At 58.2% G+C, this 57,671-nt stretch carries 48 protein-coding genes and 1 pseudogene (1 of these 49 running past the window's edge); 27 read left to right on the top strand and 22 right to left on the bottom strand.

Features of this window, described 5'->3' with window-relative positions; all coding sequences use genetic code 11:
• The 3 genes in view from AB4Y97_RS18150 to AB4Y97_RS18140 are tightly spaced (at most 49 nt apart) and all read left to right on the top strand, a layout consistent with a single transcriptional unit that may run on beyond the window.
• On the top strand, positions 1-867 hold the 3' portion of the coding sequence (locus tag AB4Y97_RS18150) for a branched-chain amino acid ABC transporter permease (RefSeq protein WP_442000449.1). Its footprint begins 21 nt before the window's first position; only the last 867 of its 888 coding nucleotides appear in the window; its start codon lies beyond the left edge, outside the window; its stop codon occupies positions 865-867.
• A gap of 31 nt (positions 868-898) precedes the next feature.
• The gene (locus AB4Y97_RS18145; protein ID WP_442000474.1) at positions 899-1,846 is read left to right on the top strand and encodes a branched-chain amino acid ABC transporter permease; all 948 of its coding nucleotides are present in this window, start codon (positions 899-901) and stop codon (positions 1,844-1,846) included.
• 49 nt (positions 1,847-1,895) lie between these two features.
• On the top strand, positions 1,896-3,524 hold the full coding sequence (locus tag AB4Y97_RS18140; RefSeq protein ID WP_442000448.1) for a GMC family oxidoreductase: 1,629 nt from the start codon (positions 1,896-1,898) through the stop codon (positions 3,522-3,524).
• Positions 3,525-3,609: 85 nt separating this feature from the next.
• Here the strand turns inward: AB4Y97_RS18140 and AB4Y97_RS18135 are convergent, their stop codons facing one another.
• Positions 3,610-5,031 (bottom strand): mannose-1-phosphate guanylyltransferase/mannose-6-phosphate isomerase, encoded by a 1,422-nt coding sequence (locus AB4Y97_RS18135; RefSeq protein ID WP_442000447.1) that lies wholly within the window; start codon positions 5,029-5,031, stop codon positions 3,610-3,612.
• 280 nt (positions 5,032-5,311) lie between these two features.
• On the opposite strand from AB4Y97_RS18135, the gene AB4Y97_RS18130 reads away from it, so the two are divergent.
• A complete protein-coding gene (locus tag AB4Y97_RS18130; protein WP_442000446.1) occupies positions 5,312-6,238 on the top strand; it encodes an NAD-dependent epimerase/dehydratase family protein in 927 nt (308 codons plus the stop codon).
• 102 nt (positions 6,239-6,340) lie between these two features.
• Here AB4Y97_RS18130 and AB4Y97_RS18125 read toward each other — a convergent pair whose 3' ends face one another.
• Complete coding sequence (locus AB4Y97_RS18125; protein WP_442000445.1) at positions 6,341-7,168, bottom strand: LuxR C-terminal-related transcriptional regulator; 828 nt, start codon at positions 7,166-7,168, stop codon at positions 6,341-6,343.
• Positions 7,169-7,581: 413 nt separating this feature from the next.
• On the opposite strand from AB4Y97_RS18125, the gene AB4Y97_RS18120 reads away from it, so the two are divergent.
• A complete protein-coding gene (locus AB4Y97_RS18120) occupies positions 7,582-7,821 on the top strand; it encodes a DUF6894 family protein (RefSeq protein ID WP_442000444.1) in 240 nt (79 codons plus the stop codon).
• Between the two features lie 494 nt (positions 7,822-8,315).
• On the opposite strand, the gene AB4Y97_RS18115 is transcribed toward AB4Y97_RS18120, so the two are convergent.
• Complete coding sequence (locus AB4Y97_RS18115; RefSeq protein ID WP_442000443.1) at positions 8,316-9,050, bottom strand: LuxR C-terminal-related transcriptional regulator; 735 nt, start codon at positions 9,048-9,050, stop codon at positions 8,316-8,318.
• 390 nt (positions 9,051-9,440) lie between these two features.
• Here AB4Y97_RS18115 and AB4Y97_RS18110 point away from each other — a divergent pair, with 390 nt between their 5' ends.
• The 3 genes from AB4Y97_RS18110 (at position 9,441) to AB4Y97_RS18100 (ending at position 10,660) form a co-directional block, all read left to right on the top strand.
• Positions 9,441-9,764 (top strand): ArsR/SmtB family transcription factor, encoded by a 324-nt coding sequence (locus AB4Y97_RS18110; RefSeq protein ID WP_442000442.1) that lies wholly within the window; start codon positions 9,441-9,443, stop codon positions 9,762-9,764.
• Complete coding sequence (locus AB4Y97_RS18105; RefSeq protein ID WP_442000441.1) at positions 9,761-10,159, top strand: SRPBCC family protein; 399 nt, start codon at positions 9,761-9,763, stop codon at positions 10,157-10,159. Before AB4Y97_RS18110 ends, AB4Y97_RS18105 begins: the two co-directional genes overlap by 4 nt.
• A 69-nt stretch (positions 10,160-10,228) precedes the next feature.
• Positions 10,229-10,660, top strand: a complete 432-nt coding sequence (locus AB4Y97_RS18100; RefSeq protein WP_442000440.1) for a DUF1801 domain-containing protein — start codon at positions 10,229-10,231, stop codon at positions 10,658-10,660.
• An 87-nt stretch (positions 10,661-10,747) separates the two neighbouring features.
• On the opposite strand, the gene AB4Y97_RS18095 is transcribed toward AB4Y97_RS18100, so the two are convergent.
• A complete protein-coding gene (locus AB4Y97_RS18095; RefSeq protein ID WP_442000473.1) occupies positions 10,748-11,203 on the bottom strand; it encodes a transposase in 456 nt (151 codons plus the stop codon).
• A 367-nt stretch (positions 11,204-11,570) separates the two neighbouring features.
• Between AB4Y97_RS18095 and AB4Y97_RS18090 the strand changes: the two genes are divergently transcribed.
• From AB4Y97_RS18090 to AB4Y97_RS18060, 7 genes are all read left to right on the top strand, one after another.
• Complete coding sequence (locus AB4Y97_RS18090; RefSeq protein WP_442000439.1) at positions 11,571-12,293, top strand: sugar transferase; 723 nt, start codon at positions 11,571-11,573, stop codon at positions 12,291-12,293.
• A complete protein-coding gene (locus AB4Y97_RS18085) occupies positions 12,290-13,183 on the top strand; it encodes a glycosyltransferase (RefSeq protein ID WP_442000438.1) in 894 nt (297 codons plus the stop codon). The genes AB4Y97_RS18090 and AB4Y97_RS18085 overlap by 4 nt, the downstream gene beginning before the upstream one ends.
• A gap of 155 nt (positions 13,184-13,338) precedes the next feature.
• Entirely contained in the window at positions 13,339-14,628 is a 1,290-nt protein-coding gene (locus tag AB4Y97_RS18080) for a GumC family protein (protein WP_442000437.1), read from the top strand.
• A gap of 18 nt (positions 14,629-14,646) precedes the next feature.
• Positions 14,647-16,074, top strand: a complete 1,428-nt coding sequence (locus tag AB4Y97_RS18075) for an O-antigen ligase family protein (RefSeq protein WP_442000436.1) — start codon at positions 14,647-14,649, stop codon at positions 16,072-16,074.
• The gene (locus AB4Y97_RS18070; RefSeq protein ID WP_442000435.1) at positions 16,071-17,270 is read left to right on the top strand and encodes a glycosyltransferase family 4 protein; all 1,200 of its coding nucleotides are present in this window, start codon (positions 16,071-16,073) and stop codon (positions 17,268-17,270) included. Before AB4Y97_RS18075 ends, AB4Y97_RS18070 begins: the two co-directional genes overlap by 4 nt.
• On the top strand, positions 17,267-19,465 hold the full coding sequence (locus AB4Y97_RS18065; RefSeq protein ID WP_442000434.1) for a family 16 glycosylhydrolase: 2,199 nt from the start codon (positions 17,267-17,269) through the stop codon (positions 19,463-19,465). Before AB4Y97_RS18070 ends, AB4Y97_RS18065 begins: the two co-directional genes overlap by 4 nt.
• Positions 19,462-20,535, top strand: coding sequence for a polysaccharide deacetylase family protein (locus tag AB4Y97_RS18060; RefSeq protein ID WP_442000433.1), 1,074 nt, complete (start codon positions 19,462-19,464; stop codon positions 20,533-20,535). The genes AB4Y97_RS18065 and AB4Y97_RS18060 overlap by 4 nt, the downstream gene beginning before the upstream one ends.
• Positions 20,536-20,590: 55 nt before the next feature.
• Here AB4Y97_RS18060 and AB4Y97_RS18055 read toward each other — a convergent pair whose 3' ends face one another.
• The 6 genes from AB4Y97_RS18055 to AB4Y97_RS18030 all read right to left on the bottom strand — a co-directional run bounded on the left by AB4Y97_RS18055 (position 20,591) and on the right by AB4Y97_RS18030 (position 30,494).
• Positions 20,591-22,093 (bottom strand): family 16 glycosylhydrolase, encoded by a 1,503-nt coding sequence (locus tag AB4Y97_RS18055; RefSeq protein ID WP_442000432.1) that lies wholly within the window; start codon positions 22,091-22,093, stop codon positions 20,591-20,593.
• A 672-nt stretch (positions 22,094-22,765) separates the two neighbouring features.
• A complete protein-coding gene (locus AB4Y97_RS18050) occupies positions 22,766-24,118 on the bottom strand; it encodes an HlyD family type I secretion periplasmic adaptor subunit (RefSeq protein WP_442000431.1) in 1,353 nt (450 codons plus the stop codon).
• Positions 24,119-24,131: 13 nt separating this feature from the next.
• A complete protein-coding gene (locus AB4Y97_RS18045) occupies positions 24,132-26,141 on the bottom strand; it encodes a type I secretion system permease/ATPase (RefSeq protein WP_442000430.1) in 2,010 nt (669 codons plus the stop codon).
• A gap of 197 nt (positions 26,142-26,338) precedes the next feature.
• On the bottom strand, positions 26,339-28,315 hold the full coding sequence (locus tag AB4Y97_RS18040; RefSeq protein ID WP_442000429.1) for a hypothetical protein: 1,977 nt from the start codon (positions 28,313-28,315) through the stop codon (positions 26,339-26,341).
• A gap of 87 nt (positions 28,316-28,402) precedes the next feature.
• Complete coding sequence (locus AB4Y97_RS18035) at positions 28,403-29,404, bottom strand: hypothetical protein (RefSeq protein ID WP_442000428.1); 1,002 nt, start codon at positions 29,402-29,404, stop codon at positions 28,403-28,405.
• A 613-nt stretch (positions 29,405-30,017) separates the two neighbouring features.
• Positions 30,018-30,494, bottom strand: coding sequence for a hypothetical protein (locus tag AB4Y97_RS18030; RefSeq protein ID WP_442000427.1), 477 nt, complete (start codon positions 30,492-30,494; stop codon positions 30,018-30,020).
• Positions 30,495-30,650: 156 nt separating this feature from the next.
• Here AB4Y97_RS18030 and AB4Y97_RS18025 point away from each other — a divergent pair, with 156 nt between their 5' ends.
• From AB4Y97_RS18025 to AB4Y97_RS17990, 8 genes are all read left to right on the top strand, one after another.
• Positions 30,651-31,280, top strand: a complete 630-nt coding sequence (locus tag AB4Y97_RS18025; RefSeq protein WP_442000426.1) for a hypothetical protein — start codon at positions 30,651-30,653, stop codon at positions 31,278-31,280.
• Positions 31,281-31,704: 424 nt separating this feature from the next.
• Entirely contained in the window at positions 31,705-32,478 is a 774-nt protein-coding gene (locus AB4Y97_RS18020; RefSeq protein ID WP_442000425.1) for a FadR/GntR family transcriptional regulator, read from the top strand.
• Between the two features lie 26 nt (positions 32,479-32,504).
• Positions 32,505-33,530 (top strand): ABC transporter ATP-binding protein, encoded by a 1,026-nt coding sequence (locus AB4Y97_RS18015; RefSeq protein WP_442000472.1) that lies wholly within the window; start codon positions 32,505-32,507, stop codon positions 33,528-33,530.
• Positions 33,527-34,624 carry an ABC transporter ATP-binding protein gene (locus tag AB4Y97_RS18010; protein WP_442000424.1) on the top strand — a complete coding sequence of 366 codons (1,098 nt, stop codon included), beginning with the start codon at positions 33,527-33,529 and terminating at the stop codon, positions 34,622-34,624. The genes AB4Y97_RS18015 and AB4Y97_RS18010 overlap by 4 nt, the downstream gene beginning before the upstream one ends.
• A 17-nt stretch (positions 34,625-34,641) precedes the next feature.
• Positions 34,642-36,141 (top strand): ABC transporter substrate-binding protein, encoded by a 1,500-nt coding sequence (locus tag AB4Y97_RS18005; protein WP_442000423.1) that lies wholly within the window; start codon positions 34,642-34,644, stop codon positions 36,139-36,141.
• 75 nt (positions 36,142-36,216) lie between these two features.
• Positions 36,217-37,164: an ABC transporter permease gene (locus tag AB4Y97_RS18000; protein ID WP_442000422.1), complete on the top strand. Its 948-nt coding sequence runs from the start codon at positions 36,217-36,219 to the stop codon at positions 37,162-37,164.
• Positions 37,161-38,030, top strand: coding sequence for an ABC transporter permease (locus tag AB4Y97_RS17995; protein ID WP_442000421.1), 870 nt, complete (start codon positions 37,161-37,163; stop codon positions 38,028-38,030). Before AB4Y97_RS18000 ends, AB4Y97_RS17995 begins: the two co-directional genes overlap by 4 nt.
• Before the next feature lie 22 nt (positions 38,031-38,052).
• A complete protein-coding gene (locus AB4Y97_RS17990) occupies positions 38,053-39,846 on the top strand; it encodes a gamma-glutamyltransferase family protein (protein ID WP_442000420.1) in 1,794 nt (597 codons plus the stop codon).
• Between the two features lie 24 nt (positions 39,847-39,870).
• Here AB4Y97_RS17990 and AB4Y97_RS17985 read toward each other — a convergent pair whose 3' ends face one another.
• The 7 genes from AB4Y97_RS17985 to AB4Y97_RS17955 all read right to left on the bottom strand — a co-directional run bounded on the left by AB4Y97_RS17985 (position 39,871) and on the right by AB4Y97_RS17955 (position 48,346).
• On the bottom strand, positions 39,871-41,103 hold the full coding sequence (locus AB4Y97_RS17985; RefSeq protein ID WP_442000419.1) for a phenylacetate--CoA ligase family protein: 1,233 nt from the start codon (positions 41,101-41,103) through the stop codon (positions 39,871-39,873).
• Between the two features lie 50 nt (positions 41,104-41,153).
• Positions 41,154-42,002, bottom strand: coding sequence for an ABC transporter ATP-binding protein (locus AB4Y97_RS17980; RefSeq protein WP_442000418.1), 849 nt, complete (start codon positions 42,000-42,002; stop codon positions 41,154-41,156).
• A gap of 87 nt (positions 42,003-42,089) precedes the next feature.
• Positions 42,090-43,412 carry an ABC transporter substrate-binding protein gene (locus AB4Y97_RS17975; protein ID WP_442000471.1) on the bottom strand — a complete coding sequence of 441 codons (1,323 nt, stop codon included), beginning with the start codon at positions 43,410-43,412 and terminating at the stop codon, positions 42,090-42,092.
• An 87-nt stretch (positions 43,413-43,499) separates the two neighbouring features.
• Positions 43,500-44,585: a branched-chain amino acid ABC transporter permease gene (locus tag AB4Y97_RS17970; RefSeq protein WP_442000417.1), complete on the bottom strand. Its 1,086-nt coding sequence runs from the start codon at positions 44,583-44,585 to the stop codon at positions 43,500-43,502.
• A gap of 12 nt (positions 44,586-44,597) precedes the next feature.
• Positions 44,598-45,554 carry a branched-chain amino acid ABC transporter permease gene (locus AB4Y97_RS17965; RefSeq protein ID WP_442000416.1) on the bottom strand — a complete coding sequence of 319 codons (957 nt, stop codon included), beginning with the start codon at positions 45,552-45,554 and terminating at the stop codon, positions 44,598-44,600.
• A gap of 9 nt (positions 45,555-45,563) precedes the next feature.
• Positions 45,564-46,364, bottom strand: coding sequence for an ABC transporter ATP-binding protein (locus tag AB4Y97_RS17960; RefSeq protein WP_442000415.1), 801 nt, complete (start codon positions 46,362-46,364; stop codon positions 45,564-45,566).
• Complete coding sequence (locus AB4Y97_RS17955; protein WP_442000414.1) at positions 46,361-48,346, bottom strand: AMP-dependent synthetase/ligase; 1,986 nt, start codon at positions 48,344-48,346, stop codon at positions 46,361-46,363. The genes AB4Y97_RS17960 and AB4Y97_RS17955 overlap by 4 nt, the downstream gene beginning before the upstream one ends.
• 543 nt (positions 48,347-48,889) lie before the next feature.
• Here AB4Y97_RS17955 and AB4Y97_RS17950 point away from each other — a divergent pair.
• Genes AB4Y97_RS17950 through AB4Y97_RS17940 form a run of 3 tightly spaced genes read left to right on the top strand, consistent with a single transcriptional unit; the run spans position 48,890 to position 50,608 of the window.
• Positions 48,890-49,252: a COG4315 family predicted lipoprotein gene (locus AB4Y97_RS17950; protein ID WP_442000470.1), complete on the top strand. Its 363-nt coding sequence runs from the start codon at positions 48,890-48,892 to the stop codon at positions 49,250-49,252.
• Between the two features lie 37 nt (positions 49,253-49,289).
• The gene (locus AB4Y97_RS17945) at positions 49,290-49,799 is read left to right on the top strand and encodes a sigma-70 family RNA polymerase sigma factor (RefSeq protein ID WP_442000413.1); all 510 of its coding nucleotides are present in this window, start codon (positions 49,290-49,292) and stop codon (positions 49,797-49,799) included.
• Positions 49,799-50,608, top strand: coding sequence for an anti-sigma factor family protein (locus tag AB4Y97_RS17940; RefSeq protein ID WP_442000412.1), 810 nt, complete (start codon positions 49,799-49,801; stop codon positions 50,606-50,608). Before AB4Y97_RS17945 ends, AB4Y97_RS17940 begins: the two co-directional genes overlap by 1 nt.
• Positions 50,609-50,691: 83 nt before the next feature.
• On the opposite strand, the gene AB4Y97_RS17935 is transcribed toward AB4Y97_RS17940, so the two are convergent.
• Genes AB4Y97_RS17935 through AB4Y97_RS17915 form a run of 5 tightly spaced genes read right to left on the bottom strand, consistent with a single transcriptional unit; the run spans position 50,692 to position 56,663 of the window.
• A complete protein-coding gene (locus AB4Y97_RS17935; protein WP_442000411.1) occupies positions 50,692-50,952 on the bottom strand; it encodes a formate dehydrogenase subunit delta in 261 nt (86 codons plus the stop codon).
• Positions 50,949-51,791 (bottom strand): formate dehydrogenase accessory sulfurtransferase FdhD, encoded by an 843-nt coding sequence (gene fdhD / locus AB4Y97_RS17930; RefSeq protein WP_442000469.1) that lies wholly within the window; start codon positions 51,789-51,791, stop codon positions 50,949-50,951. The genes AB4Y97_RS17935 and fdhD overlap by 4 nt, the downstream gene beginning before the upstream one ends.
• Positions 51,778-54,621, bottom strand: coding sequence for a formate dehydrogenase subunit alpha (gene fdhF / locus AB4Y97_RS17925; RefSeq protein ID WP_442000410.1), 2,844 nt, complete (start codon positions 54,619-54,621; stop codon positions 51,778-51,780). The genes fdhD and fdhF overlap by 14 nt, the downstream gene beginning before the upstream one ends.
• A gap of 12 nt (positions 54,622-54,633) precedes the next feature.
• Entirely contained in the window at positions 54,634-56,190 is a 1,557-nt protein-coding gene (locus tag AB4Y97_RS17920) for a formate dehydrogenase beta subunit (RefSeq protein WP_442000409.1), read from the bottom strand.
• Positions 56,187-56,663, bottom strand: a complete 477-nt coding sequence (locus AB4Y97_RS17915) for a formate dehydrogenase subunit gamma (protein ID WP_442000408.1) — start codon at positions 56,661-56,663, stop codon at positions 56,187-56,189. The genes AB4Y97_RS17920 and AB4Y97_RS17915 overlap by 4 nt, the downstream gene beginning before the upstream one ends.
• Positions 56,664-56,890: 227 nt before the next feature.
• On the opposite strand from AB4Y97_RS17915, the pseudogene AB4Y97_RS17910 reads away from it, so the two are divergent.
• A pseudogene (locus tag AB4Y97_RS17910) lies at positions 56,891-57,182 on the top strand (winged helix-turn-helix domain-containing protein); the annotation flags it as partial.
• Between the last annotated feature and the right edge of the window lie 489 nt (positions 57,183-57,671).

The raw sequence follows: 57,671 nt of genomic DNA, 5'->3' as shown, positions 1-57,671 counted from the left end.
CCCGCCCCTGCCCTCTACGGCCAGATCCTCATCGGCCTCATCAACGGCTCCTTCTACGCCCTATTGAGTCTGGGGCTGGCGGTGATCTTCGGCCTGCTGCGAGTCATCAATTTTGCCCATGGCGCGCAATACATGCTCGGCGCCTTCGCGGCTTACGGCCTTTTGAATTATGCGGGCATCGGCTATTGGCCGGCCCTCATTCTCGCGCCCCTGATCGTCGGTGCCGTCGCGATCGTGATCGAGCGCACCATGCTGAGCCGCCTTTACGGTCTGGATCCGCTCTACGGCCTTCTCCTCACCTTCGGGCTCGCTTTGATCTTCGAAGGTGCGTTCCGCTATTGGTTCGGCACGTCCGGCAAGCCTTACTCCCCGCCGCCGCAGCTATCGGGAGGTCTCAATCTGGGCTTCATGTTCCTGCCCATCTACCGGGGCTGGGTCGTGGTCGCTTCGCTCGTCATCTGCCTCGCTACCTGGCTCCTGATCGAGAAGACCAGGCTCGGAGCCTATCTGAGGGCGGCAACGGAGAACGCAACCCTGGTCCAGGCCTTCGGCGTAAACGTGCCGCGGCTGCTCACGCTCACTTATGGGCTCGGAGCCGCATTGGCGGCTCTCGCGGGCGTGCTCGCCGCGCCGATCTATCAGGTCAACCCTCTCATGGGCTCGAATCTCATCATCATCGTCTTTGCCGTGGTGGTGGTCGGCGGCATGGGTTCGATCATGGGAGCGATCATCACCGGTTACATGCTCGGTGTGCTCGAAGGATTGACCAAAGTGTTCTATCCTGAGGCGTCGAGTATCGTGATCTTCGTCGTCATGGCCATAGTCCTGCTCATCCGGCCGGCAGGCCTCTTCGGACGGGAGGCATAGGATCATGAATGTCCAAGCGCCGCATCTGGCGATGCAGCCCAAGACCCAGGTTCCGATGAGGGCGTTCCTCGCACTAGCTCTTGTGGGCCTTCTCGCCGCGCCTTTCGTCCTCTACCCCATCTTCCTGATGAGTGTGCTCTGCTTCGCGCTGTTCGCCTGCGCGTTCAATCTGCTCATCGGCTATGTGGGATTGCTGTCCTTCGGCCATGCGACCTTCTTTGGCGGGGCAGCCTATTTCACCGCCCATGCGGTCAAGGTCTGGGGCTGGGATCCGCTCGCCGGAATCCTGCTCGGCGCAGTAGGAGCCGCCGCTCTCGGGCTTGTGGTCGGCTTCCTCGCCATTCGCCGCCAGGGCATCTATTTCGCCATGATCACACTGGCGTTGGGGCAGATGTTCGCCTTCATCTGCCTGCAGGTGCCCTTCACTCATGGTGAGGATGGCATCCAGGGAGTTCCGCGCGGGCATCTGCTTGGCCTGATCGACCTGAACGATCCGCTGGCCATGTATTATGTCACGCTCGCGGTGTTCCTGTTCGGCTTCTTCGCCATCTGGCGCATCGTGAATTCGCCATTCGGCAACGTCCTCAAGGCCATCCGGGAGAATGAACGGCGGGCGATCTCGCTCGGCTACCGGGTCGACCGCTACAAGCTCGGCGCTTTCGTCATGTCGGCGGCGCTCGCCGGGCTTGCGGGCGGCACCAAGGCCATCGTGTTCCAGTTCGCGACTCTCACCGACGTGCAATGGCAGATGTCAGGAGAAGTGATCCTGATGACCCTGCTCGGCGGCATCGGCACGCTGGTCGGCCCTGTGGTGGGAGCCACTTTCGTCATCGCCTTGCAGAACTACCTTGCAGCCTCGGATTTTCCAGTCACGGTGCTGATCGGCATCATCTTCGTCGTGTGCGTTCTCCTCTTCCGCCGCGGCATTGCCGGTGAGGTCGTGGAGTTCCTGAAGCGGAAGACGAGCAAGATCACCTGAGCCTTGTTCCATCCATGCGGAGCAAAGCTTCATCTGCCGAGCTTGTGCCATGTCAGACAGTGACATCTTCGATTACGTAATTGTCGGCGGCGGCTCGGCCGGGTGCGTGCTGGCCAACCGGCTCTCCACCGATCCTCGGCATTCGGTCTGCCTCCTCGAGGCCGGCGGCAGGGATAACTGGATCTGGTTTCACATCCCGGTCGGGTATCTCTTCGCCATCGGCAATCCCCGTTCTGACTGGATGTTCAAGACGGAGAGCGAGCCTGGCTTGAACAATCGGGTGCTGAACTATCCGCGCGGCAAGGTCCTGGGCGGCTCCTCGGCCATAAACGCCATGATCTACATGCGCGGCCAACGGGAGGATTACGACAACTGGCGCCAGATGGGCCTGCGCGGTTGGGGCTGGGACGACGTCAAGCCGATCTTCCGCAGGCATGAGGATCACTATCTCGGCGCCGGAGAGCACCATAGCATCGGCGGCGAATGGCGCATCGAAGCCCCACGCGTAAGGTGGGATATTCTCGATGCTTTCATCGAGGCCGCCGTGGAAGCAGGCATCCCCCGCACCGACGATTTCAATACCGGCGACAATGAAGGCATCGCCTACTTCCATGTCAACCAGAAGAGCGGACGCCGCTGGTCCGCCGCGCGGGGCTTTCTGAGGCCTGCCTTGTCGCGTTCCAATCTGAAAGTCGAAACCCACGCCCAAGCGACACGCATTCTCTTCGAAGGAAAGCGGGCGGTCGGTGTCGCGTTCATGCAGAACGGCATGTTACGGCAGATCCGGGCGCGAGAGGTCGTGATCTCGGCCGGCGCCGTCGCCACTCCGCAATTGCTGCAACTCTCCGGTATCGGTGATGGCTCGCTCCTGCAGCAGCATGGAATCGAGATCGTCCATCATCTGCCCGGCGTCGGTGAGAACCTGCAGGACCACCTGCAGCTTCGCCCGATTTATCGCGTCCAGGGCGTGCGCACGCTCAACGAGGATTACCGGTCGCTGGTGCGGAAGGGGCATATGGCGCTGCAATATGCCCTGTTCCGTCGCGGGCCATTGACCATGGCTCCCTCGCAACTCGGCGCATTCACGCGCTCGTCGCCGGAATATGCCACCCCGAACCTGCAATTTCACATTCAGCCCCTGTCCCTCGACAAGTTCGGTGAGGAGCCCCATCCCTTCCCGGCCTTCACCGCGAGCGTCTGCAATCTGAGACCGACCAGTCGTGGCAGCATCAGGCTGCGCAGTGTCAATCCTTCGGATCCGCCGTCGATCAGGCTCAACTCCCTATCGACGAAGGAAGACCGGAAGGTTGCCGTCGATGCCTTGCATATCGCGCGCCACATCGTTTCGATGCCGGCGCTTCAGAAGTATCGTCCACAGGAATACAAGCCTGGCGCCGAGCTGACGACGGATGAAGAATTGCTTCAAGGCGCACGCGATATCGGCACGACGATTTTCCATCCCGTCGGTACGGCGAAGATGGGCATCGAGAGCGATCCATTGTCCGTAACGGATGAGCGCCTTCGCGTACGGGGTGTCGAGGGGCTTCGCGTCATCGACGCCTCGATCATGCCGACCATAACCAGCGGCAACACGAACTCACCGACTCTCATGATCGCCGAGAAAGGTGCAGCAATGATCATCGAGGACCGCGCAGGCAGCGCATCAGCGGCCGCCTAGGGGCACGCAACGTGTCTAAGCGCCAGAGCATCGGATGAGAGCATCGTGTGGCCGCAAAACCGGGTCCACTTTTGCGCACGATGCTCTAGACGCGCGCATAGACATCCTCGAACCTGACGATGTCGTCTTCGCCAAGATAGGCTCCGGACTGCACCTCGATGAGATTGAGCGGCAAGTGGCCAGGATTTTCCAGCCTGTGCACGCAGCCCAGCGGCAGATAGGCCGACTCGTTCTCACGCAGCAGGATCTGTTCATTGTCACGCGTCACTAAAGCCGTGCCGTTGACTACGATCCAGTGCTCGGCTCGATGAAAGTGTTTTTGCAACGAGAGCTTGGCGCCGGGCTTCACGGTTATGCGTTTGACCTGGAAGCGCTCGCCATAATGGACCTGCTGGTAGAACCCCCAGGGTCGGTGTACGCGCATCGTTTGCGTGGCTGCCTCATGCCCTGTTGCTTTCAACCGGTCTACGAGCAGCTTCACATCCTGGTCATGCTCTTTCGTCGTCACAAGAACGGCATCGGGCGTGGCAACGATGACGAGATTTTCGACACCGAGGGCGGCAACGAGCGGACCTTCGGAACGAATATAGCAATCCTTCGCCCCAATTGCGACGGCCTCGCCCAATACGACGCTCCCCTCGTCGTTCTTGCTTTCCATCTCCCACAGAGCAGACCATGTGCCGATATCGGACCACGGAAAGGAGGATGGAACGACGACTGCATTCTCGGTTCGCTCCATGATTGCATAATCGATCGAGATGTCCCGTGCCTGAGCAAAGGCATCCGCATCGAGGCGCAGGAAATCGAGATCCGTCCTGGCTGCAGCGATCGCCTTCTTGCAGGCCTTGAGCATGTCTGGCTCCAGGCGGTTCAGCTCATCGAGGAATCGTTGCGCAGGCAGCATAAAGATACCGCTGTTCCAAGCGTAGTCGCCCGACTTGAGATAGCTTTCCGCAGTCGCCAAGTCAGGCTTCTCGACGAAGCCCAGAACTTGCCTGATATCGAAGTTTTCAAGAGCCGGCCCACCGACGTGGATATAGCCGTATCCCGTTGCCGGTGTCGTCGGCTTGATGCCGAAGAGAACGAACGAGTCATTTCGAGCGGCCTTGCAACCGGTCTGGAGAGCTAGGTGAAAAGCATCGACGTTTCCGATGCTGTGATCTGCGGGCATCAGTAAAAGGATCGCTTCCGGATCGTTCCTTGTAGCGAGGAGAGCTGCGACTGCAGCAGCCGGGGCCGTGTTTCGCCCGACCGGCTCGAGGACAATCTGAGATCGTTCCATCCCGATGGCGCGAAGTTGTTCGGCGATGACAAACCTGTGGTCGGCATTCGCGACGACGATCAGTTCGCTGAACAACGCCTTGTCGGCCACGCGCCTCGCCGTCTGCTGCAGAAGGGTCTCATCCTCGATCAGTGACAGGAGTTGCTTGGGATAGGATTGCCGCGACAATGGCCAAAGGCGGCTTCCGGTTCCGCCGGAGAGAAGGACGGGGGTGATCTTGCCCATGAAGTCCTCGGAGAGCCCTATCCCGAGCGAATAGCGGCCGTGAGAAAGGGTTCGGACATTTATCCTAACAGCTTAACTCTCAAGCCATGGCGGCGGCCACTGATGCAATGAAGGGGGTAGCCTCAAAAAAGGAGTACCTCGAAGAGGTCAGCCGCCGCCGCTAGGCATAAATACAGCTTTCGGTAAATTCGGGAGACGTGAAAAGACCCGGGTTTCGATGAGCTCTCATCGCGCAGGCGGCTCCAGGCCGCACCGGTCAAAGAGGATGAAAGGCGCATGCATGCCGAAGCGCTATCTCGTCACCGGGGGGTGCGGCTTCATCGGTTCGCATCTGACAGAGACTCTGGTTGCGGATGGCTCAAGCGTTGTGGTTCTCGACAACCTCTCGACGGGGCATCGTGACAATCTGACGAACTCTGCCGAGTTCATTGTTGGCGATGTACGGGATCACAAACTGCTCAGCGACCTCGCCAAGGATTGCAGCGGCATCTTCCATCTCGCCGCCATCGCATCGGTGCCGAAATGCACGCAGCAATGGCACGACTCCCACAGCATCAATCTGTCCGCATCGGTCGACATCTTCGAGATGGCAGCGGAATGCGATATTCCGGTCGTCTATGCTTCGTCGTCGGCCATCTATGGTGACGCGAAGAGAACGCCTATCGGCGAAGACGATCCCAAGCACCCCATTTCCCCCTATGGTGCAGACAAATACGCCATGGAGCTTCACGCAACTGCCGGAGCGAGAACCCGCGATCTGCGATCATTCGGCCTGCGCTTCTTCAATATCTATGGGCCACGCCAGGATCCCCACTCGCCCTATGCCGGCGTCATCGCCGTTTTCATGCGCCATGCTCTGGCCGGAACATCGATCACGATCCATGGCGATGGCGAGCAGATTCGGGACTTCGTCTATGTCGCCGATGCAGTCGCGGCGTGCCACGCTGCCATGGGCCACCTGCACGACCGGAAAGCCGCAGCAGCAGAAGTCAGCAATGTCTGTACGGGACAGGCAACCTCGATCCGCACGCTGGTGAATTCCGTTGCGGATCTGATACGGCCGGATCTCAATATCTCCAACGGCCCGGCCCGGGCAGGCGATATCATGATCTCGGTCGGCGATCCGTCCCGCTTGAACCGTATCCTCGGGTTGCAGCCATCCACATCCTTGTCAGATGGATTGCGGTCGATCCTCACCCATCACTGAAGATGAGGTTTAGGTAGAACTCAGATTTTTTGGAAGTCCGTGGTTTAAGCCTGCAGCCGAAGGTCGTCCTTCGGCTGCAGGCTTAAACAACCTTACCAATGGCTAGCCTTCACTGGCACTCATCTGCTCGCTTGGACGTAGGTGGCTTGCAGCCCAAATGGCAGCCTGGGTGCGATTTTTGGCGCGGATCTTGCGAAGGATCGCTTTGACGTGAACCTTCACCGTCGCTTCCGTGATGTCGAATTTCCGGGCGATAAGCTTGTTGGAATCGCCCTGCATCAGACAGCGCAGAATGACCGTCTCACGAACCGAAAGTCCACGCTTGCCGAGCTTACCTGCGGCATCGCTTGCTTCATCCTCAGGAGCGGCTTGGCATTTCTCTGTTTCGGCAGCCTGCTCGCGTACGAGCTTGAGAATGGCTGCCGGAAACACGGTTTCCCCCAGCATGACCAAGTCGAGCGACTTGACCAGAACTTCGCAGGAGACCGACTTGACCAGATAGGCATCGGCCCCCGCTTGAAAGGCCGAAATGACCTCCTTCAGATCATACTGATCGACGAGAACGATGGATTTCGCGAAAGGCCGCTCTGCCTTCAACTGCCGAATTTGCCGGCAAATCTCATCATGATCGCTGCCGGCGCTCATGATGAGCAGGAACGCTTTATCATCGGGCGTCCACTGGCGAAGGGCCTCATCAAGGCTTGGAGCTGAGGCGACGATGCCGAAAGGCGTTTCGGCCAGAATGCGCTTCAGCCCCTCTCGTAATAATGTATTTTGCTCGACGAGCAGGGTCGAGACGAGTCCCGATCCGGATCGCTGCGCTTGACGCCATTCGGTGCGTGAAGCAGGCTCCGAAGCTCTTGAGAAGGTCTCGTCGGGGACAAGGCTATCCAAATCGGACAGGCTATCCAAATTATAGTTCTTCCTCATCGTATGCTTCTCTGACCAAGGCCCCCCGGACAGTTAAGCGCAATATTTCCTTATATTTTCCTTTCGGGAAACTTAACCCATCTCTGCGTCAGGTACAAATTAGCCAATAGGCGATAGGTCTCCCAGGAAAGTGGTTCTATTTATTTTTGCAAAGAGTCCCTTGGGCAACTATTTTTGCGGAGCACAATTCACTGCATGTGTGCAAACAGATGTGGGCCGTCAGGAGCTATACCGATTGCGAATCGTTTTTAGATTGGTTGATTCGCCTCCCCAAAAGGGTACCCTTTTCGATAGGCATCATATGCGTGCGAAGCTAGACATCGGGGTCCAGCAGATTTAGACAGTTTCTTATCGCTGGTTCAGGATACTCGCACGACCCACAATAACATTATTGCAAAAACAAAATGGAGCCGTTGCCTGTCATCATGAGATGCTACTTCAATCTCGTAGACGGTTACGAGAAAATCCTGGATCAGGATGGAATCGAGGTTTTGGATCTGGAGCAGGCACGCGTGCAGGCTTTAAAGGCGATCGAGGAATTGCTTGAAGAGGATGATGCGGCAGCAGAAGACTGGCGCAACTGGGTCTTGGAAGTGACGGATGGATCCGGGACGATTCTGTTCTCAATCCCGCTCAGTGGAATTCTTCACTGAATTTTGGCTGGCGCTTGTACGACGAGATCGCTTTAGCTTGATCAACTTCTGAAGCATCGTGCGAACGTGATTTTTCACACTGTCCTGCTCCTCCTTAGCCCCCCTACGCTTTTCTTTACCTGTCTTGGAGACCATTCGACCAGCCTTTTGAAGAATTTAAGTTTTGACGGCCGGAATCATCCGGGATCAGGAAATCAGTTTCCGAGTGGTGCCTCATCCCGTGTCCCCAAAGCGCGCGCAGCCGCTCAATCAAGCTTTCCGATCGACAAGCCCCCTTATTATCTTAGTTAAATCGACCCATGCGTGCCGAAACGCACACCGGATATCTCTTAGGATCCCAGCGATTATTAAGACGACTTACATTATAGACGCTGCGATCGGAATCCGAACTTCGAACTCTGAAGAAACCCTTCTTCCAATCGGAAGAGAACTTCCTTATTCGATTTTCTCGCGGGATAGCCGATCAGCACAAAGAAATGGCGAAAGGGACCGATTTAGATTGGGACGGCGTGTTGGTCATTATCGGTTGCATTCGACAGATGAGCAACGGCCCACATGGCTGCTTGCGTACGATTTGTAACGCGTATCTTCCGCAAGATCGCCTTTACGTGGACCTTCACCGTTGCCTCTGCGACCTCGAGCTTCCGAGCGATCGTTTTATTCGGAGCCCCTTCCATGAGGCAGTGCAAAATCTCGGCCTCGCGCGTCGATAACATGCGTGTCGGCAATCCGGATGCGACAGGCTGAATACGGTCGGAACCCACAAAAGGATAAGCTTGTGGAGCGACACTCATTTCCTTCTGCGCCGTCACTGCCGAGAAGAACATCGTCGAAGGGAAAACCGTCTCGCCCAGCATGACAAGGTCAAGATACTTGACAAGGGCATCGCATCCGATCGTTGCAAGGCAATAGCCTCCCGCTCCCGCATCGAGAGTCGCCAGCATGTCGTTCAAGTCAAAGCAGTCATCCAACACAACGACATAAGCCTTGGGATACTGCGCCTTAAGGCGCCGGACGGCTTCACATGTCTGATGATGGTGAAGGTTCGCATCCAGGATAAAAAGGGCCGGAGCCATTTCAGAAACACCTGAAAGGGCCTCGTTCCCGCTTATCGGGTCCACGGAGTGAACGCGATAACGGGTACCGGAAAGGATATGGCGGATTCCCTCACACAGCATCGCATTCTTGCAAACCAGGAATGTTGCTATCGGCAAAATATTCTGAGGCATACCGTGACATCCCTTATGCAGATTTCGCCTAAAATTACACGATTTACGATTTGTTAATCATTGAGGCAAAGGGGGTATTTTTACCGCTTAGGAGGTACTGTGGAAAAAAGTCCGCAACGTCCAGGAGAAGAGAGAAGAAGCCTGAGGCATTCTCGTACTTCGCAACGCGCAGGGCGCTTCGGGATGGCAGGCGCCTGCTTGCGGCTTGGACGTCCCCGACCATTGCGACCACGTCGTGGCCGAGCGGCGCCAACCTGGAGATGACGGCATGCCCCACATGGCCGGTCACTCCTGTGGCGAGAATCATAGTGCCGTTCTATGTTCTTGATTGACTCACACATAACTCGCTGGTTATTGATTTAATCAATAATCAGCGAGTTATCTATTGTGATGCCACAGTCCTACGATATCCTTTTCAGAACGCTCGCCGATCCGACGCGACGGGCCATCTTCGAACGGCTGTGTCGCGACGGAGACCAGACGGTGGGGGCCCTGACGGCTCGAGCCGGGGTCTCGCAGCCGGCCGTCTCAAAGCATCTTGGAGTCCTGAAGCAGGCCGGGTTGGTGCTCGACCGTCACGAAGGTCGCCAGACGCATTATAGCGCGCAGCTCGGCGCCTTGGCTCCTCTGATCGATTGGACGAGCCAAATGGCCGGGTTCTGGCAGAGCCGGTTCGATCACCTCGAAGACTTGCTGAAAAGGATGGACCAATGAATGAAACGCTCTCCGTCATCGTCGAACGGGAGATACCTTATCCGCCGGAAAAGATCTGGCGTGCGCTCACGCAACCACATCTGATCGAGGAGTGGCTGATGAAGAACGACTTCAAGCCTGTCGTGGACCACCGTTTCAATCTTCGCGCAGACTGGGGCGCTGTCGACTGCCAAGTCCGGACAGTCGAGCCGAACAAAACGCTGTCTTACACGTGGGCGGCCTACGGTCTTGAGAGTATCGTCACTTGGACTCTCACCCCTACGGGCACGGGGACCCATCTGCGCATGGAGCAGTCTGGCTTCCGGCCGGATCAGCAGCAGGCCTACCAGGGCGCCAAGTACGGATGGCAGAAGTTCTTTGCAAACCTAGAGCAGAGCTTGACACGGATAGATTGAAGTCTGCCGGCACAATTCAAAGCTAGGCCAGAGTGAATGACACCTCGGGACTGAGGAGGATATACGACCATGAAGAAGAGCGGGGCACAGGACAACAAGTCTCCTTCTCAGCTGATAGACGCGAGAATCAAAGAGCTGAGCGATTGGCGGGGCGAGATGCTCAGCCGGCTTCGCACCTTAATCAAGGAAGCTGATCCTGAAGTGGTCGAGGAGTGGAAGTGGAGAGGGGTTCCGGTGTGGTCGCATGCCGGAATGATCTGCACCGGTGAGACGTACAAGAATGCCGTGAAGATGACCTTCGCCAAGGGCGCCTCGTTGGAGGACCCTTCAGGCCTCTTCAACTCCAGCCTCGAAGGCAACACCAGGCGTGCCATCGATTTCCATGAGAGCGACAAGATTGATGAAAAGGCGTTGACGGCGCTCATTCGCGCCGCCGTGGCACTGAACACGTCGTCAGCTGCCCAGCGGCCGAGAAGCGCATCGGTGCGTTCCAGTGTTTGAGCGCATAGCGGACCGACAGTATGCCACCTCGCCTAGCATGAGGTTAAAGACGAGCGGGATACCTCGGCATCACTGAGACAATGAACTTTACAGGTGAACCCGCCTCGCGAACGGCCAAAAGCTTGTTCGCGTGCCCCCCTTTTGCGCCGACAGCCGAGACATGACCGCGAACCGTCGCCGAATCCAGGCTGTCGCGGGAGTTGTTGGCCATCGCCTGGGCAAGGGTCGTGGCGACCGCTTCTCAATGCTGGCCTCGCCCCATCGTCGGAATCGCTGATAGACCATCATCCACTGACCGGACTTCTCCGGCAGATTGCGCCACGACGCCCCAGTGCGGATGCGCCACAAATGCCATTGTTGATCTGTCGATCGTTGAACGCGGGCCGGTTCTTGCGTCCTCGCTCCAGTGGCAGAAAGAATTCGAGCAAACGTCACTCCGCTTCGCTCAGGTCGCTGCAGCACAATCCTGCCTCCCTCCAAGAGCCATTCTTGAATCAAAGCCAGAGTCGTGCGGAAACCCCTTTGCAAACAGGGCCTAAGCATTCCGTTATTGGCTGAGAGGAGGATATAGAGAGCCAAAACTGGTGTGCCGACACCATATTTCTTATGGATTAGCTCGATTTGTCGTCGCCATACCTCATATTCCAATCGAAATACAATAACTCAGTTAAAATGATTATAATTTAATACTTATGTGACGTTGAATATAAGCCCACCCCACCCAAAATCATAATTACACTAACTAAACACCTCGCCAAACTCACAACAAGCAACTCACCAGAAAAACAATCCTCCCCATTACATACATAACGGCAAAACACATCGAATTATTTCGTTGTCTTTACTTGTATAAACACGATTTTCCATCTTCCGGTGGGGAAATCAAAGGAATGCAAAGGAGAGTGCATTTATGGTCGGCTCGCGTGCGTCAGAAGTATCGAACCCTGCATTCTCTCGAAAGCTAAACACTTCGGCAGATCTAAGAGTAAATATTTTTGCGTCAAAACAATCCCTCATTCCAATAGCGTCACAGCTTATCAAGAGATCACTGGACGTAATCGCGGCTTTCTTTCTATTGGTTCTGGCTACGCCGCTCATGCTCGTGATTGCAGCTCTTGTCGCGATAGATGGGGGGGCGGCCTTTTACAGGCACGAGCGGATTGGCGCGAAAGGCTTGCCTTTCAGCTGCATCAAGTTCCGCACCATGATCCTCGATGCGGAACGATGCCTGGATGAATACCTCTCTTATCACCCTCAAGCCCGCGATGAATGGAGGCGGGAGCAGAAACTGGCTTTCGACCCCCGCGTCACCGCCATCGGGCGTATTCTTCGGCTTTCCAGCCTTGATGAGTTGCCGCAACTCATCAACGTCATCAAAGGCGATATGAGTCTCGTCGGACCACGTCCGATCACCTCTCTGGAAACGCCTCACTACGGTTTGGCTATCTCACTTTATAAGAGTGTTCGCCCTGGCATCACCGGGCTCTGGCAGATCAGCGGACGAAACGATGTCGGATATGAACAACGTGTCCGTCTCGACGAGTATTACGTCGCCAATCGGAGTCTTTTGTTGGACCTCTGGATCCTCTTGCGGACACCGGCGGCTGTTCTTTCGCGGAGAGGTGCAAGATGAGCCAACCTATCGCTCTTGTCGACCGGACAGGAGTCGCGCATGACAGCCTTATCCGGAAGCGCGAAAATCAAATTCACAGCATCAGCGTCCTGATGTCGACCTATGCCGGCGAAATTGCCGAGAATCTGAAGGCGTGCCTCGAGAGTCTCTACTGTCAAACATTACCGCCGGATCAGCTTGTACTCGTCGTCGATGGTCCTGTCGGAGACGATCAGGAGCAGGTGATTGCAGCCTTTCGCGAAGATCGGCGCATTCCGATTGTCACCGTTCTCAGAACAGCGCGAAGTCAGGGTCTCGCAGCAGCGATGAACCTCGGCCTGAAGGAATGTTCAGGTACATTGACGATGCGCATGGATAGTGACGACCTGTGCGAGCCAGACCGTATCGAGCATCAACTCGCTTACGTCGAATCTCACCCTGACATCGATATCGTCTCGTCCTGGAGTGAAGAGTTCTTTACCGATGGCACACCGGCTCAACTCAAAGTTTCTCCCGTCGGTCACGATGCCGTAGTTCGCGCTTTACGCTGGCGCAATGTCCTTGTGCATCCGACTATACTCATCAAAACCGAATGGCTTCGTCGACTAGGTGGATATCGCGTAAAATATGGACGGCTCGAGGATTACGACCTGTTCGTACGGCTTGTCCTGGCAGGCGCAAAATTTCACGTCATCCCCAAGGTCCTGGTCCGCGTTCGCTCGAGCACTGAACAACGGACGCGACGCGGTGGTCTGGGGTACTTCTGGAACGACGTGACTTTCAGGCTCTACTGCCTTCGTTCAGGTTTTCTGAATCTGCGCGAATTCATCGTTGTTACTGGAATGTATGCCATGTTCCGCCTCATCTCCGGACCTCTCCGACGGCGTTTCTACGCATTGGCTCGCGTCTAGATGTGAGCCTCAGGCACAACGCTCGTCAGTTCGAGAGCAAGATGCAGAAATCAATGACAACGATGAATGCCAGCGCTCCCCGCCCCACTTCTTTTCCCAAGATTGAAGACTGTGGTTCCAAGCCCATGGCGCGACCCCTTCGGAGCCGAGCGCCAGTGACGGATGGAGCCCGCCTCACTTATCTACGCCGGTTCACGCTGGGGTTCATCCTTGTATTTCTGATCGCGGGAGGGGTTTGGCCATTCCTTCCACGCCGCTACGAAGCGACCGCTTCCATCATATTGCGCCCGTCCGATGGGGATGGCCGCTCCGACCGCGCGCAATCGCTGCGCCAACCTCTCGACGAGAATGCCATTCAATCCGAAATGGATATCATCGGCTCACCGACAACCGCCTCGACGGTGATCGCGCAGCATCGGCTTGCCACGGACCCCGAATTCGGTCGCGACCCCGGTAGCATCACGTTCAAGATGGCTGACTGGGCTTATAGAACCATGCCCATTTACGCGAATGTATTTCGCAATCCGCACGAAATTTCCGAAACCGAACTGCGTGAACGACTGCAGAGGCATCTGACCATATCGCGCGATCGGCGATCCTACACGATCAAGATCGGATACTGGTCGTCTGATCCGGCCAAGGCTGCGGCGATGACGGAAACCCTGCTATCCGCCTATCTCGATGATCAGGTCGATCGAAAGCGTCGCTCGTCAGAAAGGTTATCTGCATGGCTGGTGGAGCGAGTCGAAGCCTTACGAGCAAAATATGAGAGCTCGGAGCAAGCGGTTCGGGATTTCATGGTTGACTCGAACCTGCCCGATAGTGCGGCACAGGCTTCTCTCGAGAACCAGCTAACGGCATTGAGCAAGGAAGCGGCCGAGGCGCGAAAGCAGTCCATCAACGCGACCACGCAGACGGAACTGGTCGCCGAGCTTCAGCAAACAAAACCATCGGTCATACTTCCCGCATCATCGAAGCGCTATCCAAAGGAAGCCGCGATGGCGGATATTGCGGTGCCCGCAACCTGGTCGCGCAGCAACAAATTCGCTTCTCTCTCACCGCAGGCCACGCAGAACCCGGAAACCGATGCGAAGAACTGGAGCTCAAAGGAGATGGTGCTTCGTAAGGCGATGAAATCTATCCGAGTCGAATTGTCTGGGCTCCAGAAGGCTCAAAGCAAACTGGAAGAGCTTCGTCATGAGGCCGCCATCGACAAAGAGGTCCTGGAAGGTGCCGTCATGCGACTGAAGGAACAGACGTCGCGCCTTGCATCCATCGGCCCCGATGTCGAGATCCTTGCCAGAGCCGAAGCACCGCTGCGCCCCGCATTTCCCAATCCTCTCTTGGCTTTCCTGGGAACTTTTGTTGCTGCCTGTGTTGCCGGTGCCGCAATGATTTGGCGTCAGCTCGCGGCAGGAACACATCGCCTCCTTGCCGAGCATTGAGTTCGGGACCTCTGTTGCATGGCTTTCCAGACATCGACCGATTCACCTTCAACCACAGCAGCTCTCCTGGTGGCGTTGGGTTGGATCGTTGCGCTCATGACGGCCATCTCCTTTGGACCCGCAGCTTATCTGGCTCCTGTTCTAGGGCTTGCCTTAAGTGTCGTAACAATTGTGACGCTTCATGCGGCATGGAAGCGACCTGCGGCAACAGCTCTTCTCTTTGCCTTCATCATCTTCGCTCTCAACTTCAACTTCCGGCAACGGGAACTTGGCGTGACGGGCCTGGATTGGCAGAACGGGGTGAAGCTTGCATCCTGGTCTGTTCTGCTTACCCTGGGCCTTATCCGCTGGCGACAGATAGCATTCTTTTTAAAAGAGCCTGCGTTCTGCCTGTCTTTCGCCTATGCGACCGTGGCACTGGCATCAGCCTGCTGGTCTGAGGTTCCTGCCTATACGGCTGCAAGCGCAACAGGGCTGTTTGCTTATCTCGCACTCGCCTGCTTCGTGGCGAACGACCTGAGCGAGAGCGCAGCCCTTCGCATCATGGTGTGGGCTCTCGGCACTTATGTGGCCATCGGCCTGACCGGAGGCATTCTTGTGCCTGGCATCACGTGGCTTGCCCCCTCTGCCGAGGAAAGCCTCAATCGCCTCCAAGGTTTCTCCGGCCATCCGAATGTCTTTGGGCAAGAGATCGGCGTTTTTATCACGATCACCCTCATCGCATGGCGGTCGCGCCTTATCGGAAAACTCGTCTCCTATTTTCTCTTAATGCTCGGTGCCGTCGCAATCCTCGCAACAGGGAGCAGGACTACCCTCCTCGCTCTCATGATTGCGTGGGGAGCAGTTGTCCTACGCAGCAGCCGTCATGGCTCTATTGCTGTGTTTCTCGGCGCGTGCTGCCTCAGTATCATTCTCATGATAGCCGCCGTCGGCGGCTTATCCGATTTGGGCGATCTCCTCAGCCAGTTGAGCAGGACCGGGCATGAAAGAGAGATCTTCACCCTCACGGGACGCACTGAAGTTTGGAGCACTGTGTGGGACCTAATCCTCCAAAAGCCGTTCTTCGGCTGGGGATACAACGGCACTGAGGAACTCATCTCAAGCAATATGAGCCCCTCGTTCACAGGCACCGCGGTCAATGCTCATAACATGTTCCTGCAAAGCCTTCTCTCGTTGGGATTCTTAGGATCGCTGCCGGGATTTGCCCTTTTCGCCCTGCTTGTGACACGCTTTTTCACACATCCCGATCCGGCTCGTGATCAGCTGACGATTTTCTTGCTTGTGGCTGGCATGGGCGAAGTCGAGTTGTTCGTGACGCCCGTTCTCCTCACCTTGGTGACCTTCTGGATCATCGTGCGCGAAGCGATGCGAGGGATGCGGCAAACGTCCCGCACCCACCGGAATCTACCTTCTCCCCAAGGAAATCTCGGATTGGAATCCCAATGAACGGCCTTCTTTCGAGATCCGTCGCGCCGGCACGCAACCGCAATGTCCTCCTGTGGCATTGGGGACAGGCCGGGGCGGGCGCGAAATTCACCTACGAGCTCGCGCGAGAGCTTCAAAACGTGGCTGGGATCAACCCGGCTCTTTCGGCGGTCGAAGGATCAGACCTGGCGGCGTTGGCCACTTCTCTTGCCGGCATGCCAATCCAAATCGTGCGGACGTTTCGCGGCAACAAGGCTTCCGTCTCCGGCAAGCTTGCCGCTGCGTGGGGCGTGTTTGGATTGCCACGCTTGGCAGACCGTTTCCAATCCGTCCTGTACGCTCAGTCGACCGATGTCGCGCTGTGCACGATGCCCTCCATTTGGGATGTCGCCACTCTGCCAGCGCTGCGTCGAAAGACAAGCCGGTTCATCTTCATATTGCATGATGCGAGTTTCCATCCTGGTGACTCATACCCATTCCGTGAAACAGTCGTTCGCTGGCAGATCGCAGCGGCTGATGGCCTTATCGTCCTGTCGGATCATGTAGGACGGGCAGCGCAGGCACTTTACGACTTTCCCGCCGACCGCATCTGGACGATACCTCACGGCGCCTTTGCATTCGGTCCCGATCCGGCAATCAAGCGCACATTTCCCCGCAATCGCCCGGTGCGCCTTCTCTTCTTCGGTCGGATCTTGGCCTATAAAGGTCTCGGGCATTTGCTGGATGCCTATCGTGCTTTGCGTGAGGGTAACGTTGCGGTGGAGCTCGATATCGTCGGCTCCGGCGATATCAGCCCCTATGCTGCACGCCTTGAAACGCTCACGGGAATATCCATCAGCAACAAGTGGGTGGATGACGAGGAAATCGCGAATGCATTGTCAAAGGCCGACATTGTCGTCCTGCCCTATATCGAGGCGAGCCAATCGGGAGTTGCCGCATCGGCCCTGACGGCGGGCCTGCCTATCGTCGCTACCCCGGTCGGCGGTCTCGTCGAACAGGTATGCGATGGACAAACCGGGCTCGTCGCCAAAGGGATGGCCGTCGAAGACCTTGTGCAGTCCATCCAATCCCTCGTTGAAGATCAAGCCCTCTACGAAGCGTGCTCTGCGGGCGCGCTGAATTTCGCGCATGAGGAACTCAGCTGGGCCCGTATCGCTAACAGCGTCAGCGGCATCGTCGACGAAGTTCTCGCCTCCCCACGCAGGAAGGACCGATGACCCTCTCTGCGAACACGGAAGCCGTGGCAGAACATGATATCGCCCTGCCCGGTGCGATGCAGCCATTTCGCCATGCGAAAACTCTGCGATGGCTCGGCCGTCCTCTCGCCTATACGATCGGAACCGCTTTGGCGAGTTTGCTCAGCATCGGTACATCCCTGCTTGCACCATCCCTGCTTGGGCCTGCCGCCTTCGGCTCCTTCGCGCTTCTGACAAGCTTGTTTCAATACGCCAGCAAGTTCGATCTCGGCCTGTCGCAACTGGCAGACCAAGAGTTGGCGGCGAAGGAAATATCCTCGGTGGAACGTGGAGTGGATATCCTTCGCGCCAATTGGGCCATCGGCAGCCTTCTGCTCGCCATCATCACGCCGCTTGCGGCATTGGCCGCGTTTGCCAGCGGGCAATTATCTCCCTTCGATACCGCCCTCGCTCTCTCCGGCGGCGCGTTTTCCATGATCGCGAATGCGCCCGTAACCCTCTTCCGTGCAGGGACGCAGATCTGGGAGTTCACGGCCGTTGCTCTGACGTTGCAAGCCGGCATGACTGCACCGCGCCTCACCGGTTTGGTTGTTGGCGGTGTCACGGGCTGCTTCGCAATGCTTGTGCTGTGGTATGGCGCCCTCGCTGGGTTCTTCGCGCGGCTTGGACCTTCTGCAACCCGAAAGCCCGCGCCGATCCTGTCCCTATGGCGCACGGCACTTCCGCTCTTCGCCTTCAATGCCCTCTGGCTCGTCTATATGACGGCGAACCGCTGGATTTCAGCTGCCCTCTCCACTCCCGAGGAGCTTGGCCTCTTTGCTTTCGGAGCTAATCTCGCTTTCGTGGGCCTTGGCCTTATCTCGACGACCGCCCAGGTCTATTACCCGACGCTGCTCACCCGCATCGCACGGTTGCCGCGAGGATCCTGCTCTGGACAAGTCGAACGTCAGGCCCTTTATCTGGGAATATTCCTGGCGGGCATTGCAACAGCTGCCATCGTCACGGCTCGCCCCATCATCAGCCGGTTGTTTCCCCATTTCGAACAAGCCGCACCAGCAACCGTCGCGTTGGCCCTATCCTGTGTCTCCTTGGGTGTCGTCGCGTGGCTCATACCCATCGTCATCGCGCTGTCGTCCCGCCCTAGGCGCGATGCCGCAACCACATTCATTCCGAGCTTTCTCATCCTGATTGCAGCCATGGCGATCGGCAGCGGCCGTGCAGGTATCGAGGGGCAGGCCTGGGGATGCGTGGCGGCAGCATTCGTGCTGTTCACACGAGTGACCTTCCTGATGCGCCTGTTCGGTGTCGTCAGAGGCTGGGCTTTCATTCGCATGTTGACCGTTCAGTTGCTTTTGATCGGGCCGCTGTCAGGTTTCACGCTGTTCCGCGCGCCCGATCCCCAATTGACCATCACAGCCTATAGGGGCCCGGCAGGCACGGAGGTTGTCCCACCTCCTGGTTGGACCCTGGCCTTTGCGGACCATTTCGACAGATTGCGATTTTGGAGCAATGGCTCGGACGGGATCTGGGAGCCGCATTACCCTTGGGGCGCACGCACGAATGCTCCAAACGGCGAACGTCAATATTACGTCGACCCGCGCCCGGGGCAAGATTCCCAGGAGGTTCTGCGCCTGAATCCCTATTCGATCAAGAATGGCGTTCTGACAATCCGCGCGCGTCCCTTCCCGAAATCCGGTCAGATGCCTGGACCCGGCCTCAACTACGCGTCCGGACTTTTGAGTTCGGCGAAAAGCTTTGCATTCACCTACGGCTATGTGGAAATGCGGGCCAAACTCCCCCCCGGAAAAGGCCTCTGGAGCGCCTTCTGGCTCGCCCCGACGGATCAATCCTGGCCACCGGAGATTGATGTGCTAGAGGGGCTTGGCCAGGATATGAACTCCTATACGGCGACCGTGCATACGACCATTCGCGGAAGCCATACGCAGGCGCAAATCCGCGTGCTGACGCCGGATCTGTCGAAGGACTTTCACACCTTCGCCGTGAAATGGACTGCAGGTGAGATCGTCTGGTATTTCGACGGGCGGCGGGTCGCATCCATGAAGACCCCGGACGACATGCACAAACCGATGTACATGATCGCCAATCTCGCGGTGGGCGGTTTCTGGCCCGGCTTTCCCGACGAGACGACACCATTTCCCGGAGACCTGCAGATCGATCACATTCGCGCCTACCTTCCGCCTGGAGCGTCCAGGTGACGAGCAGATCGCATATATCGTCATTGAAGCATCGTCTCTTCGAGAAAGGTTTCTCGGCCATCGTCGCGACGCGGGCGAACCGCTGGCTTCGACCCTTGGCAATGGGATCAGGCATCATTCTGATGTTTCATCACGTCAGGCCCTGGAAAGCAAAGTCCTTTGCGCCGAACCGCTATTTGGAAATCACACCGGATTTCCTGGTAGCGACCATTACGATGCTGAAGCAGGAAGGGTTTGACATCGTCTCTCTGGATGAAGTGCCTGACCGACTTTCGGTTCAGCGCAGTCGGCCTTTCGCCGCTTTGACTTTCGATGACGGTTATCGTGACAATTTGGAATATGCTTGGCCGATCCTGAGACGGCTGGATATCCCCTGGACCATGTTCGTCGTCAAGGACTTCGCCGACGGATATGGCCGACTGTGGTGGCTCGAGCTGGAAGAAGCCATTGCAAGGCTTGATCGCATCGAGATCAAGCTGGATGGAAAACGATGTGCCCTTGCCACCGGCAAGCTTGCTGAAAAATACGCGGCATTCGATCTGATCAAGAGGCGTCTCATGTTAGGATCGGAGCAGAATTTGCTCGATGTCGTCACCGAACTCAGCACAAGGATCAATCTCGATCCTGACAGCCTCATCCGGAATTTATGCGCGGACTGGAGCGAGATTGCGCTGCTTGCGGAGGATCCGAATGTCACTATCGGCTCCCACACGCTCAGCCACCCCATTCTGGCTCAGTATGGCGATACATTCGCAGCCTCCGAGATCTCAGGCAGCAAGTACGCCATCGAGAAGCGTCTGGGCATGAAAGTCTGGCACATCGCCTTTCCTCATGGCGACCGAAATGCAGCAGACTTGCGGGAATTCGCGTTGAGCCGGGAGAGTGGGTATGCAACCGGCGTTACCACGCGCCCGGGCCATATTTTCCCTGAGCATGCGCGACAGATCACGGCGCTTCCTCGCATTTCTATCAATGGGCTTTTTCAGACCGAAGCGGCTCTGCGATCACTCCTTTCCGGAGTTCCTTTCATGGCACTCGATCTTCTAGGCGTCGGAAAGGTTCGTGCTTAGAATGGCCCTGCGCTTACCGGCTGATCCATAGAGTGCACTCGGTCCGACTGATCCGTCAGACAAAGAAGTAATCAGCCTGCGCGTGCAGTGCGTCAGGAGAAACCTTGTCGAGCGTGGTGATCGTAACGATGGGACCAGAGCCAGCCCTGTATTTCACGACCGTGTTTCCTAGCTGGTCCCCGTCGAAGAACAACAGACCTTCGGCAACCGGGTCGGTTCCCTTATACCCTTTGAAAAGCCCCCGCAGATCGAGCACATCGATGCCCGGTTTGAAATCCTTGATATGGCCGGCCCGAACTGGCGCGCTTTTGAAGATGAACTGATCCCGGCCCGCTCCGCCGATGAGCGTGTCGGCATAGCGACCTGCATAGAGATGGTCGTTGCCTGCTCCCCCCTCGAGCCTGTTGTCGCCGCCGCCATTGGACACGATCCGGTTATTCAGACTGTTCCCGATGCCTCGTTGATCGCCTTTTCCGTCCAGTTCAAGGTTTTCGACATTGGCTGGAAGCCTATAGGCTGCGAGGTCGGTTCTGACGGTATCGATCCCCATCTTGGATTTCTCGATGACCTTATCGGCATAATTTTCGACATAATAGGTATCGTCGCCTTTATAGCCACGCATGGTGTCTCCACCTTGCTTGCCGATGATCTTATCGTGGGTACTTGTGCCGTTCAGCTTGTCCCACTCGTAGGTTCCAGCGATCGTTTTCTTCGCCTTGGTGCTTATCTTAAGAATGAAAGGCTTTTGCTGCGGATCGGCTGTCCAGGCAGACGCCGGCGTCTCAGGTCCCACGCCGGGTTTGGCGGAATAGGCGCGGATGTAGTCGATATCCATCTTTGCCGGAAACGTGGTGGTGGCATCCGGACTGCCCGGCCATTCTCCACCGACGGCGAGATTGGCAAGCATGTACATCGGCTTGTGCATATCGGCCGGAGTCGCAGTTTGAAACACCTTTTGGCCGTCGTAGTACCACGTGATCGTATTTTGCTGCCAATCGACACCATAGGTGTGGAAACCTGTTGTCATATCGGCCGCATGGATTTCGGCCCCCCTCTGCAGGTTGCTTCCATAATGGACCGTCGTGTTGAGGGTGTTCGGCTCGCTGCCAATAACCTCCATGATGTCGATCTCAGGGGGCCAGGACATATCGGTGGGAAGGAGCCAGAACGCGGGCCAAAGTCCCTGCCCAGCCGGCAGCTTAGCCTTAATCTCGAAATAACCGTAGGTCTGACTGAAGGAGTGGAACGTCATAATCATGCCCGACGTGTAATCGTAGCCGTTGATCCTGGACTGGATTTCAGCAGAAGCCCGGGCAGCGGTAATGCTGAAAACGCCATCGTTGACTGAGTATGTCCCAAGGCCCGAGGTCGGAGCATAATTGGCATTGACGTACCATTGCTCCTCGCCATTGGTGGCGTTTGTACCGCCATTGGGGGCCGTCCAAGGATATCCGGTACCCCACCGTCCTGTCGCCCCATTCCAGTAGCTAAAAGCATCAAATTCTTCACTGAAAGTCAAAATTGCCGATACAGATAAGCTCAATGGATCAATTGACATGACATTCACCATAAAATTAACTAAAATTACTTACTTCTAATATATGAATACTATTATACTCAAGCTAGTAGGAAAAGTGACCTGCAGACCCAGCTCGCATCAGCAAGAAGCAAACTAATACAGACTGAAAATAAGGCTATAAAATTCTATACATCGCCAGTTTCCAATCAACAGAACGCCGTGACGCGTTCGAGAGAATCCCGATAATTCTTTAAAAATCAGCAACTTACTTGAGCAGATGCGTGAGGAGTCAAAATTCCTGAGATTGTCCTCTTGCCAATCGCCTGGCTCCGATATTCCAAAATTTTGCCACGAACGAAGGATCTGAAGACTTTGATTTTGCCCTCGGATACAATTGATCAACGACGGCTCCTGGATAAAAATCCTAAACCCTATGTAATCATTTTTAAGAGGGCATGGCCCGTCCGAATCGCCTCACCTTAAGAACTGTGACTTTTATATAAGCTTATATTCTTATAAACAGCTAAATACATGCTTGCACGAGGAGCAATGCAGCCTGCTCAAGAAGACAATACTTTAAGCGCGGTAACCTTTTACTTAATTGGAGCAACCCTAAGGGGTCACCTCTTTCGAGTTGTTCCGGAGGTCTAAGCTCATGAAACGCGGCCTCAACAATAGGGGCTTCATGCAAACGATGATAGCCTGATGCACTTACAACTCACGGAAGGCGCGAGCCATGCTGTCACGGATGGGTTGGAGCAGATACTCGATAAAGGTACGCTCAGTCGTCTTAATATAGACTTCTGCCGGCATGCCTGGCGTCGGGGCGAATCCATGGATGTTGGCGACTTCCTTAGGATCGAGGGTGATTCTGGCAACGTAGACGTCATTGCGAGCAAGCGCATTTTTCTCGTCTGGGAGCGCGTCGGCCGAGACATAGGCCACCTCCCCCGCAATCATGGGTGTTATGCGTTGTTTGAGAGCCGTCAAGCGGATGATGGCTTTCTGCCCAAGCTTCACGTTCGGGATATCCTGCGGACGCACTCTGACCTCGATCAGCAGATTCTCCTGAAGAGGCACGATTTCCATAACCGTCTTACCGGCTTCGACGACGCCGCCGGGTGTATGATAGCGCAGCTTCACCACAACGCCCCGAACCGGGCTCGTAATCCTGACGCGCTCAAGGACCCGAGTTGCCGAGAGGACTCTTTCCCGGACATCGGCCAGTTCGCCCAACGTTTCATGCAATTGCTCGACCGAGGTCTTAATCGCCGTGTTGTGTACGCCGACGATCTGCTCTTCGAAGCGTGCAATGCGTTCCTTGGAATCGCCGATTTCACCCGTCAGGCGCCCAGCCTCCCCTTGAAGATTGGCGCGAGCTCGCTGCAACGCCAACACTTCTGACTTACGAATTAGCCCACTCTTGAGGAGTTGTGCCTTCACCTGGAGTTCCTCATCGAAGAACGCTATCTGCTCACGTGTGGAAGCAAGTTGGGCAGAGCTTCCCTTGATGCGTTCTTGCAATGCATCAATGCTCGCCTTGATCGATATGATCTCGCTCTGCAGGCTTTTGCGGTGCGCATCGATCGTCGCCCGTTGTGCCTTGACGATTGTCGCAATATCCGGATCCGTTCCTGCTTTCGACATCAGTTCGGCGGGGAAAACAAGTTCACTTCCCTCTGCCATCTCCGCCCGCAAACGTGCTTCGATTGCAATCAGGCGGGCCTCACGCAGGGCAAGCCGTCTCAACTCTGCCCGTGGAGCTGTCTCATCGAGCTGGACCAAGCTTTCGCCAGGTTCGACGATATCGCCCTCGCGAACCAGGATATCCTGGATGACGCCACCCTCCAGATGCTGAATGATCTTGTTCTGACCGGTTGCAACGAAGGCGCCGGATGTCACCACTGCGCCCGCAATCGGAGCAACCCCGCCCCAATATCCGAAGCCCATCAGGGTGAAAGCCAGGATGCCGGTCCCGAACAAGGTTGGAAGACGCGTGCTACGTGGCACATCGGCATACCATTCCTGCTGTTTTTTGAGGGTGAGAACCGCCATTTGTGACATAGTCGTTTCCGTGTCAGCCTTCGATGACCTGGGAACCGTCCCGCCCCCTGGGTCCGCTCATCAGGGGAATGATATCGTCGCGTTTTCCGAAAGCCTGAATGGAACCCTCCTTGAGCATCATGATCTTGTCGACGCTCTTCAACAGGGCCGGACGCTGAGTAATGGCAACGATGGTGATGCCACGCTCCTTGGCCCGTGACAAAGCTCTCGCAAGCGCCTGCTCTCCGGGAAAGTCGAGATTGGAATTTGGCTCATCGAGCACGACGAGGTGAGGATTGCCGAAGAAAGCCCGTGCAAGCCCGATGCGCTGGCGCTGGCCACCTGATAAGGGGCTTCCATCCATGCTGACGATTGTCTCGTAACCCTGCGAGAATTGAGAGATCATCTCGTGGACATCGGCGAGCTCTGCCGCGTCGAAAATGTCCTCGTCGCTCACGTCATCCCGCATGCGGGCGATGTTGGCTTTGATGGAGGCAGGAAAGAGCTGCACGTCCTGCGGCAGGTATCCGACATTTTCACCGAATTGACGCGGGTCCCAGTTGCGCAGATCCATCATGTCGAGGCGGACGCTTCCCGCTGTTGGCATGATGGATCCGACGAGCATGCGTCCGAGCGTCGACTTTCCGGTCCCAGAGGCCCCAACGATGGCAAGGGACTCTCCCGGCTCGAGCTGGAACGAGATGCCATTCAGGATCACCTTCTTGTTCGGCGGCGGCACATAAAGGACGCGCTCGACACTCAAGCGCCCTTGAGGCTGTGGCAGGCGGAGGCGCTCCATGTTCAGCGGCGAGTTCTGCAGCAAGGACCTGATGCGGCCATAGGCGGATCGAGCCTGGATGAAGTTGCGCCACCCCTCGATTGTCCCTTCAACCGGGGCTAGGGCGCGGCTTGCAACGATGGAAGAGGCAATGACCATGCCACCGGTCAATTCGCCTGCCATGGAAAGCGATGCGCCCCATCCGAGGATTGAGATCTGGGTCGTCAGGCGAATGAACTTCGACAGTCCCGTCATCATGATGTTGCGGTCTTGCGCAATGACCTGCGCCTTCAAGGATTCACCGGTTTCACGCCCCCACATCAGCACGCCTTCCGGGATCATTCCCATGGCGTTGATAACCTGCGCGTTGCGCGCCATCGCATCGGCCTGAAGATTGGCCCGCGATGCAAAGGCATTGGCGCGCCCAAACGGAACGGCCGTGAGTTTCTGGTTCACGAGCGCCACGCTCAGCAGCATGAGCGCCGTAGCCGCAACGATGTAGCCGAGCTGCGGATGGATGAGAAACACGGCAAGGAGATAAACCGGCGCGACCGGTGCATCCAGCATCATGAGAAGCACTGGGCCGGTCAGAAAGCTTCGTATATGCTGGAGGTCGGACAGGGTCTGGAATTCCTTGCTCGACCCATTCTGCGATGCCCTTGCCGCAGCGCTCAGCACGGGTGCGCCGAGCTTGCTTTCCGCCTCGACGGCAATGCGCATCAGGATGAACCGACGCATCATATCCATCAGCACATGCGCCAGGATCGCGCCGAGTACGACGAGCGACAGCATGGCAAGCGTATCGACGCTGCGGCTCGTCAGGACGCGATCCGAGATGTTGAAGAGATAAACTGGGATTGCCAGAACCAACACATTAACGAAAAATGAGAAGATCGCGACCGTGATGAGGTTGCGACGGCATGTGGACAGCCCCTTGCTCAGAACCTCGCGAAAGTCCCGATCCGCGGAACGCTGCTGGAGTGGAGGGGTGCCACGGGGCCCACGTCCACCTCCTCCGGGCCCACCTCCCGGCCCCTTGGGAGGCGCATGACCCGATTCTTGCCGCTCTCGATCCCGGTTCGCCGGCGGAACTGCCGGCCTTACGGGCGGAATGACGAGTGGCGGCCCTTCGGCTCTTGCAGAGAGAGGGCTTTGTGCAAGCGCTTCTGCCGCAACAATCGGCGCTCGCGGAGGATGAGATGAAGATACTTGGCACTTGATGCCGTCGTGAGATTTCTCGCCGTTGTCGCTGGATGCAGCCTGCATAGGAGAAGACGTGGTTTTCTCCCTGGCGACGTAATGATCGGCCGCGCGATGTCGGTACTCCTCCTCAAGAACCTCCAGGCGGGCAGATAGAGAGAAGTCCTTGTTTTTCCTTTCAAGGTCCAAACTGGGGGACTGCTCTGACGGCAGACCTCTCAAGGCGTTCTTCTGAAGCATCAGTTCCCCCAAGAGAGCTGGGTTTATATCAATACATGCCCGAATGTGTCGTGGTGGTTTCCAAATATGTCTTTTGTCCATGTCGCTGCGTCCGTAGGGACATCGCTCTGGCCGTGGTCCATGAAGGCTACGAGTTCCGAGACCAGTGATGTCGGGTCGGTTGCGACGGTATGAGTGGCGTCGGACACGAGATTCGCTTGCAGAAGAATGGAATCTTCGTACGCACCACCACCGAGATATTGGCTATAGATGCCACCTGCATTGACGATCTCGGCAAAATTGCCGGCCACGTTCCCACCGGTTGAAAGCCACTGCAGCGATGAACCAGCCGCGGTCATCTGAACGGCGAGATCGGTATCAGCAATGACATTGACTTGCGTAATAATATTAAGGTCGTAATAATTGCCGGTTATGAACAGAACGTCCAAGCTTCCAGACGCGGCGCCATGGAAACTTGACCAAGCATCGTGATCGAGATCGTCGCGGTTACTCAGACCCTTGATCAGACTTGTGATATTGCCCGTCAATCCTTCGAATGCTGTCGCGCCATAGTTATGAATCGCGGCTTGATTCTGAAGTGTGCTCTGACCGGTGAAAACCGTCGAAGGACTTCCAGAACCGGATGAGATCCCGACGACATCGTTGTCGAGAACCACATTTGTTTGTGAGATGATATTGGACGAGTGATAATCGCCAAGAACGATGATGATGTCATAGCTCTTGCCCCAATCGGTGAACTTGGCGACATTGTATTGTTCCCCCTTGCCGCTATGGACTTCAGAGTAGGAATCCGAGCGGGTCTGGATTGTTACATCGCCATCCTCCAAAAAGTTATGTTGCGTGAGCGACTTCACATCGAAGACGTCACCATCCGCAAAGTCGACATTGATCTTCAGGTCTCCGCCAAAGGAGTGAACCCCGCTGTTCTTTACCAGTTCTTTCACATCGAATGTGGCAATGTTGTCGACTTGACTATGTCCGCTATCCACCGAGGCGGAAGCTCCCTCGCCATTGAAGACATAATCGCGGTTCTGCAGGATGTTCGCCTGGAGAATGGCGTTTGTTTCGTAAAAATTGCCCTGTACGATCAGCGTCAAGGGAGCTTCATTGAGATCGACGACGGTAGCAGCATTGACGGCCGTATTGGCGCCTGTCTCCGCCACTTGGCCGGGATCCGTACTGCCCTCTTCACGGACCGGGAGCGCAGGCGACTTTACATCCACGGCATAGGTCGGCGCCGGCGTGCCTTCAGGCTGCAATTGGCCGTTGACATAGCGTCCGGGCGTCAAGGTCTCCACCGGCGCTTCGCCCGCGGCCATGGCCTGATCGTGCGCAACGACCGTCGACGTCCAGCACTCACTGCTCTCGTTTGATGGCATCAAGGGATAAGGGTTATAATCTTTTGCCATATCGATCATGGCAGAGATGATCCCTCCGCTACCGACATGATGAAGTGCGTCATATTCCGGCGACCCATCTGAAAAGTAGTCGCGGTCTACAGTCGTATTCGTTTGTGTAAGCTTGGAAAATTGATCGGCCTGCACGCCCTCATATTTGATCTCGTAGTTCGGCTCGCGTGGCTCCTGAGTCACCGGCTGGCCATATCCGGTGATATGATGGTGGATGATATGAGAGATCCGGACATAAGACAGTTCGGCATGGCTTGCAGGATCGGAACCTCCATGCGCGCGTTCGAGATAGGGGTCAGCAACATAATCCAGGCTCACCACGACCGGATATTCATGATGCAACTTGGTCCAGGCGACATCATTGTGCAATTGATCAAATGTCGGCGTATAGTTTGATTTTATGGATGTTCCATCGTACTCAGGCAGGTCCGGCAATGAAGGATGCGGATTATCCAATGCAATAAAGTAATCATAACTGAACTTCTTGTAGAAAATCTCATCATACTCAAGGCGCGAGGCAGCGAAGTCCTGGGTGAGGTGCAGATATCCGGCGAAATGCCAAATGAGTTCGGTCGAATTTCCCGGTATCATCAATTCCTCCTGCTGGCGCGAGCACCGCCTATCGCGACGGCAGAGAGGCTCGCGCGTTAACCGCGCGAGCCATTTTCCTTGCAGATTTTAGCTTTGGTGGTCATCCGTCGAGTCACCACCGACCACACTCATCGTGTTGTACTGGATGTTCGCGCCCATCGAGATATGCTGATTGAATGCCTCAAGATGAGATGTCGCAGCTGCGGTTGCCGAAGCGGAGACGGAGCCATCGTCACCTGCGCCGCTGGCGAAGTTGCCGCTCGCTTCATCGATGCCACTAGCATTGCCGCCGTTCCATTCTCCGCTCTGGCTCCAACCGGCGCTGCTGGTCAAGGATGGTGAAGTAAGAGTGTCGTTATCAGTCAACTCGCTGACCTGGGTTAGGCTGAAGGCTTGGCCGGCTCCATCGCCGATGATCGACATGACGTCGAAGGTCACACCATCAAGATCGAGCCAATCCGTATCGCTCGTGTTGAACGAATCCTGGATATTGACATCGAGATTGAAGCTCTGATCGTTGAAGCTATCGGTCGGATTATAGCTATCATTGATGCTGTGATCGCTCTGGTCATTATTGCTGTCGTTGACGCTATGATCGTCGTTATTGCTGTCATTAATGCTCTTGTCATTAAGCGCGTCATTCACCGCAACATCGATGTTAGTATTATCGCTTTCATCGTTGAAACTATCGTTGGTGCTATTGTCACTGTTGTCATTGTTGCTGTCATTGACGCTCTTGTCGTTGAGCGCGTCGTTCACCGCGACGTCTACATTGGTGTTTTCGCTTTCGTCATTATTGCTGTCATTGACGCTATTGTCGCTATTGTCATTGACGCTTTTGTCATTGAGCGCGTCGTTCACCGCAACGTCGACATTGGTGTTTTCGCTCTCGTCGTTGTTGCTGCCGTTGACACTATTGTCACTATTATTTGTATTGTCAGTGTTGAAGCTGTCATTGGTGCTGTTGTCGACACTATTATCGTTAAAGCTATTGCTCGTGCCCTCATCATCAAGATTTCCATTCTCTTGCGACGCCAGAGCAAAACCGGCGATTGCAGCAGCAATATTGGCATTCGGATCGGCAGCCATGATCATATTCCCTATCTACGCAACGATCCCACCTCTCTCCGCTCATCATCTACGTGTGCGGATCCGGGGGCCATCACGATGTAAATTGTCTGCATTTGAGTGCAATCGTACCGACGACAGGTTCCCCGCTCAACGCAAGGGTCGTGTTAGCGTGTCCGATTGCCTGAAGAGTTTGAGGATTTGAGTGTTTCGCACGGCTCCTCCTTATGTCTTGTTCCGGTTACGTTACAGGCCTTATGCCGAAGGCATAAAGCGGCTCGTCACGATCCTCCAGACACAAGGCGCAACTCTACTTTGCCGGTATCGCCAAAACATCGCGATCAGCCAGACCGAGTTGCTCCTACACTTACGCAGGCGCCCCTTACATTAATTGATTGGCTTTTAGAGAAGCGCACCTGAAATCGACTGCAATCGCAGTACAGTCGCCAACTTCCCAATTTACATCTTGCAAGGCGACAGGCGCCTCATTGACTCGGCTTACTTGTTTTACTGGTTCACCACATCGCCATCATTTCAGCGTCGTGAAGGACGTTAAAAGTAGCGTTACTTCTCTGTGTCAGTCCAGTCGCGCAAAGGAGGTAGCTCCCGGGAAGGTAAATTGAAGGACGACATTCTACGACAGAGATGCAAGACGCCCCTCAAATAGCTGGAACCAAAGCTGGCATATCGTCATTTCCACATCCACGCGATCAGGCTCCCATAAATCATCTTGCGGGTTCTCATCTGGATAGCCCCAACCATGCTGCCGCATTGTGCGGTGGAAGACGCAGGCCTGATAACACCCCGCATGAAACTCCGGATCTTCATTCACACTAAATAGGAAAATCTCTTCCCCATAGATGCTGGCCGGTTCGCCACTTAATTCCGCCAAAGTCTGGGTTTGAACGAGGCCGAGTGCATGGGAATTCAATGACCCTACAATTCTTCGCGCCTCGAGACTGACCAACATGACCAGGAATCCCAAGAGATAAGCATCGTGCCAAGCATAACGGGGAATTTCTCCCAGTTCGGTGCGGCTTCTTTCAACCAAGGGGGCAATCGTTGCGATTGCCGCTTTCCGCCCTTGGCGTACTTTCAAAAATTGTAGCATGCTGCCTCGTTGCTATTGCCAAGCTTAAAACATGTTCCAGCGCCGAGAAGACGGTAATCGCCCTTAGAGAAGAACTGAGTTAAGATGGCCGAAGTTCAAGCATAACGTCTCAACTTGAATTGGCTTTGACGCTTCCATACCGAGAAGGGTAAAGGCATGCCGACACGGCTCCCCCCTAAACCTGATTTCGAAGCGATCGAAGCAGCAGCGATCTCTTCTGCCGATCACCGCACTATGGTTCTAGCCCTGATCGGAAATCTGGTGTTCAGCTGGTCCAACAACGAGAGCATGTTCATTTACATCCTCATGTTGCTCCTTGAAACGGATGAAGTTTCGGCCGCCATTGTTTTCGCGACCTTGAATACGACCAGGGCGCGGCTCGACCTGGTCCAGCGCCTCGCCAAGGCGAAAATTCACGACAAGGAAGCAGCGAGAATGCTTGACCGCCTCATCGTGCGGTTCAACGACTGCACCCGTGTTCGCAACGAGCTCAATCACTGCATGTATGCCGTCAGCGATCGCGGCGAGATCACTCACACTCACGCCATGAAGATCAGAGAAAGCGGTGGAGGCTTGGTGTTAGGCGAAATCCGCCCCATGGACGACGCGCGCATTCGCGAACTCGTGAGGGCTGTCGAGGAACTTAAAAAGCTCAATCGCGAACTCTGGGATTACCTGCCACGTCTCCAAGCCTGTGTCGGCCCACCCCTATCAGGCTCACGCAGACCCGGGCCGATCCAGAGCAGCTCGAACAAAGGACCCGCTTTCGATCAACCCATTTCCTGAACACAGACCCCGGAACTCGACTCTGCGTTACTCGCCCCACCGACTGAACCGCGTTCCAGTAATATTCAGTTTAGGCGAAACGTATCTCGAGAAATTGACTCAACCTCGTTGAAGCTGAACCGATCTCCAAATTTTTTGGGTCGCCCGTCCCAATGAACGGATAGACACCTCTTGTCATGTTCCAGCTCCCCCCACCGCCCGCTTCGAGAGTATGTTCAACCCCTAGATGAGTTCGGCATTGCAGCATCCCCAAGCGCTCTTGTCCTAGGTTCCTAGCCAAAGGTAGCTCTGCGAACCTTGCCGACACCAATTGCATAAAGGTTCGCTTTCAGTATATCTTCATTTCGCAAAGGCGCTGCCCTAAGCAAGAAAGCGTCCATTAACGCGGCACCAATGTTAAAATTGGTTCCCAAAGGGAATTTAAATGGTCAGCGCCGAGCCCCTTTCGGACAGCTCTGATTTTGCTCTCAGGCAATTGCGCGCCCTCTTGGACGACCGCTCTGAAAGCGAAGACAGTCAGCTTCCCCCGGAACGGGCACTCGCGCTTCAGATCGGCGTCGGCCGCCGCGCACTCAGGCGGGCGCTTGAAGTGCTGGAGGCCGAAGGGCGGATCTGGCGCCAGCAAGGCAAAGGAACATTTCTCGGCCCACGCCCCCTGCGCACCGAGATGAGCCTCGAAGCCCTCTCGAGTGGGACCAACCCTCTCGAGAACATGGAAGCGCGCCTGGAAATCGAGCCCGCCCTCGCACGGCTTGCGGCTTTGCGCGCTTCCAACGGCGATATCGAGAGACTGAAACACCTCGCTGACAAGACCGCATCCAGCGCCGATAGCGATCTGGACAGCCGTGAGTTGTGGGACGGCGCGTTTCACAGGGCCATCGCGGAGGCTGCCGGCAACAGTCTCCTCTTCGCCTTCTTCGACGTAGCCAATCGGATCCGGCAGGACCCGACCTGGCGTCGCCTACGCGAGCAGGCGCGTTCTCGCCCGCGCCAGAGAAATTATGTGAATCAGCATCATCGCGTCGTCGAGGCCATCGCCGCTCGCGATGGTGGCACCGCCGAGCAGGCGATGCGCGAACATCTGGAAACGGTGCGAGCCAGCCTCCTCAGGATCATGACCCGGCCCCTCGCCGACAATCAGGACAATGAAACCGCCGATGAGACATCATCCGATGACCAAGGAAGACCTGCGGCATGATCACTGAAGCAGCCCTGCCTTCCGCGATGGGGGCAAGCACGGCAAGCCCCTCCCCCGCGGAGAAGTCGCTCCTACGAGTCGAGAACCTGTCGATCCGTTTCGACGGCGCGCCGAAGGACGTCAATGTCGTCGACGACGTGTCGTTTTCCATCGCCAAGGGAAAGACTCTATGCCTCGTGGGCGAATCCGGTTGCGGAAAAAGCGTGACGGCGCTCGCCCTCATGGGCCTGCTGCCGACACCACCGGCCCGCATCGTCGGAGGCGCAGCCTATTTCGAAGGCAAGGACCTTCTCAGCCTTTCCGAACGTGCGCGGTCGGACATGCGCGGCAACCAGACGGCCATGATCTTTCAGGAGCCTATGACATCTCTCAATCCCGCCTTCACAATAGGAGATCAGATCACGGAGGGAATCCTCCGCCATCGCAGGGTCTCGAAGGCTGAGGCAAAGGAACGGGCGCTGGACATGCTTCGGCGCGTTCGCATCCCCGCCCCGGAGAAGCGCATGCGGGCCTATCCGCATGAAATGTCCGGTGGCATGCGCCAACGCGTCATGATCGCCATGGCTCTCGCCAATGAACCGCACCTCCTGATCGCCGACGAGCCGACCACAGCGCTCGACGTGACGATCCAGGCGCAAATCATCTCACTCATCCGCCGGCTGCAGGAGGAAAGCGGAATGGCGATGATCCTGATCACGCACGATCTCGGCGTGGTCGCGGAGGTCGCCGACGATGTGGCAGTGATGTATGCGGGGCGCGTCGTGGAAACGGGTTCCGTCGAAGCAATCTTCGAAGACCCGCAGCATCCCTATACCATCGGGCTCATGGGGTCCGTGCCGTCGCTCGGGCGCCGACAGGGCCGCCTCGCGACTATCCGTGGCACGGTTCCGCCAGCGGAGCTCATGCCGAAGGGCTGCCGCTTCACGCCACGCTGCCCCTTCGCCGACAATCGCTGCGCCAGCGAACCACCGCCCCTTGTCGAACTCACGCCGGGTCATAAGGCGCGCTGCTGGTATGCGCCGCTTGAGCAACATCGTGGAGCTTTGGCATGAGCACCGAGGTCAATGACACCATTCTCGAGGGAGTCGGTCTCGTGAAGCATTTCGGTGGCGGAGGCCTTCTCGCCTCGCCGACGATCGTGCGGGCCGTGGATGGTGTTTCGCTGTCCGTCAAGCGGGGTGAGACCTTTGCCATCGTGGGCGAATCCGGCTGCGGAAAGTCTACGTTGGGCCGGCTGCTCCTGCGGCTCATCGAACCGACAGCGGGAGATGTGCTCTACGAAGGCCGCTCCATTCTCTCGCTCGATCAGAACGAGATGCGCCGGCTTCGCCGCGAGTTGCAGATCATTTTCCAGGATCCATTCGCGTCCCTCAATCCGCGCATGAATGTCGGCGACATCGTCGCGGAGCCGATCTGGCTGCATGGCCTCGCTAAAGGCACCGAGCGGCGCGAGAAGGTCGCGGATCTGTTGCGGACTGTCGGCCTCCTGCCCGCCCATGCGGATCGCTATCCGCATGAATTCTCGGGCGGCCAGCGCCAGCGTATCGGCATCGCCCGTGCCCTCGCCGGCGAGCCGAAGCTGATCATTGGCGACGAGCCCGTCTCGGCGCTCGATGTTTCGATCCAGGCGCAGATCATCAATCTCCTCGAAGATCTGAAGGATCGCTTCGGCCTCACCCTCGTGATCGTGGCGCACGATCTCGCCGTGATCCGGCACATGAGCGACAGGGTTGCGGTCATGTATCTCGGCGAGATCGTCGAGTTCAGCGAGACCGACGATCTCTTCGACAACCCGCTTCATCCTTATACGCAGGCGCTTCTCACGGCGATTCCGGTGCCAAGCCCGGTCAACCGTCAGTCCAAACCGTTGTTGCAGGGCGATGTTCCGAGCCCGACGGCGCCGCCTCCAGGCTGCCGCTTCCATACACGCTGTCCGCACGCAAAAGCCCTTTGCCGCGAGAAGCATCCTGATTTGGAAGCCGCGGGCGATGGCAGGCATGTAGCCTGCCACTTCTGGCGCGAGATTCAGAATGCGGGCGCGGGTGCCCTTTCGGCTCCGCCCCCTAGCCCGGCGCTGACCAAGCGCATGGAGCTCTACAAAACTTGGCGCGAACGGCAGGACAAGACCGCCGCGCCAAGCCGCTAAACCCAGAGGAGAGAACCTTGAAGAAACCACTTTTCATGTTGGCGATGGCTGCCGGGCTCGCGATGAGCACTGCGGCATCGGCACAAACCCTGCGGATCGGCCTGAATGAAGATCCCGACGTGCTCGATCCGCATCGCGCGCGCACCTTCGTGGGGCGCATCGTGTTCACATCTTTGTGCGATAAGCTGGTCGAAATTACGCCGGACCTGAAGATCGTCCCGCAACTCGCCACCGAGTGGACATGGACCGATCCCAAGACGCTGACCATGAAGTTGCGCTCCGGCGTGAAGTTCCACGACGGCGAACCGATGAACGCCGCCGCCGTAAAAGCCAATATCGACCGCGCCCGCACTCTGCCCGACAGCCTGCGCAAGAGCGAAATCGCCTCGGTGGAGAGCGTGGAAGTCGTCGACGACATGACCGTGGCCTTGAAATTGTCACGTCCTGACGCGACGCTGCTGTCGCAGCTTTCGGATCGCGCCGGCATGCTTATGTCGCCGAAAGCATTGGCCGCCGCCGATTTCGGCCAGAAGCCGGTCTGCTCGGGTCCCTACCAGTTCGTCGAGCGCGTGCAGAACGACCGTATCGTCCTGGAGCGCTTCAAGGATTACTGGGATGCGAAGAGCTACAACTTCGACCGTCTGGTCTTCCAGCCGATTCCTGACACCACCGTCCGCCTCGCCAACCTGAAGGCCGGTAATCTCGACATGCTGGAGCGCCTCGCGCCGAGCGACGTCGCTGCCGTGAAGAGCGATTCTAAGCTGGTGTTCGCACCCGTGAGCGGAATCGGTTACCAGGGGCTGACTATCAATACCAATAACAGCGATCGCGCCAAGACTCCGCTCGGACAGGACAAGCGCGTCCGACAGGCCCTGGAATACGCGATCGACCGCGATGTGATCAATGAAGTGGTCGGACAGGGCATCTTCCCGCCCGCAGGCCAGCCCTTCCCGGAGGCAAGCCCCTACAACGACAAGAAGTTCGCGGCTCGCAAGCGCGATGTTGCAAAGGCCAAGAAACTTCTGAAGGAAGCCGGCGTCGAGCATGTGAAGTTCGACCTGACCTTCGGTACGGGCACGACCGCGCAGCAGATTGCCGAGATCATCCAGGCCATGGCTGCAGAAGCCGGTTTCGAGATCTCCCTGCGCCCGACCGAGTTTGCCGCCATGCAGAAGGAAGCGCAGGCGGGTAATTTCCAGGTCAACGCGATCGGTTGGTCAGGACGCGTCGATCCCGATGGCAACATCCATCCGTTCGTGACCTGCAAGGGCGGCCTCAACGACGGCAAATACTGCAATGCGGAGGTCGACCGTCTCCTGAACGAGGCACGCCTGATCACGGATGACGCGAAGCGCAAGGAGCTGTACGACGCCGCGCAAACCATCCTCCAAGATGAGCTGCCGATTATCTACACCTACTATCAGCCTTGGCCCTTCGTTCTGTCCAAGAAAGTTGAAGGCTTCAAGCCTTACCCGGATGGCATGATCCGTCTCAAAGGCGTGAAATTCGCGTCCTGATAGACGTCGCTACAAGCGTGCCCGGCATTGAGGTCGGGCACGCAATCCCTTCCCCGAACCAGATCACAGAGCCTCATGCTCCGCTATATCGCCAAACGTATTCTGATCGCCATTCCGACGATCCTCATTGTGTCGGTACTGGTCTTCACCCTGCAGCAGCTTCTGCCGGGCGACCCCGTTCTGACCATGGCAGGCGAGGAGCGCGATCCGCAGGTTCTGGCCTTTCTTCGTGAGAAGTATCGGCTCGATGACCCGATCCCACTCCAGTATTTCGCTTGGTTCGGGCAGGTGCTTCAGGGCAATCTCGGCATTTCCCTGCGCACCGATATTCCCGTTCTGACCCTGATTCTCGGCAAGCTTCCCGTCACCATCGAGCTCGCCATCTTCGCCATGATCGTGGCGCTTGCTATCGGCATTCCAGCAGGCATCATCTCCGCCGTCCGAAAGGGCACGACCGTTGATTATGCCGCCAATGTGGTTGCCCTTTCGGGTCTTTCCATCCCGAACTTCTGGCTCGGCATTCTCCTCATCATGCTGGTCTCCGTGCGCTGGCAGCTCCTGCCTGCATCGGGCTTCGTTCCGCCGAGCGAGGATCTGTGGCTGAACATCAAGACAATGCTGATGCCCGCCTTCGTTCTCGGTACCGGGCTCGCCGCCAGCCTGATGCGCCATACGCGCAGCGCCATGCTCGGCGTCCTGCGCTCCGATTACATCCGCACGGCCCGCGCCAAGGGACTCGTCTCGCGGGTCGTGATCATGAAGCACGCTTTGCGCAACGCGCTGATGCCCATCATCACCCTCTCGACACTCCTTTTCGGCGAACTGCTGGCCGGCGCGGTGCTGACCGAGCAGATCTTTACCATCCCGGGCTTCGGCAAGCTCGTGGTCGATGCGGTCTTCAACCGAGATTACGCTGTCGTGCAGGGCGTTGTTCTCTGCACCGCCGTCGGATTCATCGTCATGAATCTACTCGCCGACGTTCTCTACGTTCTGGTCAATCCTCGCCTGAGGCATGCTCGATGACGCTCGCAATCGCCGAAGAGGTCGCACTTCCGAAAAAGCGCAACCGTATTCTCTCCAAATTCATGAAGAATCGCGGTGCCCTCGTTGGCGCGGGCATCGTGCTGTTCTTCGTTATCGTCGCGATCGCTGCGCCCCTCGTCGCGCCGTTCGATCCGATCAAGCCGAGCTTCATGACCATTCGCAAGGCACCCTCCGCCGTGTTCTGGTTCGGAACGGACGAACTTGGCCGCGACGTGTTCTCACGCATGCTGTGGGGTGCCCGCGCCTCCCTGATGGCGGGTGTCGTGTCCGTCTCGATCGCCGTCCTTCTCGGCGTGCCGTTCGGTCTCGTGTCCGGCTATTTCGGAGGCTGGATCGATGCAGTCATCTCGCGCTCGACGGAAGCGATGCTCGCCATCCCGTTCCTCATCTTCGCGATTGCGCTGGCCTCCTTCCTCGGCCCGAGCCTGAGCAATGCCATGATCGCCATCGGTCTCTCCGCCATGCCGATCTTCATCCGCCTGACACGCGGTCAGGTTCTATCCATCAAGGCGGAGGATTATGTGGAAGGCGCGCGGGCTATCGGCCTGCCGGATTTCTGGATCATCCTGCGCTACATCCTGCCGAATGTTATTCCTCCCATCCTTGTCCAGGCGACGCTCACCGTCGCCGGCGCTATCATTGCGGAAGCCAGCCTGTCGTTCCTCGGCCTCGGCCAGCAACCGCCCAATCCATCCTGGGGTTCCATGCTGAACACGGCCAAGAACTTCATGGATCAGGCGCCGTGGATGTCGTTCTTCCCAGGCATCGCCATCTTCCTCATCGTTCTCGGCTTCAACCTTCTGGGTGACGGCCTGCGCGATGCCCTGGATCCCCGCGAAAACTAGCCCCTAACCTCGGATCAGATTCATGTTCACTACACGGCCTGAAATCCTCGGCACGTTCGGCGTCGTCACGTCGACCCATTGGCTTGCCTCCGCCGCCGGCATGTCGATGCTCGAGAAAGATGGCAATGCGTTCGATGCCTGCGTCGCGTCGGGTTTCGTTCTGCAGGTCGTCGAGCCGCATCTCGTCGGGCCTTCAGGCGAGGTTCCGGCCGTTTTCTATTCGGCCAAGACCGGCAAGGTCGAGGTGCTCTGCGGCCAGGGCACCGCGCCGAAAGGCGCGACGATCGACCATTACAAGCGCGAAGGGCTGTCCCTCATTCCGGGCAACGGCCTGCTCGCGACTGTCATTCCCGGTGCATTCGATGCCTGGATGATCCTGCTGCGCGACCACGGCAGCTTGCGGCTGCGCGATGTACTGGAGCCTGCGATCTATTATGCAGAAAAGGGGCATCCCCTTCTGCCGCGTGTCTCGGACACGATCAAAGGCCTGAAATCCTTCTTCGAGACCGAGTGGCCGACCTCTGCCGCCGTGTTCCTGCCGGGCGGCAACGTCCCAGAGGCACGCAAGCTCTTCCGCAACACGCAGCTCGCAGAGACCTGGAAGCGCATCCTGCGCGAGGCCGAAGCCAAAGGGCGCAACCGTGAAGGCGAGATCGAGGCCGCCCGCGAAGCCTTCTACAAAGGCTTCGTGGCCGAGGCCATTGACCGCTTCGCGCGCTCCAACGAGGTGATGGACCAATCGGGCTCACGCCATCGCGGCGTCATCACGGCCGACGATATGGCATCCTGGTCCGCAAGCTACGACACTCCCCTCACCTACGATTATCATAATTACCGGGTGAACAAGATCCGTCCCTGGGGACAGGGCCCCGTCTTCCTGCAGACGCTGGCGCTCCTGAAGGGGTTCGACCTGGGCGCCATGGGCCCGACGAGCGCACCCTTCATCCATACGGTGGTCGAGGCCATGAAGCTCGCCTTCGCGGACCGCGAGGCCTATTACGGCGACCCGGATTTCGTGAAGGTGCCGATGGAAACGCTGCTCTCCGACCAGTATTCGGACGAGCGGCGTAAGCTGATCGGCGAGCGCGCCTCGCGGGAGCTTCGTCCCGGCCATGTGGAAGGATATGAGCTGCAGGTCGAGCGGATGATGAAGGCCCTGCGCGACCTTTCCACTACCGACCGCAAGGTGACGGGCGGCGAGCCGACCATGGCCTCCATGCGCTCGGCCCGTCGGGGCGACACGGTTCACATCGATGTGGTCGACCGGCATGGCAACATGATTGCCGCGATGCCTTCCGGCGGCTGGCTGCAGTCCTCGCCGGTCATTCCTGAGCTCGGCTTCATGCTGAATTCCCGCGCGCAGATGTTCTGGCTGGAAACGGGCCTCCCGGCGAGCCTGGAACCCGGCAAGCGGCCGCGCACGACACTGACGCCCACCCTCGCGGAGAAAGACGGCGAACCCTACATGGTGTTCGGCTCACCGGGTGGCGACCAGCAGGAGCAATGGCAGCTGCTTCTGTTTCTGCGCCATGCCCATCATGGCCTCAACCTGCAGGAAGCGATCGACCTGCCGATGGCCCATACGGCTCATTTCCCGTCGTCGTTCTATCCGCGCGAGCAGAAGCCGGGTCATCTCGCGGCTGAGGAAACCTTCGGTACTGAGGTTCTCGACGAATTGCGCGCGCGCGGCCACGATGTCGAGTCAATGCCCGCCTGGACCGTCGGACGCCTCGTGGCGGCAAGCCGCGACAAGGACGGCCTACTGCGTGGCGCCGCAACACCGCGGCTCATGCAGGCCTACGCGGTCGGACGCTAAAATCGAAAAAGGGCTCGTCGGCGCTCAGCCATATGCCCGCTCATCCGCGATCACCTTGCCGTCATTCGGCAAGGTTCCGGGTGGGACAAGCATGACGAGCCCTTTTAATTTCGTCACATCCAGAAGCGTGGCGCCAATACTCACGACGGGATTCCTCTCAGGCGCTGCGACTTCTGCCTTCAACGTCATCACATCCGTTTCTCCCTCGCGCGTCACGACGAGACGCAGGCGACCGAGTTCGGGATGGCGGCTGCCGATTTCGGCGACCTGTTCGGGCCGCACGAACATGCCCTTGACCTTGGTTGCCTGATCAGCCCGGCCCATCCAGCCCTTGATGCGCAGATTGGTGCGTCCACACGGGCTGACGCCTGTCATCACGGCGGTGAGATCGCCGAGCGCGAGGCGGATCCAGGGACGACGCGGATCGAGGCTCGTGACGACGATTTCGCCGACCTCTCCCTCGGGAACAGGATCGCCGGTACCCGGCCGAACGATCTCGACGATAAGATCCTCATTGACCACAAGGCCCTCACGCGCGGAGGTCTCATAGGCAATGAAGCCGAGATCCGCGGTGGCATAGGCTTGATAGGCCTCAATGCCTCTCGCCGAAAACTCATCTTGTAAGGTTTTTGGGAAAGCAGCCCCTGAAACCAGTGCGCGCTTGAGAGAAGAGATATCCCTTCCGGCTACTGATGCGCCGTCGAGCAGGATCTTAAGAAAGTCCGGCGTGCCGCAATAGGCGATGGGTCGATAGGCTTCAATCAGTTCATATTGCTGTTCGGTACTGCCGGGACCCGCTGGAATGACCGCACAGCCGAGCGCCCGCGCGCCGGAATCCATGATGAAGCCGCCAGGAGTCAGATGATAGCTGAAAGTGTTGAGCACAACATCGCTCTTGCGAAATCCGGCAGCATGGAGCCCACGCGCAGACCGCCATGGATTGGCTTCCGTCGCCTCCGGTTCGAAGATGGGTCCCGGGGACGTGAAGAGGCGCCCAAAAGAACCCGGAGCGTCGGGAACGAAACCTCCGAAAGGAAATGCTGCCCTTTGCAGCGCAGGAAACTCTGATTTGCGCAGAACAGGCAAGGTCGCGAGTGTCTTGCGGCTTGCGATACCGTCGAGGTCGAAGCCTTGTAGCCGTTCGGCATAGCCTGGCGCTTTCGCGGCGCGCTTCAGGATTTTAGGAAGGCGTGAGAAAAGATCGGCTTCCCGCTCTGCCGGATCGCGTGTTTCGAGCGCATCGAAAAAGTCGGTCAAAGCTTACACCCTTCAGGTCATGCACGTTGTCGGGGTGGGACAGACTCGCCTCAAGCCAGCCACCGCTTGCGGCGCTTATAGCTCTTCACGTCCCGAAAGGATTTTCGGTCCCCTTCCGAAACACCGAGATAGAATTCCTTCACGTCCTCGTTCTCACGCAGCATCTGTGCAGGCCCATCCATCACGACACGGCCAGTTTCGAGGATATAGCCATAGGTTGCGTATTTCAGTGCCATATTGGTGTTCTGCTCTGCGAGAAGAAAAGATACGCCCTCAGTGGCGTTGAGCTTGCGCACGATTTCGAAGATCTCTTCCACGATCTGCGGCGCAAGGCCCATGGACGGTTCATCCAGCAGGATCATCTTGGGGCGTGACATCATGGCTCGACCGATGGCGCACATCTGCTGCTCGCCACCGGAAGTATAACCCGCCATGGAGCCGCGTCGCTGCTTGAGGCGCGGGAAGTACTCGTAGATCACCTCGAGATCGCGACGGATCGCGGCGTTTCCGTCCCGGCGTGTGAATGCGCCGGTGAGAAGGTTCTCCTCAATCGTCAAGTGGCCGAAACAATGCCGTCCTTCGAGAACCTGGATACAACCCCTGCGAACCAGTTCATTCGGCGAGAGGCGGTCGACGCGCTTACCGTCGAATTCGATGCTGCCCTTGGTGACCTCTCCCCGTTCCGCATGAAGCAGGTTGGAGATCGCCTTCAGGGTCGTCGTCTTGCCCGCGCCATTGGCTCCGAGCAGCGCGACTATCCCACCTCGAGGCACATTCAGCGACACACCCTTGAGCACCAGGATTACGTGATCGTAGATGACCTCTATGTTATTGACCGCAAGGACGGCTTCCTCAACTCTGGGCAGATTCGACTTCTGCATCTGAACGGCATGGCTCATCGACCCCTCCTCTCCAGGGGAGAAGCATGCGGACACGGGATGCCCCCTGCCCGCACGCTGTTTACATGATTCCGTTTCGCGGAATCATCAGCTTGCCTTGTCACAGGCCTCCGTGCGTTTCGGCCAGCCGGCATTCTTCTCGGCATAATCCTTTGCTGCCGCATCGAGCTGAGCGCGAACGCGATCGCCCATAGGTGCGATCGGATCCGAAATCTTTACCCATTTCGCGCCGTCCCATTCCTGCATGAAAGCTGGACGGTGACCGTTATGGTCGGCACAGGACAGGGTAATGGAATCCGTGAAGCCTTCGAGGCCAAGCTCCTTGAGACGGGTCGGATCAAGTTTGATGGCTTCCATGCCGCGCCGCACGTCTTCGCCCGTCACGACCTTCTTGCCCGTCAGCTTCTGCGCATTGGCAATACCCTCGGCGATCAGCAGCGAGTTGTAGACGCCGCGATTGTAGAGAAGCTCGCCCACCTTCTCCTTGGAGGCTTTCGAGAGACCCTTGTCGACCACGTTCTTCACGATGTCCTGCATGGCAGGATAATTCGTGCCAACCGCGTGCCAGTTGAGCATCTTGAAGCCCTTCGCGCCGCTGCCGCCGCTCCTGGCATCATCCTCGCCCGGCCACCAGACGGAGAGGAACCTGTCCATGGGATAGCCGGAGCGGACCGCTTCCTTGATCGCGCCGCCATTCATGGAGCCCCAGCCCCACATGATCATGTAATCCGGACGATCGCGACGCACGCTGAGCCATTGCGAAGACTGGTTCTGCATGTCCTGGGCGGCGACGGGATAGAGCTTCGCCTCGAAGCCGAGTTCCTTGGAGAGTTCCTCCAAAAGCGGAATCGGCTCCTTGCCGAAGCTGGCATCGAGATGCAGGAACCCGATCTTCTTGCCCTTCAGCTTGTCGAGCCCGCCCTCCTTGTCGCCGATATATTTGACGATCATCGACATGCCGTCCCAATAGGTGCTCGGCGGATTGAACACCCAGGGGAAGATATCGCCACGTGCCGAGGCCGACAGGCCGTAAGCCATGGAAAGGATCGGAATCTTGTCCACGGCTGCGCGCGGGATCAGCGGAAGAGTGATGCCTGTCGACCAGGGATTGACGATGACCGGGTTCTTGCCTTTCACCGCCTCGTAGCACTCGACGCCCTTCTTCGTGTCGTAACCGGTTTCGCATTCCTCGATGACGAGTTTCACGCCGCCGATGCCGCCATCGCGCTGGTTCAGCATTTCGAGATAATCATGCATGCCATCGGCGATGTGAGTGCCGGATCCCGCGAAAGGCCCTGTGCGGTAGGTAAACAAGGGAACATAGATGGAGTCTTGCGCGACAGCAGGCAAAGCCGTTCCGCCGACAAGTGTTGCAACGGCTAATCCAAGGCTCAATTCGCGAAACGACATATGCGTTTCCTCCCGTGTTGTCCGGCCGAGCCGGGTTTTCGAGCTCACGTCTCCTTGCCGCACCTGTTTCCCGGAGCGGATCTGCCATCAATAGGGGAATGGCCAGACCAGGAGCTTCTGTTTGCCGATCTGCCAAAGCCGCGCGAGCCCGTGCGGTTCGACGATCAGGAAAAAGATGATGAGCGCTCCCACGATCATGAAGCGCAGATGTTCGATGGTGTCGGCGCCGACTGAGATCCCGAAGGGCGAGAGCATCATCGGCAGGACGATTCCGAGAACGATCGGCATGATGAAGATGAGCGCCGCACCGAAGAACGAACCGATGAGACTGCCAAGCCCTCCAATAATCACCATGAACAGGATGAAGAAGGACTGGTTGATATTGAAGACGTCGTACTCCGCGCCACCATACCAGAGGAACACCATCAGGGCTCCCGCCACGCCGCAATAGTAGGAGGAAACGGCGAAAGCGAGGAGCTTTGTCTGAAGCAGGCGAATGCCCATCAGCTCCGCGGCTAGATCCATGTCGCGAACCGCGATCCACATGCGCCCGATGCGGCCATGGACGAGATTCGACGCAAGCCATGTCAGAGCGATGACGAGGGTCAGTACCACGAGATAGCGCGTCTGCGGCGTCGCTGTGGCGCCGACGACAGGAATTCCGAACAGGGTCCGCAACGGCGCATCGAGAGCGCCCGACACGTTGTAGTTCACAAGCCATGGAACACGGATGAAGCTCCATTGCAGGAAGAACTGGGCCGCAAGGGTCGCAACGGCGAGATAGAAGCCTTTGATGCGCAGGGACGGCAATCCGAACAGCGCGCCGATCGCAGCGGAAAAGAAACCGGAGACGAGAATCCAGACGATGACGTTCACGCCAGGAAATGCCGTCATGAGTTTGTAGCAGGCATAGGCGCCAACTCCCATGAAGGCGCCGGTGCCGAGCGAGAGGAGTCCCGCATAGCCTGTGAGAATGTTGAGGCCGATAGCCGCCAGAGAGAACACCAGAAACGGGATCAGCACCGCCTGCAAAAGGAAATTGCTGCCGAAGAAGGCAAGCGCGTAGGCTGCCAGGATGATGACTGCCAGACCGATCCGGTCCTCGCGCAAAGGAAAGATCGCCATGTCGGTGGCATAACTGGTTTTGAACTGGCCGGCCTCGCGATAAAGCAAGCGGAGTCTCCCTCAAATCCGTTCGATGATCCGCTCCCCGAACAGGCCCTGCGGCCGGTAGAGGAGGAAGAGAAGCGCGATGACATAGGCAAGCCAGGTATCGATGCCGCCGCCGATAAGCGGCCCCCAATAGAACTCGCCGAGCTTCTCGCCGACTCCGATGATGAGCCCGCCGATGATGGCACCCGGGATGGACGTGAAGCCACCGAGGATGAGCACGGGAAGAGCCTTCAGCGCGATGATCTGAAGCGCGAAGGACACGCCGGAGCGCGCGCCCCACATAATGCCGGCGACAAGCGCCACGATGCCCGCAGCGAACCAGACGATGACCCAGATCTGGTTCAACGAAATCCCGACGGAGAGAGCCGCCTTGTGACTGTCCGCTACCGCACGAAGGGCGCGGCCTATGCGGGTCTTTGAGAAGAACACGGCCAGCACGGCAATCATGATGGAGGCGATCACGGCAGCCGCGATGTCGAGATGCTGGAAGCGCACGGATCCGCCGAGGATCGCCAGCTCCGTCGTGCCCTGCGGCAGATAGAGCGGGCCGGTGATCATTTCTTTCGGAGAGCCGCCGAAGATCAGCTCGCCAAGGCCGATCAGAAAATAGGTCAACCCGAAAGTCGCCATGAAGAGAATAATGTCGGGCTGGTTGACGAGCGGCCGCAGCACGATCCGCTCCACCGCCATGGCGAGAAGCAGCATCACCAGGCCTGCGAGAACGAGTGCAAGCAGCGCTGGAACGCCCTTCTCATAGAGCCATACCAGTGTCAGCGCAGCGAAGACGACCATGATGCCCTGCGCGAAATTGAAGACACCCGACGCCTTGAAGATGAGGACGAAGCCGAGCGCGATCAGCGAATAGAGCATTCCCGAGACGAGGCCTTCCCAAAGGGTCTGGACGAGAAGATCCGGCGCCTCCCCCATGAAAAGGAATGGCTCGATGAGGACCTTGTAGAGGATATCCATCGCCTCACCTCAATGCGCGACGCCGAGATAGGCGTCGATTACGCGCCGATCGCTTTTCACCTCGCTTGGCGTGCCATCCGCGATCTTCCGGCCGTATTCCAGCACCACGACCCGATTAGAAAGATCCATCACGACACCCATATCGTGCTCGATCAGGGCGATCGTCGTTCCGAACTGCTGATTCACCTCGACGATGAAACGGGACATGTCTTCCTTCTCTTCGAGATTCATGCCCGCCATGGGCTCGTCGAGCAGGAGCAGATCAGGTTCCATGGCAAGCGCGCGGCCGAGTTCGACCCGCTTCTGCAGGCCGTAAGGCAAGCGCCCGACAGGCGTTCTGCGGATATGCTGGATCTCAAGAAAATCGATGATGTCCTCCACGACGCGGCGATGCGCGACCTCTTCACGCATGGCAGGTCCATGGCGGAAGAGCTGCCAGAAGAAGCTCGATTTCATCTTGAGTGAACGCCCAGCCATGACGTTGTCGAGCGTCGACATGCTCTTGAACAAGGCTACGTTCTGAAATGTACGCGCGATGCCGCCCCGGGCCGCCTCGTAGGGACGCATCTTGGGCCTCGCCCGGCCCTTGAAGGTGATACGGCCTTCGGTCGGATAGTAGAAGCCGTTGATGCAGTTCAGCATCGAGGTCTTTCCGGCACCGTTCGGCCCGATGATGGCGCGGATCTCCCCTTTGCGGATGTTGAACGACACATCCGAGAGAGCTTTCACGCCACCGAATTTCAGGGACACGTTTTCGACGCTCAGCAGGACATCGCCCTTAGCTGCGACAGGATGATCGGGCGCTCTCATTCCGCTGCCTCCGGAAGCGAGACGGGCCTAGCGACCGGATAGAGATTCATGTCGCACAGCTTGACCCGAGCGGAGACCATGCCCTTGCGCCCGTCCTCGAAAGTGACTTCCGTCGAAATGTCAGTCTGGCTCGATCCGTCATAGAGCCCTCGTATCAGAGGTGCATAGCGCTCCGCTATGAAGCCGCGGCGAACCTTCTGCGTCCGAGTCAACTCACCGTCGTCGGCATCCAGTTCCTTATGCAGGATCAGAAACCGCTTGATTTGCGCGCCACCCATGCGCGGTTCGGAAGCGAGGGAGCGATTGACCTCGTCCACGTGTTTCCCGATCATGTCGTAGACGAGCGGATGGCCTGCGAGTTCCTGATAGGAAGCGTAAGTCACTCCGTTGCGCTCGGCCCAGTTGCTGACGGCGACGAGATCGATGTTGATGAAGCAGCCGACATAATCCCGCCCGTCGCCGAAGCATACGGCTTCCTTGACGTTGGGATAGAATTTGAGCTTGTTTTCGATGTACTTTGGCGGAAAGAGCGAGCCGTCACCCATCTTTCCCACATCCTTCGCCCGGTCGATGATCCTGAGATGGCCGGCCGCGTCGAAGAAACCGGCATCGCCCGAGCGCACGAAGCCATCAGCGGTCTTGGTTTCCGCCGTCTTCTCTTCATCCTTGTAGTATCCGAGAAACACGCCGGGGGAGCGGTAGAGAACCTCGCCGTTCTCGTCGATGCGGATCTCGACCCGCGGCGCTGGGCGCCCCACCGTATCGGCACGGATCTCACCGTTGGGCTGCATAGTGATGTAGACCGAGGCTTCCGTCTGTCCGTAGAGCTGCTTCAGGTTGACTCCGATGGCGCGATAGAACCGGAATATTTCCGGACCGATGGCCTCGCCTGCCGTGTAGCCGACCTTGAGCCTGGTCATCCCATAGCGGTTGCGCAGAGGCGCGTAGACGAGAAGGTTGCCCACATGCCAGAGCAGGCGGTTCCACACACCGACTCCGGCTTCGCCGTTCAGGATTCTCTCGCCGACCCTTCCGGCATGATCGATGAAGTAATGGAACATCCGCCGCTTCAGCGCACCCGCGTCCTCGATGCGCACCATGGTCAGGGTCAGCATGCTTTCGAACACGCGCGGCGGTGCGAAGACATAGGTCGCACCGATCTCACGCCTGTCATCCGCAATGGTCTCCGGACTCTCGGGGCAATTGACACAAAGCCCCGACAGAATGGCCTGCGCGTAGGAGAAGATGTGATCGCCGACCCACGCGATAGGCAGATAGGCGATAATCTCGTCGGTCTCGTCGAGCTTGTCGAAGTCGCAGCCGATCTCGGCAGCCGCGATCACGCTCTCGAAAGACAGCATGACGCCCTTCGGACGGCCCGTCGTGCCGGATGTATAGAGGATGATGGCGAGGTCCGATCCCCTCCCCTCCTCCAGCTCGCGCTGCAATGCTTCCGCTTGAGCGACATCTTTCAGCCTCTCCCTTCCCTCCTCGATCACCGCGCGTATCGCGTGCAGGCGGCTGTGATCGTAATCCCGCAAGCCTCGATCCTCGTCGTAGAGAATACGGTCGAGTTGCGGCAGTTGATCTAAAACCGAGAGAAGTTTGTCGGCCTGCTCCTGGTCCTGTACTGCGGCATGCGTCACCTCTGCATGGGCAAGCACATAGGCCATCTCCTCGGCTACGGAATCCGCGTAGACCGGAACGGGGGTCGCTCCGATCCATTGAGCAGCCGTGATGGTCCAATAGAGATAGGGGCGGTTATGGCCTATCACGGCGATCTTGCCACCGCGCCTCAACCCTAGCGCCTGCAAGCCGGACGCATAGGCTCGAACGATCTCGTGGACTTCGCCCCAGGTCCATGATTGCCAGATACCCAGATCCTTGTGACGGAAGGCCGTCCGACCGGGGCGAAGGCGCGCATTGCTGACGATCAGCTTCGGGAAGGTATCACCATCACGCGAGCCAGCAGCCGTCGTCACCGACGCCTCCCTCCTGGAGCCCCGCACGCCGAAAGGCCTACGAAGCAGCCTCGTTTCCTCTGGTGCGTAGTTTCTCCTACGCGGCCTGCCGGTTTCTTCCGGTAGGAGTCCCATTGACGGGATTCGTTGAGGTATTCTGTATCGCCCCCAAGGTTTCGACAAGGCCCAGCACCGTATTGCCGACCGCTACAATGGGCTAATATTTCTCCAATTGCTTCGATGGCGGAGAACTCAGGAGAGAAACGTGCTTTGTCATGCTCATGGCATTGATAATAAAAGGCTATTTATTTTCCCCAACCAACAGCGCGATCTTGCCGAGAGTAAACCCCGTCTGAAGAAACCCAAGCCCTGAAGAATGTGTGAGGTCACATGGTGTCCCTCAACAGCCGGGGAATGCAGGGCAGGTCTTCAACCTGTGCTTTGGAAAAAAACATGTCGGTCTCAAAACCCTGGGAATAAAACTGCCCTGTCGGGCGTCTTAAGCGTCGGGTCAGCATCGACCCAAGGAGAAATGCTGTGCTGAAATCGACATTCCGCGTCACCATGCTGGTCGGCGCTCTGCTTGGTGCAACCGTCGTAGCCGCTCAAACCACAGCCCCGGCGAAAGTCGCGGAGACATCGAAGGGCAAGGCTCTCGTCGACGCCAAAGGGATGACCCTTTATGTCTTCGACAAGGATGCCATGGGCAAATCCAACTGCAATGGAACCTGCGCCACGAACTGGCCGCCCCTGATGGCTGCGGCCGGCGCCAAGGATTCCGGCGATTGGACCGTGGTGAAACGGGACGACGGCTCGATGCAATGGGCTTATAAGGGTAAGCCGCTCTATGCCTGGGCGAAGGATGCCAAGCCGGGCGATGTCACTGGCGATGGCGTCAACAACATCTGGCATGTTGCAGCGCCCTGAAGCCCGCTTGCCGGAATAGGGTGAAGGATGTCCCGTCTTGGATGAGATCGCCACTCTTCTCGAACCGCAGATTCCGGGCCTGAGGCGCTATGCCTGGGCGCTCCTGCGGGACGATGAAGCCGCGGACGATCTTGTCCAGGACACGCTGGAACGCGCCATCAGCCGCTGGAGCCTGCGTCGACGGGACGGCGAGTTGAAGGCCTGGCTTTTCGCCATTCAGCACAACCTGTTCATCGATAGGCTGCGCCGGCAGAAACGGCGCGGTCTGCAGGTTGGCACCGAAGCGCTCGCCGATATGGCGTCTCCGGACACTGGACAGGACGAGCAAGCCCGCATGCACGATATCCTCGCTGCTCTCGATATCCTGCCCGAGGAGCAACGCTCGGTGCTGTTGCTGGTCAGCGTGGAAGACCTCTCTTATGAGGAGGCGGCCAGGGCGCTCGACGTCCCCATCGGCACGATCATGTCCCGGCTGAGCCGCGCACGCGAGAGGATGAGGCGTTTCATGGAGACCGGGCGGACGACCGTGCTCAGGAGGATCAAGTAATGGGCGACCGCCCCATAGGCGAAGACGATCTGCAGGCCTATGTCGACGGCTACCTCGCGCCGGAGCGCCGAGGCGCGGTCGAAGCCTATCTTGCCGCAAACTCGGCCGTCGCAGCCCAGGTCGCCGCTTATGCCCAACAGCACAAAGACCTGCGAACCCGACTGGCAGCCAAAGCGAACGAACCGATCCCCGCGCGTTTGCGGATTGCGAATATCATGGTCGAGCGGCGCCGAGCGCCAAAGCGGCTCTGGGCAGCCTCTGCCGCTGCGGCGGTATGGCTTGCCGTCGGCCTTGCGCTCGGAGTTTCGGGCCACGCCTGGTTTTCTTCCCACAACGCTGCGATGCCTCCGGATACGCAACGGGTCGCACAGGATGCGATTACGGCCTATCGAACCTATGTCGTCGAAAAGGTTCACCCGGTTGAAGTCGGAGCGAGTCAAGAGGCTCACCTCGTCCAGTGGCTTTCGCGGCGGCTTGGCAAGCCTCTTCTGGCTCCCGATCTGACAAATCAGGGTTTTCACCTCATCGGCGGACGTCTCCTGCCTGCGGGATCTTCGCCGGCGGCTCTTTTCATGTATGAGGATGGACAGGGAAACCGGCTGACTTTCTATGCACGGCCTGATGGCCGCGACGAGCAGACGGCGTTTCGCTTCGAATCCGAGGGAGACGTTTCGGCCTTTTCCTGGATCGATCAGGATCTGTCTTACGTGATCACGGGTCGTACGGATCGAGAGAAGCTTCTTACCATAGCCGAGACGATCCATCGGCAGGTCGAGGGCCGCGCCCCGATCCGCAAGGACAGCCTTTAAAGGGCACCTACGGCCTTACAAACCCGTCCAGGACAGGGGAAGAGAAGACGCAAGACCTGATCATCGTCATCCAGCGTCGCCCCCTAATTGGCCGAGCGTCCTGGGCCGGCAACCTGCTTCCCGATTGGGCTTTCTCCCGTTCGGAAAGTCTGCAGCGCCTTGACGACAAGCGGATCCAGCTTGTCCCCTCCCTGGTTCGCATAGATCAGGATGGCGTCCCGCATATGAGGCGTCCAAAAGGCGACGAGGTGGTCGTGAATCCCGGTGGCGGCCTGCTCTTCCGGATAGGACCTGAAAAATTCCGCAATCTGATTGGCCATGCGGATCAACTTCTCAATGTTCATGCGGAAACTTCCTGCACGCAGACGCGCTCCAGACCGTGAAAGACCGTCATCGTGTCGCGGCGCGCGATGGCGATGAGCGTGATGTCGAGCAGGCGGGCCCGCTCCAGGGCAAGCGAAGTCGGCGCGGAGATCGCGATCAGGGTTCTTGCCCCGAATGCCGCCACCTTCTCGACGAGTTCGAAGGAGCAGCGGCTGGTGACGATGCAAAAACCCTGATCGGGCGCAGCGCCCTCCCGGCACAGCGCACCGATGAGTTTGTCGAGCGCATTATGACGACCGACATCCTCGCGAACGATTTTAAGTTGACCGTCGAGCCCCACCCAGGCGGCTCCATGAACGGCGCGCGTCATCTCGTTGAGAGGTTGTTTGGCGTCAAGCGCATCCAGGGCCTTGCGAATGGAAGGGATCGAAATGGCGGGTGCCGAGCCTGCGAGTGGCCGCGCCTTGGGCAGCGAATCCAGATCGTCGATGCCGCACAATCCGCAGCCCGTGCGCCCGGCAAGAACACGCTTGCGGGCGAGATGTTCGTGAAGACGCTCGGAGGAAAGATCGATGAGAAGTCTGAAACCGCGTTCCTCGGTTTCGACGTGAATGGAGCGGATATCGCTGACTTGCTCGATGACGCCCTCGGTCAGGCTGAACCCGACGGCGAAATCCTCGAGATCGGCAGGTGTCGCCATCATTACCGCAAATGGAATTCCGGCATAGACGATATTGATGGGAACCTCTGCGGGCACGGCCCGCCTGATCGGGGAAGGTTCGCCGCCCTCAAAGGAGACGATGGAGGCAGGAGCCTCCACCGCTACCGGAAAAGTGGGCTTGTCCTTACTCGGCTGCATCAAGCTTGGTCTCGACGCGCTTGAGGGCATGATCTTCCTCGAAGAACCGCGCCTGCCAGTCGGAAGGCCGGTTCGTGCGCCGCACCTGAACCGCAGTCACCTTGTATTCCGGGCAATTGGTGGCCCAGTCGGAATAATCCGTGGTGATCACGTTGGCACCGGTCTTGGCATGGTGGAACGTGGTGTATACGACGCCGGGCTGCATGCGTTCGCTGATGCTGGCGCGAAGCGCGATATCGCCCGAGCGGCTCTCGAGAGAGACGAGATCGCCATCCAGGATGCCTCGGCTTTCCGCGTCGAAGGGATGGATTTCGAGCACGTCCTCCTCATGCCAGAGACTGTTCTGTGTACGTCGCGTCTGTGCACCCACATTGTACTGCGAGAGAATGCGGCCTGTCGTAAGGATCAGGGGGAAGCGCGGCCCTGTTCGCTCCTCTGTGGGCAAGAATTCGGTGAGCATGAACTTGCCCTTGCCGCGCACGAAGCGGTCCACATGCATCATCGGCGTTCCCATGGGTGCCGCATCGTTGCACGGCCACTGCACGGAACCGAGCGCATCGAGCTTCTGGTAGGACACGCCAGCAAAGGTCGGCGTAAGGCTGGCGATCTCGTCCATGATCTCACTCGGATGCCCGTAACGCATCGGGAAGCCGAGGGCATTCGAAAGAGTGATGGTCACTTCCCAATCGGCCATGCCGCCAAGAGGCGGCATCACCTTGCGCACCCGGTTGATCCGCCGCTCCGCATTGGTGAACGTGCCATCCTTCTCAAGGAAGGATGAGCCCGGCAGGAAAATATGGGCGTACTTGGCGGTCTCGTTCAGGAAGATGTCCTGAATGACCACGCATTCCATCGCCTTCAAACCGGCTGTGACGTGCTGCGTGTCCGGATCGGATTGCGCGATATCCTCGCCCTGGATGTAGAGGCCCTTGAAGGTTCCATCGACGGCCTCATCCAGCATGTTGGGAATGCGAAGCCCGGGCTCACTCTGCAGCGGCACGCCCCAGAGCGCTTCGAACATGTGTCGTGTCGCATCGTCGGAGACGTGCCGGTAGCCGGAGAATTCGTGCGGGAACGAGCCCATGTCGCACGAGCCCTGCACGTTGTTCTGCCCGCGCAAGGGATTCACGCCGGCCCCGGCGCGGCCGATATTGCCGGTCGCCATGGCGAGGTTCGCCATTCCCATCACCATGGTCGAGCCCTGGCTGTGCTCGGTGACGCCGAGCCCGTAATAGATCGCCGCGTTGCCGCCGGTGGCGTAAAGCCGCGCCGCACCGCGCACATCCGCGGCCGGGACACCAGTCAAATGCTCGACCGTTTCGGGCGAATGACGATCCTCGGCGATGAATCGCGCCCAGGATTCGAAGTCGGCAAGGTCGCAACGCTCGCGCACATAGGCCTCGTTCACCAGGCCTTCGGTCACGACCACATGGGCCATGGCGTTGATGAGGGCGACATTGGTGCCGGGGATCAGCGGCAGATGATAATCCGCCTCGACATGCGGCGACTTCACCAGATCGATCCGGCGCGGATCGGCCACGATCAGCCGCGCGCCTTCACGCAGGCGCTTCTTCATGCGAGACGCGAAAACAGGATGGCCGTCCGTGGGGTTTGCACCGATGACGAGGATCACATCGGCATGATCGACGGAGGCGAAATCCTGCGTGCCGGCTGAGGTGCCAAGCGTCGTCTTGAGGCCGTAGCCGGTTGGCGAATGGCAGACTCGGGCGCAGGTATCGACGTTGTTGTTGCCGAACCCCGCGCGAACCAGCTTCTGAACGAGGAAGGTTTCCTCGTTGGTACAGCGGGACGACGTGATGCCACCGATGGAATCGCGACCATACTTCGCCTGAATGCGTTTGAATTCGCCGGCGGCGCGGTTGATCGCCTCCTCCCACGATACCTCACGCCAGGGATCCGTGATCGTCTCGCGGATCATCGGCTTGGTGATGCGGTCCTTGTGCGTGGCATAGCCCCAGGCGAAACGGCCCTTGACGCAGGAATGGCCCTCATTCGCCTTGCCGTCCTTGTAGGGCACCATCCGCACGACGGTGTTACCCTTCATTTCGGCCTTGAACGAGCACCCGACGCCGCAATAGGCGCAAGTCGTAATCACTGAATGCTCGGGCTTGCCCATTTCGATGACGTTCTTCTCGTTCAGCGTCGCCGTCGGACAGGCCTGAACGCAGGCGCCGCATGACACACATTCCGAGCTGAAAAAATTGACGACGCCGGGCGAGACGCGGGAATCGAAGCCTCGTCCCTGGATCGTCAATGCGAAAGTACCCTGCACCTCCTCGCAAGCCCGCACGCAGCGCGAGCAGACGATGCACTTGGAATCCTCGAAGGAGAAATACGGGTTCGACGTGTCGGTGAGAGCATCGAGATGGTTCTCGCCCTCATAGCCGTAGCGAACCTCCCGCAGACCCACATCGCCAGCCATGTCCTGCAATTCGCAATCGCCGTTGGCCGAGCAGGTGAGGCAATCGAGCGGATGGTCGGAGATGTAGAGTTCCATCACCCCGCGCCGAAGATCGGCGAGCCGTTGCGTCTGCGTATGCACCACCATGCCGGCCTCCACCGGCGTCGTGCAGGAAGCAGGCGTGCCGCGACGCCCCTCGATCTCGACGAGGCAAAGGCGGCAGGAGCCGAAGGGTTCGAGCGAATCCGTCGCGCAGAGCTTGGGGATCCTGGTGCCCATCATCATTGCGGCCGCCATGACCGATGTACCGGCGGGCACAGCTACGGACTGACCGTCGATCATGAGCGTGACCGTCGTTTCCGTCTTGCGGACCGGCGTGCCGTAGTCGATTTCCTGGATCAGCGCCATCGACTTCGTTCCTTACTCGGCGGCCGCGGGCATGCGTGGCGCCTTGTCGAAATCCTCAGGGAAATGAGTGAGCGCGCTCAACACCGGAATGGGCGTGAGGCCGCCCATGGCGCAGAGCGATGCGTCCGTCATGAGACGGCAGAGATCGTCGAGAACCCCGAAGTTCTTCTCGCGCTCGACCCCGGCGATAATCCGGTCCATCACCTCGACCCCGCGCACCGCGCCGATGCGGCATGGCGTGCACTTGCCGCAGCTCTCGGCCGCGCAGAACTGGAATGCGAAGCGGGCCTGCTGCGCCAGGTCGACGCTGTCGTCGAACACGACGATGCCGCCATGCCCGAGCAGCCCCTTCGCCGCGGCGAGAGCTTCGTATTCGAACGGAAGATCGAGCATCGATTCCGGAAAATAGGCCCCGAGCGGACCGCCGACCTGAACCGCCTTGACCGGCCGTCCCGTCGCGGTGCCGCCGCCGAAATCATGAACGAGTTCGCGCAGCGTGACACCGAAAGAGAGCTCGATAAGCCCGCCATGCTTCACATTGCCCGCGAGCTGGACCGGCATGGTGCCGCGCGACCGCCCCATGCCGAAATCGGCATAGGCCTTCGCACCGTGCGTCATGATCCAAGGGACGGTGGCGAGCGAGATCACGTTGTTGACGACGGTCGGTTTGCCGAACAGGCCTTTCAGGGCCGGCAGCGGCGGCTTCGCCCGCACGACGCCGCGCTTGCCCTCCAAGCTCTCGAGCAGGGATGTCTCCTCACCGCAGATATAGGCGCCTGCCCCGAGCCGCGTTTCCAGCGTGAAGGCATGCTCCGAGCCGCGCACGGAGGGGCCGAGATAGCCGGCTTGCGCAGCAATCTCGATAGCGCGCGTCATCGTGCGGTAGGCGTGCGGGTATTCCGACCGGATATAGATGAAGCCCTTCGTGGCTCCCACGGCGAGACCGGCGATGATCATGCCCTCGATGAGGGTGAAGGGATCGCCCTCCATCAGCATGCGGTCGGCAAAGGTGCCGCTGTCGCCCTCGTCCGCGTTGCAGACCACGTATTTCCGATCCGCCTCCACATGGAGAACCGTGTCCCATTTGATCCCGGTGGGGAAACCGGCGCCACCGCGCCCGCGCAGGCCGGAGGCCTTGACCTCCTCCACGATAGCGGCAGGCGCGAGGGAAAGAGCCCGGTCGAGGCCCACGAAGCCGCCATGGGCGCGGTAATCATCCAAGGACAGCGGGTCAATGATGCCGCAACGGGCAAAGGTCAGGCGCGACTGGCGGGAAAGATAAGGATGATCCTCCAGCCTGCCCAGACGCCGCTCATGGGCTCCGCCCTTGAGAAAATCCGCATCGAACAGGCCGGGAATGTCGGAGGCCTGGAGCGGCCCATAGGCAATCCGCCCCTCCGGAGTCTCGACCTCGACCAGCGGCTCGAGCCAGAACAGCCCGCGCGAGCCCGTCGATACCAAGTCGAGGGCCACACCACGCCGGGCGGCTTCCTCGGCCAGCAGAGAGCCTATCCGGGAGGAGCCGAGCGCCAGCGATGCCGCATCGCGGGAAAGATAAACCTTGCTCATGAGCCCCTCGCCTCCCGGGCCATCGCATCGAGCTTGGCCGGGTTGAGCCGACCCACCGGCTCGCCGTCATAGAGGGCGGAAGGGGAGCAGGCACAGAGGCCGAGACAATAGACGCCCTCTATTGTGAGGCTGCCATCCGCGGTCGTGCCGCCCCAATCGACGCCCAAGCGGCTCAAGAATTCCCGAGCGATCCGGGCGCCGTCCATGGATTGGCACGCTTCCGCCCGGCAGATCTTCAGGACATGCCTGCCCCCCGCCTGACGCCGGAAATCGTGATAAAATGTCACGATTCCATGGACTTCGGCCCGCGAGATGTTGAGTGCCGAGGCGATGAGAGGAATAGCCTCTTCCGGGATGCAGCCAAATTCGTCGTGAAGCGCATGAAGGATCGGAAGCGTCGCTCCATCGAGCGACGCATGCGCCGCGACGATTTCGCTTGCGCGATCATCATCCCATTGAACCGGCGTGAGCATCTTCTCCCCTAGAATGCTTCTAGCTTGGAAAAAGACTGACCAAATTGACTATAACACGCAATGAGAAATTCCAGCTTGTCGATCATGGAAGGTGTGGGCTTTACGGCATAGGGAGGCGGTTCCGAATTTAGGATAGTCGAGTCTGCCCGATCCGGGGAATGCGGTGGCGCAGGCGACCGTCTCTGATGGGAAGCGCTTTCATATCCCTCGATCTCTTCCTCAGCGGCATCGGAGATCTGGAGATCGATGTTCCGCGTCATCGGGTGACTTGGCAGAGTGCCGAGGTGAATCTCAGTCCGAAGGAGTTTGATTCCCGCCTTCCTCGCGCGCCATGCCGGCAAGGTGGTGACGTACGAACAAATTCTCATCACCGTCTGGGGGCCTGCCCATGAGCACGACACCCAATATCTGCGCGTCTATGTCGGCCAGCTTAGACAGAAAAACGAACCCAACCCGGCAGACCCCCGGTTCATCCTGACTGAATCAGGCATCGGCTATCGCTTGCTGGATACGGTTTAGGTCGCAGCAGCGTCGCCGTTCGATAGCGCCAAGTGCGAGCAAGCAACGTGCAAGCAAGCAACAAGGCAGCCCGCTTCGGCGAGCCTTTCCAGTGAGGGCTAACCGTGGCGGTTGGCGTAGCGGTGCTTCTTTGCGAGGTTCTTCTGCCCTTCGAGCGTCTTTGCCGGGGCAACGACCCGCTTCCAGCGAACGGTGCGTTTCTTCCAAGAAGGTCTCATGCGCGCTTTCGAGGCCATAGGCTTCCTCCATTTCAGTGGACGGAGCATGGAACCACACCGGCGTAGATAATGCGAGTCAGCACGGCCCAGTTGAACAGCGTGCGTTCCGGCATTCGCTTTACCCTAAAGCGCTTTTGGTTTCAGTGTAGGACATAGCCGGCGTGCCTGATCCAGCCTCGGGCATCTTTTGCAGTGATGGCGTCGAGGGCTGGTTTGAGTTCTGCTTCCAAGGCTTCGAGGCTGCGGGCAGCTCTCGCCTTGAGCCGCTCTT

This window comes from Microvirga sp. 2TAF3 (assembly GCF_052114965.1).
Classification (GTDB): Bacteria; Pseudomonadota; Alphaproteobacteria; order Rhizobiales; family Beijerinckiaceae; genus Microvirga.
Note: the sequence above shows the minus strand (reverse complement) of the source record. Positions and strands in the feature narration are given on the sequence as shown.

Coding starts and splice junctions, on each gene's coding strand:
- AB4Y97_RS18085 (WP_442000438.1), top strand. CDS start 12,290: ATGAGCCAACCTATCGCTCTTGTCGACCGGACAGGAGTCGCGCATGAC.
- AB4Y97_RS17965 (WP_442000416.1), bottom strand. CDS start 45,554: ATGGATATCCTCTACAAGGTCCTCATCGAGCCATTCCTTTTCATGGGG.
- AB4Y97_RS18100 (WP_442000440.1), top strand. CDS start 10,229: ATGAAGAAGAGCGGGGCACAGGACAACAAGTCTCCTTCTCAGCTGATA.
- AB4Y97_RS18070 (WP_442000435.1), top strand. CDS start 16,071: ATGAACGGCCTTCTTTCGAGATCCGTCGCGCCGGCACGCAACCGCAAT.
- AB4Y97_RS17935 (WP_442000411.1), bottom strand. CDS start 50,952: ATGAACATTGAGAAGTTGATCCGCATGGCCAATCAGATTGCGGAATTT.
- AB4Y97_RS17920 (WP_442000409.1), bottom strand. CDS start 56,190: ATGAGCAAGGTTTATCTTTCCCGCGATGCGGCATCGCTGGCGCTCGGC.
- AB4Y97_RS18105 (WP_442000441.1), top strand. CDS start 9,761: ATGAATGAAACGCTCTCCGTCATCGTCGAACGGGAGATACCTTATCCG.
- AB4Y97_RS18135 (WP_442000447.1), bottom strand. CDS start 5,031: ATGGGCAAGATCACCCCCGTCCTTCTCTCCGGCGGAACCGGAAGCCGC.
- AB4Y97_RS18020 (WP_442000425.1), top strand. CDS start 31,705: ATGGTCAGCGCCGAGCCCCTTTCGGACAGCTCTGATTTTGCTCTCAGG.
- AB4Y97_RS18010 (WP_442000424.1), top strand. CDS start 33,527: ATGAGCACCGAGGTCAATGACACCATTCTCGAGGGAGTCGGTCTCGTG.
- AB4Y97_RS18015 (WP_442000472.1), top strand. CDS start 32,505: ATGGGGGCAAGCACGGCAAGCCCCTCCCCCGCGGAGAAGTCGCTCCTA.
- AB4Y97_RS17915 (WP_442000408.1), bottom strand. CDS start 56,663: ATGCTCACGCCGGTTCAATGGGATGATGATCGCGCAAGCGAAATCGTC.
- AB4Y97_RS18125 (WP_442000445.1), bottom strand. CDS start 7,168: ATGAGGAAGAACTATAATTTGGATAGCCTGTCCGATTTGGATAGCCTT.
- AB4Y97_RS18000 (WP_442000422.1), top strand. CDS start 36,217: ATGCTCCGCTATATCGCCAAACGTATTCTGATCGCCATTCCGACGATC.
- AB4Y97_RS18110 (WP_442000442.1), top strand. CDS start 9,441: ATGCCACAGTCCTACGATATCCTTTTCAGAACGCTCGCCGATCCGACG.
- AB4Y97_RS18095 (WP_442000473.1), bottom strand. CDS start 11,203: ATGCTTAGGCCCTGTTTGCAAAGGGGTTTCCGCACGACTCTGGCTTTG.
- AB4Y97_RS18075 (WP_442000436.1), top strand. CDS start 14,647: ATGGCTTTCCAGACATCGACCGATTCACCTTCAACCACAGCAGCTCTC.
- AB4Y97_RS17995 (WP_442000421.1), top strand. CDS start 37,161: ATGACGCTCGCAATCGCCGAAGAGGTCGCACTTCCGAAAAAGCGCAAC.
- AB4Y97_RS18030 (WP_442000427.1), bottom strand. CDS start 30,494: ATGCTACAATTTTTGAAAGTACGCCAAGGGCGGAAAGCGGCAATCGCA.
- AB4Y97_RS18130 (WP_442000446.1), top strand. CDS start 5,312: ATGCCGAAGCGCTATCTCGTCACCGGGGGGTGCGGCTTCATCGGTTCG.
- fdhF (WP_442000410.1), bottom strand. CDS start 54,621: ATGGCGCTGATCCAGGAAATCGACTACGGCACGCCGGTCCGCAAGACG.
- AB4Y97_RS18040 (WP_442000429.1), bottom strand. CDS start 28,315: ATGATACCGGGAAATTCGACCGAACTCATTTGGCATTTCGCCGGATAT.
- AB4Y97_RS17975 (WP_442000471.1), bottom strand. CDS start 43,412: ATGTCGTTTCGCGAATTGAGCCTTGGATTAGCCGTTGCAACACTTGTC.
- AB4Y97_RS18035 (WP_442000428.1), bottom strand. CDS start 29,404: ATGGCTGCCGATCCGAATGCCAATATTGCTGCTGCAATCGCCGGTTTT.
- AB4Y97_RS18140 (WP_442000448.1), top strand. CDS start 1,896: ATGTCAGACAGTGACATCTTCGATTACGTAATTGTCGGCGGCGGCTCG.
- AB4Y97_RS17990 (WP_442000420.1), top strand. CDS start 38,053: ATGTTCACTACACGGCCTGAAATCCTCGGCACGTTCGGCGTCGTCACG.
- AB4Y97_RS17940 (WP_442000412.1), top strand. CDS start 49,799: ATGGGCGACCGCCCCATAGGCGAAGACGATCTGCAGGCCTATGTCGAC.
- AB4Y97_RS17950 (WP_442000470.1), top strand. CDS start 48,890: ATGCTGGTCGGCGCTCTGCTTGGTGCAACCGTCGTAGCCGCTCAAACC.
- AB4Y97_RS18145 (WP_442000474.1), top strand. CDS start 899: ATGCAGCCCAAGACCCAGGTTCCGATGAGGGCGTTCCTCGCACTAGCT.
- AB4Y97_RS18055 (WP_442000432.1), bottom strand. CDS start 22,093: ATGTCAATTGATCCATTGAGCTTATCTGTATCGGCAATTTTGACTTTC.
- AB4Y97_RS18025 (WP_442000426.1), top strand. CDS start 30,651: ATGCCGACACGGCTCCCCCCTAAACCTGATTTCGAAGCGATCGAAGCA.
- fdhD (WP_442000469.1), bottom strand. CDS start 51,791: ATGCAGCCGAGTAAGGACAAGCCCACTTTTCCGGTAGCGGTGGAGGCT.
- AB4Y97_RS18050 (WP_442000431.1), bottom strand. CDS start 24,118: ATGTCACAAATGGCGGTTCTCACCCTCAAAAAACAGCAGGAATGGTAT.
- AB4Y97_RS18115 (WP_442000443.1), bottom strand. CDS start 9,050: ATGCCTCAGAATATTTTGCCGATAGCAACATTCCTGGTTTGCAAGAAT.
- AB4Y97_RS17980 (WP_442000418.1), bottom strand. CDS start 42,002: ATGAGCCATGCCGTTCAGATGCAGAAGTCGAATCTGCCCAGAGTTGAG.
- AB4Y97_RS18045 (WP_442000430.1), bottom strand. CDS start 26,141: ATGCAGGCTGCATCCAGCGACAACGGCGAGAAATCTCACGACGGCATC.
- AB4Y97_RS18065 (WP_442000434.1), top strand. CDS start 17,267: ATGACCCTCTCTGCGAACACGGAAGCCGTGGCAGAACATGATATCGCC.
- AB4Y97_RS18090 (WP_442000439.1), top strand. CDS start 11,571: ATGGTCGGCTCGCGTGCGTCAGAAGTATCGAACCCTGCATTCTCTCGA.
- AB4Y97_RS17960 (WP_442000415.1), bottom strand. CDS start 46,364: ATGAGAGCGCCCGATCATCCTGTCGCAGCTAAGGGCGATGTCCTGCTG.